Here is a 56,092-nt window from a genome sequence, read left to right as displayed (position 1 = left end):
GCGCGATCGCGTGGCCGGTGAGCTGCCCGCGCAGCACCGCGTCGGGCAGGTATTCGTTGAACGCAAGCCGGTTGGGCAGGCCGGTGAGCGTGTCGAGCCGGGCCAGCTCGATGAGCTTGTGCTCCACCACCTTCAGCGCGGTGATGTCCAGCGCCAGAGAGAAGATGCCGTGCGTCAGGCCGTCGCCGCGAATGTCGGGCACGTAGATGACCTGCGTGATGCGGTCGAAACCCGCGCGCTGCGTGCGCGACTCGAATTCCACCCGCTCGCCGGCCAGCGCCCGGGCAAGCATCGGCTGGCGCGACACATACACCTCGCGGCCGGCCACCTCCTGGATGTGGCGCCCCAGCACCTGGGCCGGATCGAGCCCGAGCCAGTCGCGGCTGGTGGCGTTGGCGAAGGTGATCTTCTCGTCGCGGTCGATGTAGGTGATCAGCGCCGGCATGTTGTCGGTGATGGCCCGCAGGCGCAGCTCACTCTCGGCCTGGCGCAGCTCGGCTTCCTTCAGCGCCGTGATGTTGAAGGACATCAGGTAGAAGCCGACGACCTCGCCGCGCAGGTTCTTGTCCGGGATCAGGTTGACCTGGAAATAGCCCTGCTTGCCATGCAGCGGCGCGCGAACCGGAAAGCGCACCTTCTTGCCCGAGAACATGACCGGGAGATAGGGCTTGAGCTGCGTGTACACCGTCCTGCCCAGCGCCGAACGCAAGGTCGTGCCCTGAAGTGGTGCGCCCTCGCCCAGGCCCGCCATCTGCCGTGCCCTGACGTTGGCGAACAGGCAGTTCTGCTGGCGGTCGAAGTACCCGACCAGCGCCGGGATGCTGTCCGTCACGTCGCGCAGGCGGGTTTCCTGCTCCTTCAGGGCGCGCCGGATGTTGACTTCCCCTGTGATGTCGAAAGTCATCGAGAACACGCCGCAGACCTTGCCTTCGGCGTCGAGGTCGGGGATGTAGTGAGCCTTGAAAGTGCGATCTCCGATGCCCAGCGCCGGATCGCCCGATTTCTCGAGGATCACCGTCTCACCGGCCAGCGCGCGCGTGAAATGCGGCTCCACCACGGCGAAGTCGGCCGGGCCGCGCACGTCGGGCATCAGGCGGCCCACCAGCGGCTCGTTGTTGTGCAGTGCCCGCACGTGGGCATTGACGAAGGTGTAGCGCAGCGAGGCGTCGACGTGCGACACCATCGCCGGGATGTTGTCGGCGATGGTGCGCACCTGCGCCTCGCTGTGCGCCAGGCTGAGTTCGATGGCGCGCCGCTGCGCCATCAGCTCGTCGAAGGTGCGGGCGAGGTCGCCGATCTCGTCGGGCGCGTAGCTGCGCCGCGCCGGTGCTTCGTCGGTCGCGCGTTCGCTGTCTTCCCGGGCGTCCTTGGTGAAGCGCATGTGCCGGTGCAGTTCGGCCAGCGGCTTGAGCTGGCGCCGCACCACGATCAACGCCAGCGCGCCCGCCGACAGCGCCAGCGCGAACGCGCCGAACCAGGCACCGCGCTCGATGGCGTCGACGGTCGCGAAGGCCTCCTTGCGCGGGTACATCGCCCCGACGATCCAGTTGGCGCTCTCCGCGCGGTCGAAGGCGTAGAGGGCTGGCACGCCGGCATCGTTGACGCCTTCGCTGGAGCCCTGGAAGCCGGCCAGCGCGCGAAGGATCTGGGGCGTGCCGCCGCCGTCCGCCTGGATCTGGTTGAGGATGCGCGAGGTGCGCGGATGGTCGACCACGATGCCATCCGTCGTGGTCACGAACAGGTATCCGGTCTTGCCCAGCTTGATGTCGGTCAGCGTGCCCAGGACGTTGCGGTCCTTCAGGTTGATGGCGCCGGAGATCACGAACCTCACCTGCCCCGCATGGTCGAGCACCGGTTCGGTGATGGCTACCTGCGCCAGCCCGTTGAGGCGGTTCTGGTAGGGCTCGGACACCAGGCCGGCCTTCGAAGCGATGGTCTGCTGGAAGTAGGCCCGGTCCCTGACGTTCACCTTGCCGATGGCCTGCGCGCCATTCAGGTTGGCCACGAGGTTGCCGTCCATGTCGAGGAAGGCGACGTTGTCGAAAGCCTGCCGCAGCGAGGCGTGCTTCTCCAGGAAGGCCTGCAGCGCCGCGTCGGCCTGGAAGTCCTGCGCTTTCACGCTGCCGCCGAAGGTCTGCAGCAGGATGCGGCGGCTGTCGAATTTCTGGTCGATCGCATCCGCGATGGCGCTCACCCGGGCCAGCTCCTCGGCCGCGATCGAGGCGCGCATGTTGCTCTTGACCAGGTGCAGGGCGAAGGTGGCGATTGCGAAGGTGGCCAGCAGCACCACGGCCGCGACGCCAAGGCTCAGGCGCGTGTGCAAGCCGAAGCGGTTTTTCGAGGAGCCTGTTTGAGTCATTGAGCTGGTTCGGACCGGTACGTTGCCGGCAGGACTGGAGTTTCCGGCCACAGTATCGACGCGTTCGGTGTGCCGCGGAAGATGTCGAAGGCCCTCCATTCTTGCCGTGAGGGGGTACGCGGCTGTACCCGGATCGGATTCAGCCCATCTGCATCAGCACGTCCCGTACCCGGTCCAGCGACGGATCGATGTCCGCCTCGTCGATGGCGCCGAAGCCCAGCATCAGGCCCGGGCGCGGCGGCGAGAAATGGAAGAACGGCGCCAGCGGGTACAGCCCCACGTCGACCCGCCGGGCCAGCGCGATGAGCTGGCCGATGTCGGTCTCGCGCCGGCACAGCGCCGCCATATGGATGCCGGCCGTCACCGGCAGCAGCTCGAACCAGGGCGACAGGTCGTCCGCGAAGCGCCGCGCGATGCGCTCCCGCCGCGCCGCGTAGGCCGCGTGGCAGCGGCGGATGTGCCTGTTGAGGTCGCCATCGGCGATGAACTTGGCCAGCGCCCATTGCGCCTGCGTCGAGGTGTGCCAGTCGCTCAGGTGCCTGGCCGTGCCCACCGCTTCCAGCACCGCCGGCGGCGCGACCAGGTAGCCCAGCCGCAGGTCGGGCGAGAGCGTCTTCGAGAAGGTGCCGACGAAGGCCACGCGGCCGTGCTCGTCCATGCTCTGCAGCGAATCGGCCGGACGGCCCTCATAGCGGAATTCGCTGTCGTAGTCGTCCTCGATCACGATGGCGCCGAGCTCGTCGGCACGCGCCAGCAGCGCCCTGCGGCGACGCTCGCTCATCGGCACGCCCAGCGGGAACTGGTGCGCGGGCGTCACGTAGATCAGCCGCGTGCCCTCGGGAATCCGCTCTACCACCAGCCCCTCGTGGTCGACCGGCACGCCCACCACCTTCGCACCCTGCGCGCCCAGCAGCAGCCGGGCCGGCGGATAGCCGGGCTCCTCCATCGCGACCGTGCTGCCGGGCTCCACCAGCACCCGCGCGATCAGGTCCAGCGCCTGCTGCGCGCCGTTGGTGACGAGGACGTCGGCCGCGCCGCAGCGCACGCCCCTGGAAAAGCTGGCATGCCGCGCGATGCCGTCGCGCAGTTCGTGCAGCCCCTCGGCATCGGCGTAGAGCCCGCGCGATCGCGTGCCCTGCCGCAGCGCGTACAGAACGCAGCGGCGCCAGTCGGCATGCGGGAAAAGATCGCGCGCCGGAGCGCCGCCGATGTATTCGTAGCGCGCGCTGCCCGCCGGCGCGGGATGCCGCAGCGGCGTGCTCATGCCGCGCCAGTGCTCGACCATCGCCGAGCCCGCGAGCGGCCGCGCCGCCACGGGCACCGGCTTGCGCGCCGCGCCCTCGGCCACGAAGGTGCCGCTGCCGACGCGCGCGGTGAGCAGCCGGTCGAATGTCAGGCGGGCATAGGCCTCCGACACCGTCTTGCGCGACAGGCCCAGGCGCTCGGCGAGAAGCCGCGAGGGCGGCAGCCTCTCGCCGGCGGCCAGCCGGCCGGTGCGGATCGCTTCCTTCAGCTGCCGGTAGAGCTGCCCGGTCAGGTCCTTGTCGCCTTCGATGACGACGTGCAATTCCATCGGATTGGTCTCCTGCGAATGCTCCGGATTGGCCGCCACCGGCGGCGCCCTCCGCTCCTAGCATCGAGTCAGGATTGAACCACTACCGAAGAAGGAACCCGACATGCAAACCCATCCAGAATCCCGCCTCGATTTCTACAAGGCCTCGCCCGAAGCGCTCAAGGCGCTGATCGCCTTCGAGGTGGCCATCGGCAAGCTCGGCCTGGAGCCGAAGCTGCTCGACCTGGTCAAGCTGCGCGCCTCGCAGATCAACGGCTGCGCCTACTGCATCGACCTGCACACGGCCGACCTGCGCAAGGCCGGCGAAACCGACCGCCGCCTGGCCACGGTGGGCGTCTGGCACGAAACGCCCTTCTTCACCGAACGCGAGCGTGCTGCCCTGGCGTGGACCGAAGCGGTGACGCAGGTGTCGCTCACGCACGCGCCCGACGAGGCCTACGAAGCGCTTGCGGCGCAGTTCAGCGAGGCCGAGCGGGTGAACCTGACGATGGCGATCAATGCGATCAACAGCTGGAACCGGCTGTCGATCGGGTTCCGCAAGCAGCTGTCGGCCTGAACATCCTAGGCTGCGGCCAACAGCACGGCGTCGTCGTCGGCGGAGACGACGCGTTCGCGGGGAGCGAGCAGCGCGTCGACGAGATCGTCCACCCGCTGCTCGGCACGCCGCAACGACTGCGCCAACTGCTCGCCGCCGAACTCGTCGGACTCCACCGCCGCCTCGAACACTTCGGTGATGCCGATGTAGCCGAGGGCCGAGCGCACGCTGCTCTCCGTGTGGTTGAGGTGCGCGATGCGCCCGCCCGCGTCGTAGCCGTGGTCGCCACGCGCGCCGAGCAGCACCACGCGCTTGTCCATCTCCGCCAGCATCGGCCAGTACGGCACCGCGCCGCGCGAGCGGTCGAAGCCGAAGGTGCGGCCCACGCGCACGATGTTGTCGATCCAGGCCTTGAACTGCGCGGGCACGCTGAAGTTGTACATCGGCAGGCCGACGACGATAAGGTCGGCCGCGACGAGCTGGTCGACCAGGCTGTCGCTTTCGGCGAGCGCCTCGGCCATCCATGGCTCGCGCGCTGCGGGCGGCGTGAAGGCCGCGTGAATCCAGCGTCCGTTGACGTGCGCGGGCGGCTGCTGGCCCACGTCGAGGTAGTCGATGCGGTCGTCGGGCCGCGCCTTCTGCCAGCGCTCGACGAAACGCGCGGAGAGGCGGCGCGTGTGCGAGCCATGGAGGTCGGTGTCGGAACGGCCCGGGCGGGCGCTGGCGTCGATATGGAGGATGTTCATGGTCATGGCTTTCATGGATGAATTGGTGTCTTTCATTCCGCGCTGACAGAATGCTGCGCAGGCCTTGAATCTATGGATTGAAGCCATTCATCACAAACGACGATTTCTCCTCTCATGAACGAGATTGGCTCATCTGTCAGGCCCTCGCGCCGGCTGCCTCCCCTGCTCTCGCTGCGCGCCTTCGAGGCGGCGGCCGCGCACCTGAGCTTCCAGCGCGCGGCGCTTGAACTCTCGGTCACGCCATCGGCCATCAGCCATCAGGTGCGCGGGCTCGAAGACACGCTGGGCCAGCCGCTGTTCCGACGGCTCACGCGGCAACTTGCGCTGACACCCGCGGGCCAGCGGCTGTTCGACGACCTGCGCATGGGCTTCGACCTGCTCGAGGCCGGCGTCGACAAGCTGCGCCGGCCTGCCGCGTCGCAGGCCGTGACCCTCTCCACCAACACCGCCTTCGCCGCGCGCTGGGTGCTGCCGCGCATGGATGCGTTCCGCAAGGCCAGCCCCGGCGTGGAGCTGCGGCTGCATGCGAGCGACACACTTGTCGACCTGGCGCGCGGCGATGCCGACATCGCCGTGCGCTCGGGCAGCGGCAACTGGCCCGGCCTGGTGTCGCGCGAGCTGATGCGCGAGCACTATGCGCCGCTGTGCAGCCCGATGCTGGACCTGAAGCGCGCGGAAGACCTGCCGAAGCACCGCCTGATCCACTGCGACTGGCAACCGCAAGCGCTCGCACCCGCCGTGTGGCCGCGCTGGTTCCGCGAGGCCGGCATCGCACCGCCGAGGGGCCGGGCGATGAAGACGTCGGGCCTGTCGTTCTCCGACGAGACCCACGCGATGCTGGCTGCGCTCGCAGGGCACGGCGTGGCGCTGCTGAGCCTCACGCTGTCGGCCGAAGAACTTCGCAGCGGCGCACTGGTGCAGCCTTTCGGGCCCGCGCTCGACACCGGCAGCTACTTCCTGGCCGTAGCGAACGGCAGGGAGAACGAGCCGGCGATCCGCGCGGTGTGGGAGTGGATCGCCTCGCAGGCTGAGCGGTAGCTGAAGGCCGGGCTTGCACGTTGTTGCAGTTCTCACGGAGACTCCTGCAACAACAAAGCGAGGAGCCCCCCAATGACGAGGTTTGTCCGCGCACCCGTTGCCATCGCAACGAGCGCCCTTCTTGTAATGGCTTTGACCTCATGTGGAGGCGGCGGCGGGGGAAGTGGAGGCGGAGGAATCGGCATAGGACTGGGCACCGGTGGCACAACCACACCGCCCACCACCACGACCCCGGAACTGCCGGCGCGCGAGGCCCTTATCGCCCGCGCGAGGAGCTACGAGCTCAACACGCCGTACGTGCCGCCGCCCGGAGACCCGCTGGAGCACCACACTTCCGGCTACGCCAAGGCGATGTGCTCCGCCGCGTTCATCACCGGCCTCGATCCCGACGTGGCGGCCGAGAGCGTCGGCTACTTCACGGGCCCCTACGACCAGCGCAAGAAGGTCGGCAAGCCGGTGGTGGACCGCGTCAAGAAGGAAGTCCGCATCGCCATTCCCAATGGCCCGACGCTGACGGCGCGCTACTACGGTTCGCAGGGCTGCATCACGCTGCCGCCCGGCAAGGACGATGTGTTCTTCACGCCGGTCACCGTCAAGAGCTCGCTTCCCGATCCCTCGACGCAGCAGTGGCCGATGGGCGACGTGACGCCATCCGGCTCCGCACCGGGCATCGACACGGCAAAGGTGGCCCAGGCGGTCGACGCCGCCTTCGAGCTGCCCGAGGCCTACACCGCGGGCTTCGTCGTCACGCACAAGGGTCGCATCGTCGGCGAGCGCTACATGAACGGCATCACGTCGAGCACGCCGCTCGAGTCGTGGTCGATGGGCAAGAGCGTGACTGCGACGATGCTTGGCGTGCTGATGAAACAGGGCGCGTACCGGCTCGACCAGCCGGCGCCCATTCCGGAGTGGCAGGGAGCGGACGACAAGCGCAAGGAAATCAAGATCCAGGACATCCTGCACATGTCGAGCGGGCTGCGCATCAAGGCACCGGACGACCCCGACTTCGACCCCAACGGCACCTACCCCGACCACGTCTACTTCTACACGGGCCGCATCAACATCTTCAACTATGCGGCCACGCGGCCGCAGCAATGGCCGCCCAACACCATCGGCCGCTATCGCAACACCGACCCGGTGCTGGCGAACTACCTGATCCGCCTGGCCGTCGAGAAGCGCGGCGAAGAGTACCTGTCGTTCCCGCAGAGAAACCTGTTCGACAAGATCGGCATCCGCACGATGACGCTGGAGACCGATCCGTACGGCAACTTCATGGGACAGGGCTACGACTTCATGTCGGCGCGCGACTGGGCACGCCTGGCCAACCTGTACCTGCAGGACGGGGTATGGAACGGCGAGCGCATCCTGCCCGAGGGGTACGTGAAGTTCGTGAGCACGCTCGCACCGGCCTGGGCGGCCGACAAGCGCCCGATCTACGGCGGCTTCTTCTGGCTCAACGGCTCGAGCGCATGGCCGGTGCCGACCTCGGCCTACTACATGCTGGGCGCGGGCGGACAGGTCGTTCTGATCGTTCCTTCGCACGACCTCGTGGTGGTGCGGCTGGGCTACGACAAGGGGGCAAACGCGTCGGTCACGAGCCTGCGCAAGGCGCTCACGCTGCTGATGCAGGCGGTGCCCAGCTCGTCCTGAGACCAGGAACGAAAAGGCCTCCCGAAGGAGGCCCTCAAAGGCCGCGCCTCACGCGAAGCGCGGCCTTTTCCTTGTCTTGCCTATTCGCCGCGCTTGCTCAGCAGGGTCGGCACGACATAGCCGTCGCGGTAGACGGCCTCGATGGTCCCCTCCACGCGGTCGCTGGCATGCGCGGTCACGAACTTCTGCTCCGTCACCCGGTAGACCACCATGGTGCTGGACGAATGCTTGCTGAGAGTGCGGGCCACGCCTGTGGCTTGTCTTAGGGTTGGATATGTTTCCACGGGGTTCCTCCTCGTCTGCTCGAGGCCTCAGATGCTAGCGCTTTGGTACTCAAATATTCTTCAGGGTATTTTCCAAGCGCCAACACTCACCATTCTCGTCAGGCCGGCTTTTTCAGGAATCGGATGATCCGGTCATTGACAAGCCCGGGCTGCGACATGGCGGCGATGTGGTCCGCGCCCGGCACGACGGCGCCTTCCAGACCGGGCATCCGGCGCTTCGCCCGCTCCAGCATCGCCTCAGGCTCGTAGAGTTTTTCCGCGTCGCCGATCAGCAACAGTGCCGGCGCCCGGATGGCGCGCAGTTCGCGGCCGCCGAATGCAGGGGCCCTGGTGATGGCGACCTTGGAGAACGAAATCATCGTCATGCCCATGAGCGTGGCCCATTTCAGGTCGGCGGGAGGCTTGAGCCCCATGTCGGCGAGGCTGCGCGTCTTCTTGCTGCGCACGAGGCGGCGCGCGAACTTGACTAGCGGCGCCTTGATTCGCGTGGCGTAGGTCAGCTTCCAGTATTGCGAAGCGAATGCGCCGACCGGGCTGATGAGCACCACGCGGTCGACCCGCTCGGGCATCAGCGACGCCTGGCTCAATGCAAGCATGGCTCCGAAGGAACAGCCGACGATCGAAGCGCGCCGCACGGCCAGGGCGTCGAGCACGTCGCCGAGCCACGGTGCATAGTCGCGCCGGTTGCGGATCGGATGCATCGCCCTGCTCTTGCCCGCCTGGCCGATCACGTCGATCGCGTAGGTCCTGAAATGCTGGCTCAGCGCTTCGACGTTCACGCGCCAGACGGTGGCGCTGGCCGCGAAGCTGCCCAGCAGCAAGAGCGGCGGCGCATCCGGCGGACCGCTGGCGATGAGGTGCGTCGGCCCGAGCCGCGTTTCCACGTCGATTTCCTCGAAGGGCACGGGCCAGTCCCGGACGACGGCGTCGTAGGCCGCGATGTATCGCACCCTCGCCTCTTCGCTCCTGAATTCGGGCAGTGCGGTCATGCGCCGGGGCCGGTATCGCCCGCGAGCTTGCTCATCTGCGGTTCGGAAAGCCTGTAGCTGAGCCTGTCGAGCACCCTCGCTGCACCCAGGCTCTCGTAGAAGGCAATGCCCCTGGCATTCGACGCCTTGACCGGCCAGTCGATGCGGTGACATCCGTGCTCCGTGGCGTGCCGGGCCACCCACGTCATGAGCGCACTGCCGGCGCCGATGCTTCTGTGCGAGGCCCGCATATACAGCTCCTTCAGCTGGCAGTGCTTGCGCTGCGCGGGAGCGAAGTCGACGAGCGAATACACCAGCGTGATGGCGGCCAGGCCGATGACGGTGCCGTCGTCATCCGAAGCCACGACCAGGCGGTGGGGCGAGCCTTCCGCGAGCAGGTTGTCGAGCAGATGTTCTTTCACGATCTCCCGGGACACGATGGCGCCGTCGTTGTAGAAGGCATGCAGCTCGCACAGCAGATCCATCAGCGACTCGTGCTGGGCTTCGGAGACAAGTTCAACGTGCATACGGTGGGTGTCCCTGGAGGCTCTCGGCCGAAGGCGGCGATGCTATCAAGACGGGCCGGGTGCGTGCGGTGCACTCACTACACTGCCATCCCGATGAGCCACGGCATCCTGATCTCCCACTTCGCTAGCGGCGACCTGCTCCGCAGCCGCAGCGTGAGCGACGTGGTGCTGACGGGCACGCTGGATGTGCCCGCGCCGCCGCAACGCCTGCTCTCGGACTGGGACAGGGAAATCTCCTCGCAGCTCATGCTGGAGGCGGGAGACGTCGAGCCGATGCCGCTGGCGCGGGCTCGCACGCGCTGGCCCGACTACAGGCGATGCGTGCAGGCCGTGTCCGACTGGACGGATGCGCTCGGCCTGCCCGGGGTGCTCGCCTCGAGCGACGTGGCGCTCATGGCCTGTCGCGGCGCGAAGTACCACTACGACGCAGCGCAGTACGGCGGCGCGGCCTTCTGCAATCTCTTCATGAGCGAGGACAAGGGGCTGGACCTGCACTTTCCCCATGCAGGCCTGCGGATTCCGCTCCAGCGGGGCACGGTCGTGATCTTCGACACCGGCCAGCCTCACGGCGTGATCCGGCGCGGCGGCACCGGCTTCGATGCGGCGGACTTCGCGGACGGCAAGGACTGCAGCCAGGTCTTCCTGACCTGGGAGCTTCCCATCGAGGATGCCCATGTGACGCGGGCCCTGCGGATCGACTTCGATGCAGCCCGGCCTTCATCGGCCCGGCCCGATGAAGAGCAGCTCATGCTGAACGGCTCGCGGGCCGTCGTGTGCCCGGAATCGGGCCGGTGGCTCGACGCGGACGACTGACCGCTTTCAGCGCCCCACCGAAGGGGAAGCAGCCGCCAGCGCCCTGAGGCATTCATGGACCGCCTGCAACGGCGTCTTTTCATGGCAGCGCGCCACCGCCTCGCGGGCGACTGCTTCGCTCAGGCGCCGCTCCTGCGCGGCCTCGACCTGCAGTTCGACGATCCACTTCATGAGCACGGCAAGCACGATCAGCAATCCGATCATGGCGGCGATCAGGGTCACGCGCCAGTTCTCGACACGGAGCAAAGGGGCAGCGGTCTTGCCGGCCACGGTTTCTTCCTGAACGGCCATCTAGCGCGGGAGGTCCGGAAAGACCCACATGCTCAGCCCGAGGAGCAGGCCGATCCCCAGGAAGACGATGGCCGCCGTCGTGAACATCGACGCAGCGACGATGTTCTGGACGAAGACAGCTACCAGCACGAAACCCACGGCTGCCACGATGCACAGCAATACCGGCAGCCAGGCCATGCAGGCTGACCTGCGCTGGAGCGCGGGAGGTTCGTCCGGGCTGCTTTCGCGCAGGAACGGGGTGCGCATGAATTGCCTCCTCTTCGCAAGATGTCGCGGGTCTGTGGGTAGCCGAGGAAGGCGGGAGGCTCTGAAACAGCGACGCAGGCTTGCGACACGAGGCTCCATGCTGTCTTGCACGGCCCGTTCGCAACCTTCCCTGACCTTCATCAACAAAAGTAGCGGGAGGTTATGAAAAACATTCGGCCGGGTTAAGGGATTACTGCGCGAACATCGCGCAAGAAAAGAGGGGCGCCGCAGAAAGCTCATGAACCTGCGCAATATTTGACAAGTGTCAACAATGCACCGGAGCGCGACTACGCCTTTCGTATTCCTGGCGCAGCGCGATCCGGCGCAACGGGCGAAGCGCTTCCCTGGCTCAACCGCAAAGGTCGAAGATCGCTTCCATGATCAGCTGATAGCCGCTCCAGAACAGCCAGTGATCGCCGCACTGGGTGAACGGCCCTGCCATCGCCGGGGCTGCCACGGCGAGCGACGACAGGATCGCGGTCACAACGCCCACCTTCACGACGGTTGCACGTTTCATGATTTCCCCCTTCATGGATGCTTTTGAACTCAGGACATTTCGCTCCTGCAATCCGGGATGGCAGATGCATCCCGGCCCGATGAGCTGCCCCCGCAACTCATTGCCCGCACTCTAGGAATGTGAGCCGGCAGGCACCAGTGCCGAAAGTCACTGCGCACGAGATCAGGCGTTCGCGCCCGGCGGCCGCAGCCCTCGCACCCATTCGAACACCGCCGCCACCGCCGGCTCCGAGCGCCGCGACTCAGGGCACACGAGATGGAACGGCAGCCCCGGCAACTCCGGACCGAAGGGCTGCACGAGATTGCCCGCGCGCAGTTCATCCGCGATCAGCGAAAGGCCCATCAGCGCGACACCTTGCCCCTGCAGCGCGGCCGACACCGTATGCGTCTCGTCCGAGAACACGGGCCCTGCCGACACGTCGAGACCGGGCACCTGCGCTTCCTGCTGCCACGCGGCCCACGTGCCCGGCTGGTTCCTGCTCCCGGGCACCGCGAAGTGCAGCAGCGTGTGCCGCGTCAGGTCGCTGCGGCGGCGCAGCTTGAGCGCGGGGCTGCAGGCCGGCGCGAAGACGTTGTCGAAGAGTTTCTCGGACACCATGCCCGGCCAATTCCCCTTGCCATAGCGGATCGCGATGTCGGCAGTGACACCGTCGAGCGCGACCGCATCGTGCGATGCATGAATGCGCAGGTCGAGCCTCGGATGCAGCGCACGCAAGGTGCTCACGCGCGGCAGCAGCCACCGCGCCGCGACCGCCGGCGTGGTCGACAGCGTGATGGCGACCCGCTCGGGCGGCGCACGCAGCCTGGCCACCGCATTCGCCATGGCATTGAACGACTCGCCCAGCACCGCCTGCAGTTCCCTGCCCTGCGGCGTGAGCACCAGTTGCCTCGGCTGGCGGATGAAGAGCGCCACGCCCAGCGACTCTTCGAGCTGGCGCACCTGGTGGCTGATGGCAGTGGGCGTGACCGAAAGCTCGTTGGCCGCGAGCTTGGCGCTGCAGTGGCGCGCGGCGGCCTCGAAGGCGCGCAGCGCCGCCAGCGGAGGGAGTTGTCGAAGGTTGGCCATGGATGAATTAATTTTTCAGATATGCAAAGAAATCGTCGTTTGTCGCGACGAATTCCTCTGAATAGAGTTGGAACCATGTCAGGCACACAGCTGAATTCTCTTCATCCAACCGTTCATGTCAAAGAGGACCGCACCATGACCACACTGCTCCACATCGACGCCAGCGCCCGCCCCGGTCGTTCGGGCACGCACGTTCACGGCTCGCATTCGCGCCGGCTGAGCCACCACTTCGTTTCGAGCTGGCGCGCGACGCGGCCCCAGGACGAAGTGATCTACCGCGACGTCGGCGCCACGCCACCGAGCAACGTCACCGGCGAATGGATCGCCTCGGGCTACACGCCCGCTGCCGAACGCGAGCCATGGATGCACGCGGTGCTCGCGGAAAGCGATGCGTTGATCGCCGAGATCCGCCGGGCCGACGTGCTGGTGATCGGTGTGCCGATGTACAACTTTGGAATGCCTGCGCCGCTGAAGTCATGGATCGACAACATCGTGCGCATCGGCTCGACCTTCAACTACGACCCGAGCCGCGAGAACCCCTACGTGCCGCTGCTGGCCGAGCGCAATCGCCGCACGGTGCTGCTGACTTCGTGCGGCAGCAGCGGCTACCGGCCCGGCGGATTCCAGGCGCACCTGGACCTGCTCACGCCCGGCATCGCTACTCCGCTCTCACTGCTGGGGCTCAATGAAGTGCACAGCGTGGCTATCGAGCACGCCGAGGACCACGGCGACCTGCTGGAACGCTCGATCGCCGACGCACTCGCCCGCGTCGAAGCGCTTGTGGCCGAGCTGCAGGCTGCGTGATCCGACGCGACCGGAATAGTCGCGTCATCACCACGACTTTTCAACAAGATGTTGCACGCGCTTGGCACGCGTGATCTGATCTTTCGCACGCGCCAGGGAGTTCCACAAGAAAAAGAAATGGAATGAAAGAGGGGTCGCGATGACACGACTTGAGCGCCAGGTGCGCATGCGCACGGCATTGGTTTTCGTCCTGGCAGCGGTGCTTGCGCCGGCCATCGCACCGACCACAGTCCACGCGGCGGACGGCACGATCCACTTCACCGGCGAGATCGTTGCCGCGCCCTACTCGATCAGCTCCCCGCAGTCATCGATGCCGGCCACGATGGCCACCCGCATCGGCAAAGCCGGCGCCACCACCAGCGATGTGATCTTCCAGCGCCAGTACATCGACCGGCCGAGCGCCAGCGTGCGTGTCGATGCGCTCGGAGGGCAGCCGCTGCAACTCGCCTTCATCGACGCGCAAGGCCGGCGGCACGCCTTCGATTCGAAAGACGCGCGAGCCGTCGGGCAGGACGGCGGCACGCTGTCGATCCGCCGGCAAGGCGGCACGACCGGTGACAGCGCGAGCCGCGTGACGGCCGCGCTGGTGACCGTCATCTACAACTGAAGAAGACCGGGAAGAACGACGCGCTCAGGCCGAGCGCAGTTGCTCGCGCAGCTTCTGGCCGATCTCGGGCCGCTCCAGGAAGGGGTCGGCCGGGTTCGTGATGGAGACGATGTTCTCCATGCGGCTGCGCACATTGCCCAGCGCCTTCGGATGGCTGAACACGTAGAACTGGTTGTCCGTGATGGCCTCGAACACCTTTGCCGCGACTTCGGCGGCCGTGATCTTGCCGCTGCTCACCGCCTTGTTGCTCATGGCCTGGCCGATGAGCTGGCTCTTGGTGAGTTCGCTTTCCTTCGGCGCATTCGGGCGGTTGCGCTCGCTGCTCGTGATGCCGGTGGGCACGAAATACGGGCACAGCAGGCTCGCGCCGATCTGGTCGGTGACGAGGTTCAGGTCCTGGTACATCGTCTCGGTCAGGCTCACGACGGCAGCCTTCGCGGCGTTGTAGATGCCCATGTTCGGCGGTGTGAGCAGCCCGGCCATGCTGGCGGTGTTGGTGATGTGGCCGCGATAGGCCGGATCCTTTGCGGCGGCCTCGAGCATCATCGGCGTGAACAGGCGCACGCCGTGGATCACGCCCCACAGGTCCACGCCCAGCACCCATTCCCAGTCGGCGACCGTGTTCTCCCACACCAGGCCGCCGGCGCCCACGCCCGCGTTGTTGAACACGAAGTGCGGCGCGCCGAAGCGTTCCTTCACGGCAGCGGCCAGCGCTTCCATCTGCGCCGCGTCCGACACGTCGACCTTGCGCGCCAGCACCTGCGCGCCGGCAGCTTCCATCTCGGCCTTGGCCTTGTCGAGCGCGTCCTGCTGCACGTCGACCAGCACGAGGTTCATGCCGCGGGCGGCGCCGATGCGCGCGCACTCCAGGCCGAAGCCCGAGCCTGCGCCGGTGAGAACGGCGGTCTTGCCCTTGAAGTCCTGAATCATTTGCCGGTGTCCTTCTGCTCTGTTGAATGTCTCTGGGGTTGGAGACGCTATTGAAATACGGAAAGCGCACCGGCGCAGTCACGAAGGTGCCCGTTTCGCCCTCCCGTCTCCGGCAGGTTTCAGGCCTCGGCTTTCTTCAGCACATACCCGATCCGCGGAAAGTGCACATGCACCGTCCCCGCGCGCTCGTGGCTGCGCTCCAGCGTGTAGTGCGTGCGCGTGGCCGCGATCAGCGTGCCGGGCGTCTCCTCGAGCCCGAAGCTCTCGGCGCGGATGGTCACAGCGCTGCCGAGGGGAATGCCGTGGTCGTCCTGGAAGGTGCTGTCGGTCAGCAGCGTGTGCGGCGTCGAGGCCTTGGCCACCGCGATTGCCTCTTCGCTCGTGAACTTTTCGGGAACGCCGTGGCCGATGGCGGCCATGCGGTCCAGCCAGTCGACCACGGCGGGCGTGAGGTCGAGGATGGTGCGGACCGACTCAATGCGCCGCGTGTACCAGAGCGGGTGATAGGCCGAGAAGTCCGCGATGCTGGGCACTTCGCCCAGCAGGAAGGGCTTCTCGTCGAGCATGTCCGACAGGCGGCGCAGGTACGACTTGTAGGCGCTGGTGGCGTCAGCCGGGCGCAGGCGGGTCATGTTGCCCGCGCTCATCCGGCCGCGGTCTTCGCCGAAGGCCTTGGCTGCTTCGGGCGGGGCCTTGGCGAACACCTCGGCCGCGCCCCTGGGCTGCAGGTTCCAGGCCATGGCGGCCCAGAACAGCGTGGTGTCGGCCCACTGCGCGAGGATGCGCGACATGCCTTTCTCGGGCTCCGGGTACAGCGTTGGCTCGGGCTGCAGGTGTTCGAGCACGTCGGCGATGAGCGCGCTGTCGCAGTAGATGTCGGCACCGATCTGCAGGAACGGCGTCTTGCGGTAGCCGCCCGTGAGCACCTCCACCTCGGGCTTCGGCATGATCGGCGGGATGAAGACCGACTTCCACGGCAGCTTCTTGGCGCCGAGGATCAGGCGCACCTTCTCCGAAAAGGGCGAGGTCAGGTAGTGATGGAGGATCAGGTCGGCCATGGTGTTTCCCGTGGGGTTGTCGTTGTGTTTCAGCGCGGCTGCGCGCGCTGGATGATGGAGTCGAAATCGGTGCCCGCGCCCAGCGTGCCGAAGGCGTTGCCCCAGTCGCCGCCCAGGCGCGAGGCGCAGAACGCACCGGCAACTGCAGGCGGCGCGGTCTGCACTAGCAGCGCTGCCTGCACGGCCAATGCAACATCCTGCGCGAGACGGCGGGCCTCGGCCTCGGATGCCATCGCCTCGATGCGTGCCGGCAATGCGTCGGCGAGCCGGTCGAGTGCGGCGTGCTGGCCGCGCGCGGGCGCCAGTTCCTTTTCGAGCGCGGCCACCGCATCGCCCTTGCGCAGGCCGCGCAGCAGGTCGAGCGCCATGATGTTGCCCGCGCCTTCCCAGATGGAGTTGAGCGGCATCTCGCGGTAGATGCGGGCCATGACGCCTTCGCCGCCCTCTTCCACATAGCCGTTGCCGCCAAGGCATTCCATGGCCTCCTGCGCGAAGGCGCTGCCGCGCTTGCAGATCCAGAACTTGGCGACCGGCGTGAGCAGCCGTGCCATCAGGCGCTCGTGCTCGTCGGCCTGGTGATCGAAGGCCCGTGCAAGGCGGATGGCGAGCGCGGTGGCAGCCTCGCTCTCGAGCGCGAGGTCGGCCAGCACGTTCTTCATCAGGGGCTGATCGATCAGCGGCTTGCCGAAGGCCATGCGCTGCGTGGCGTGGTTGAGCGCGATGGACAGCGACTGGCGCATGAGCCCACTCGTACCCAGCGCGCAGTCGAGCCGCGTCATCGTGCCCATCTCGAGGATCTGCGGAATGCCACGCCCCTCCTCGCCCACCAGCCACGCGGTTGCGCCGTGGAACTCGACCTCGGAGCTCGCATTGGCCTTGTTGCCCAGCTTGTCCTTCAGCCGCTGGATGCGGATGGCGTTGCGCGAGCCGTCGGGCAGCACGCGCGGCAGGAAGAAGCACGAGAGCCCGGCTGGCGCCTGCGCCAGCACCAGGAAGGCATCGCACATCGGCGCCGAGAAGAACCACTTGTGGCCGGTGATGGCATAGCGATCGCCCCAGGCATCGCTGCCGCCGTCGCGCACGGCCTGCGTGGTGTTGGCCCGCACGTCGGAGCCGCCCTGCTTCTCGGTCATGCCCATGCCCATGGTCACGCCGGGCTTGTCGCTGAACAGCTTCAGCGTCGGGTCGTACCAGAGGCTGCCGAGCTTCGGGCTCCAGTCGGCATGCACGGCCGCATTGCCGCGCAGCGCGGGCGTGACCGCATAGGTCATCGAGATGGGGCAAAGAATCGACGGCTCCAGCTCTGTGAAGAGCATGAAGCCCGCCGCGCGCAGCACATGCGGCGAGGCGGAGGTGCCGGTCCACGGCGTGCCGTGAAGTCCTGCGCCCACGGCGGCGGTCATCAGCGCGTGATAGCTCGGATGGAACTCCACCTCGTCGATGCGCCTGCCGAAGCGGTCGTGCGTATGCAGCTCGGGCGTGTGGATGTTGGCGAGCCGCGCATGCGCCTGCATGCCGGCCGAGCCGAGGGTGGCGCCCAGCTCGTGCAGCTGCGTGGTCTGCAGCGCGGGCGCGTTGAACTTCAGCGCATCGCGCAGGGGCCGGTTGGTGTCGAAGAGGTTGTAGTCCACCAGCGGCGTGGGCTGGTTGAAGACCTCGTGTGTCGTGTCCATGGCCGGCCTCCTTGCCGTGCGTTCAGCTCATCGGGGCATGCATCAGATGAGCTTGACGAGTTGCTTGCCGAAGTTGCGGCCCTTGAGCAGGCCCAGGAAGGCTTCCGGAGCCGACTCGATACCCTGCGCGATCGACTCGCGTGGCTTCAGCTTGCCCGTGCCCACCAGCGTACCCAGCTCGGTCAGCGCCTCGGGCCACACTTCCATGTGCTCGCTGACGATGAAGCCTTCGATCTTCATGCGGTTGATGAGGATCAGCGCCGGGTTCGCGAGCGGCAGCGGCTGGCCGTCGTAGCCCGCGATCATTCCGCACAGCGCCACGCGGGCGAAGGCGTTGGCGCGCAGCAGCACCGCATCGAAGATGTAGCCGCCGACGTTCTCGAAGTAGCCGTCGATGCCGTTCGGGCAGGCTTCCTTGAGCGCCGCGCTCATCGACTTGACGTCGGGGTGCTGGCGGTAGTCGATGCAGGCGTCGAAGCCCAGCTCGTCGGTCACGTACTTGCACTTGTCCGCGCCGCCCGCGATGCCGACCACGCGGCAACCGCGCGCCTTGGCCAGCGCGCCGAAGGCGCTGCCCACCGCGCCGCTGGCGGCGGTGATGACCATGGTTTCACCGGCCTTGGGCGCGATGATCTTCACGAGGCCGTACCAGGCCGTGACGCCCGGCATGCCGACCGCGCCCAGGTAGTGCGACAGCGGCACGTGCGTGGTGTCGACCTTCTTCAGCGCGCCGGGCTGCGAGGCATCGACCACGCTGTATTCCTGCCAGCCGCCGAAGCCGACCACCTTGTCGCCCACGGCGTACTTCGGGTGCTTGCTCTCGACCACTTCGCCGACCGTGCCGCCCTGCATGGTCTGGCCCAGCGGCTGGGGCTGCGCGTAGCTCTTGGAGTCGTTCATGCGCCCGCGCATGTACGGGTCCAGGCTCATGTAGTGGTGGCGCACGAGCACCTGGTTGTCCTTGAGCGCCGGGGTCTCGGCGGTCACGAGCTTGAAGTTGCCGGCCACGGCTTCGCCGTCTGGGCGGTTGTCGAGGTGGATCTGCTTGTTGATGGGCATGGAATTCTCCGGAAATGGGGTCAGTCGGTCGACGGCGGGCGCATCTCGTTGGCGCTGGCCGGGCCGGTAGGCAGCCGGCGCTTCACGTACTTGAAGGTTCCGGTGGCATGGGCGCACACGCGCTCCTGCTCATCGAAGATTCTGGCCTCGGTGAAAGCCAGCGTCGCCGTCCTGTGAATGAGCGTGCCGCGTGCATGCAGCGGGCCGACCGAGGGCTGCATGAAGCTGGTCTTCATCTCGATGGTGACCACGCCCATCTCGGGCGCGATGCTGCGCGCGGCCGCCGCCATGGTGATGTCGAGCAGCGTCATGCAGGCACCGCCGTGCGTCACGTCGAAGGTGTTCAGGTGCTCGGGCTTGGCGGTGTACTCGATTTCCGATTCGCCGCCCTCGAACTTCGTCAGCTCGAAGCCGAGATGGCGCGCGAACGGGATGCGGCTCGTGTACGAGCGGAAATTGATGTCGTCGGATTCAGGGGTTGTCATTTCGGTTCTTATGCTGCGCCGAGGACGACGCTCACGCCGCCATCGACCGCCATCCACTGGCCGGTGACGTGCTTGCCGGCATCGCTTGCGAACAGCAGCGTCAGGCCCTTCAGGTCTTCGTCGTCGCCGAGGCGGCCGAGCGGCGCCTGGGCGGCCATCTTCTCCTCGCCCAGCGACTTGATGAGGCCGGCGGCCATCTTCGTCATGAAGAAGCCCGGGCAGATCGCGTTCACGTTGATGTTGTACTTGCCCCATTCGGCGGCCAGCGTGCGGGTGAAGCCGATGACCGCGGTCTTGGAGGTGTTGTAGGCCAGGGTCTGCATCTCGGGCGGGTTGCCGTTCAGCCCGGCGATCGAGGCGATGTTGATGATGCGCCCCGACTTCTTCGGGATCATGTAGCCGTTGGCGATCTGCTGCGACAGGATGAAGTAGCCTCGCACGTTGAGATTCATCACCTTGTCCCAGGCCTCGACCGGGTGGCTCTCGGCCGGCGAACCCCAGCTGGCGCCCGCGTTGTTGACGAGGATGTCGACCGCGCCCATGCGCTGCAGCGTCTCGTCGGCCAGGCGGCGGGTGTCTTCTTCCTTCGCGCAGTCGGCGGCGATCCAGCGCGCGTCGATGCCCGCGGCCTGCAGCTCGGCGGCGGCCTGCTCCAGGTCGTCGGCCTTGCGCGAACTCAGCATGATCTTCGCGCCGGCCTCGCCCAGCGCATGAGCCATCTGCAGGCCCAGGCCGCGCGAGCCGCCGGTGATGAGAGCAGTCTTGCCTGTGAGGTCGAAGAGTTTCTGGACGGTGCGGGCGGTCATGGGTTGTCTCCGGGGTTCGGGTTGAATCAGATCGTGTAGTCCATGCACTGGCGGGCTTCACGCACGGCGCCGATGAATGGCTTCAGGGCCACGTGCTGCGGATGGTCTGCATAGGCCGCGAGCGCGGCGGCGTCGGTGAATTCCGAGTACAGGACCAGGTCGTAGGTGGCTTCGAGCCCGGGCTGGGCGATGGCCACCTCGAAGCGCAGGGTGCCGGGCGAGAGCTTCGCGCAGGCATCGAGCAGCGCCTTGGCCTTGAGCAGGTTGGTCGCCTTGTCGGCGCCCTCGGCGTGCTCCTTGAACTTCCACATCACGATGTGCTTGAGCATGGCGGGCCTCGTTACTTGCTTGCGGGGGTGTTCGACAGGCGCGAGCGCACGTAGATCAGCACGAAGCCGACCAGTGCCACGATGCCGCCGGGCACGGCGATGCTCCAGCCCAGCGCGGCGTCGGTACGGCCGGTGGCGATGCCCAGGATCACGACGAACAGGCCGCCGTAGATCAGGATCCAGATCCACTTCTCGAGGCGTGCGTGCGGCTTCGGTGGCTTGGCGGCGGGGGTGTTGCTGGGGGTGGTGTTCGGCGAATCGGTAGTGGCCATCAGAAGGCGTCCTCGGGCAAAGCTGTACAGGTCGGGTCGCGGGTTTCGACCACGTTGAGCCATGCGCCGATTTTCGGCAGCTCGTAGTGGAAGAAGTAGTCCGTGGCGCCGATCTTGCCAGCTGTTACCGCCCTCGCCTTTTCACCATCGCTCTGCAGGGCCCTTTGGGCTACGTCGAGCCAGATCCAGGCCAGCACCGTATGGCCGAAGGCCTGCATGTACGGCACCGCGTTGGCCAGCGCGTCAGCCGGGTCGCCGGTGGACCAGGCAGCCTCGGTGGCGCTGCCGATGCGCTGCAGCGCGGCGCCCAGCGCCTTGGCATGGGCCGCCAGCGCAGGCACCTTGGCCGCGCGGCCGATGGTGCCCGTCATTCGCTCGGCCAGCAGGTGCAGGCCGCGGCCCTTCTCCATCAGCACCTTGCGGCCCAGCAGGTCTGCCGCCTGGATGCCGTGGGTTCCCTCGTGGATCATGTTCAGGCGGTTGTCGCGCCAGTACTGCTCCACCGGAAAGTCGCGCGTGTAGCCATAGCCGCCGTGCACCTGGATGGCCAGCGAATTGGCCTCCAGGCACCACTCGCTGGGCCAGCTCTTGGCGATGGGCGTGAGTACTTCGAGCAGCAGGCGTGCGTCGTCGGCGGCCTGAGCGTCGCCGGTCTTCTGCTCGTCGACCAGCCGTGCGCAGTACAGCTCCAGCGCCAGCGCGCCCTCGCAGTACGCCTTCTGGGCCAGCAGCATGCGCCGCACGTCGGCGTGCTCGATGATGCGCACTTGCGGCGCGGCCGAGTCCTTGGCGACTGCCGTGCCAGCGGCTTCCGGCTTCTTCACCAGCCGGCCCTGCGGACGGCTCTTCGCGTATTCGAGCGAGGCGTGGTAGCCGGCCATGCCGAGCATGGTGGCAGCCGTGCCGACGCCGATGCGTGCCTCGTTCATCATGTGGAACATGCAGTGCAGGCCCTTGCCGGGCGCGCCGACCAGGTAGCCCACCGCGCCGGCCTTGCCGTCGACCGGGTACTTGCCCTCTCCGAAGTTCAACAGCGTGTTGGTGGTGCCGCGCCAGCCCAGCTTGTGGTTGAGGCCCGCGAGCGCCACGTCGTTGCGCTGGCCCGTGAGCTGGCCCTTGGTGTCGACCATGCGCTTGGGCACGATGAAGAGCGAAATGCCGCGCGTGCCGGGCACCAGCTTGCCGTTCTCGTCCGGGATCTTGGCGAGCACGATGTGCACGATGTTCTCGGTCAGCTCGTGGTCACCCGACGAGATCCACATCTTGTTGCCCGTGAGGCGGTAGCGCGGCCCCAGCGGGTCGTCTTGAAAGTCGGCGCCATCGGGCACTGCGCGCGTGGCCACGTCGCTCAGCGACGAGCCGGCCTGCGGCTCCGACAGGCACATGGTGCCGGCCCAGCGCCCCGAGAACTCGTTCTTGGCGAACACCTCTTTCTGCATCTCGGTGCCGTGCACCATCAGCAGGTTGGCGTTGCCGCTGGTGAGCATGTTCGAACCGATGCTCACCGAGGCCATCGCGAAGAAACTGTTGGCGGCGGCCGAGAGCGTGTACGGCAGCTGCATGCCTCCGATGTCGTAGTCCTGCGCCGCGCTCATCATTCCCGACTCGACGAAGGCCTTGTGCGCGTCGTGCGTGGCCTGCGGCAGGATGACCTTCTCGCCGTCGAAATGCGGCTCCTGTGTGTCGACCGTGCGGTTGAACGGCGCGTACTTCTCGCGCGCGATGCGCTCGCAGGTGTCGAGCACCGCGTCGAAGGTTTCGCGCGAATGGTCGGCAAAGCGTTCGCGCTGGTTGAGCGACTCGGCGTCGAGCCAGTCGTAGAGCAGGAAGTCGAGGGTGGAACGCAGGCTCATGGAAATGTCTCTTCTTGCTACTTTTTCGGGGGATCGGGCAGTCTGGCGATGGTGCCCTGCGCCAGCGCGCAAAGCTTCTCGGTGCCGTCGCTCACCACGAACACCTCGCAGGTGCAGACGGCCTGCGAGCTGCCACTGTGGGCCGTCCTGGCGCGTGCGACCAGCCGGTCGCCGAGTGCGGGCCGCACGTAGTTGATCTTGAATTCGGAGGTCACCACCGGCACGCGCAACGCGCTGCCACCGGCGAAGGTGAGCGCGTTGTCGGCCATGTAGCTCACGATGCCGCCATGGGCGAAGCCGTTCTGCTGCTTCAACTGCGCGGTGAGCGGCAGCTGAAGTTCTGCAAGACCGGGCGCCAGCGCGTGCAACTCCGCGCCGATCAGCGCACTGAACGGCTGCGATGCGAGCACGCGGCGCCCGTAGGCCAAAGCGGCTTCGGGCGAGACCTCCTGGTCATGGCCCAAGCCGGACATGATTACAAGACCTCGAACACGCCCGCGGCGCCCATGCCGCCGCCTATGCACATCGTGACCACGACCTTCTTGGCGCCGCGGCGCTTGCCTTCGATGAGCGCGTGGCCCGTGAGGCGCTGGCCGCTCACGCCGTAGGGGTGGCCCACCGCGATGGCGCCGCCGTTCACGTTCAGGCGGTCACCCGGGATGCCCAGCTTGTCGCGGCAGTAGATCACCTGCACGGCAAAGGCTTCGTTCAGCTCCCACAGGTCGATGTCGTTGACCGTCAGGCCCAGGCGCTTGAGCACCTTCGGAATGGCGAAGACGGGGCCGATGCCCATCTCGTCGGGCTCGCAGCCCGCCACGGCGAAACCGAGAAAACGGCCCAGGGGCTTCAGGCCCTTCTGCTCGGCGTACTTCTCGTCGACCACCACACAGGCGCCGCCGCCGTCGGAGAACTGGCTGGCATTGCCGGCCGAGATCACGCCGCCGGGGATGGCCGGGCGGATACCGCTGATGCCTTCCTTGGTGGTGCCGGGACGGATGCCTTCGTCGTTCTCGACGGTGACTTCCTTGGTGCGCAGGCCCATCACGGGGTCGGCCACGCCGGCCAGTACGGTGATGGGGGCGATCTCGGCCTTGAAGAGGCCGGCTTCCAGCGCGGCAGTGGCACGCTGCTGGCTTTGCGCGCCGTATTCGTCCATGGCGTCGCGGCCGATGTTGTAGCGCTTGGCGACCTGCTCGGCCGTCTGCAGCATGTTCCAGTAGATCTCGGGCTTGTGCTTCACGAGCCACGGGTCGGCCAGCATGTGCTTGTTGGCTTCGTTCTGCACGCACGAGATGCTCTCGACGCCGCCGGCCACGTACACCTCGCCCTCGCCCGCGATGATGCGCTGGGCGGCGGTGGCGATGGTCTGCAGGCCCGACGAGCAGAAGCGGTTGATGGTCATGCCCGAGGTCGTGATCGGCAGGCCGGCGCGCAGCGCGATCTGGCGCGCGATGTTCGAGCCGGTCGCACCTTCGGGCGTGGCGCAGCCCATGATGACGTCGTCGACCGATGCGGGGTCGATGCCGGCGCGCTGCACGGCGTGCTGAACGGCGTGGCCACCCAGCGTGGCGCCGTGCGTCATGTTGAAGGCACCCTTCCAGCTCTTCGCGAGCGGCGTGCGGGCAGTGGAAACGATGACGGCGCTGGTCATGGTGAGGTCCTTTGAAGCAGAGGGAAGGGAAAGAAGGTTGCGGTTGTCGTCATTGCGCCGGAGCAGCGTTGGTGTTGCTCAGGAGCTGGCGGTAGAAGCCGATCATCTCGCCGTAGTTCGAGATGGCCAGGCGTTCGTTGTTGCCGTGAAAGCGCGCCAGGTCCTCGCCCTTCACGCGGAACGGCGAGAAGCGGAAGACGGCGTCGCTCACGATGCTGAAGTGGCGCGAGTCGGTCGCGGCGGTCATGAGGCCGGGGGCCACCACCGCATCGGGGAAGCTCTGGCGCACGGCCTGCTGGATCGCGCGGTAGCCGGTGCTGTCGGTGGGCGACACGGGCGACGGCTCCGAATTGCCCGGATAGGCCTTGATCTTGATGTCGTCGTTGCCCAGCGCCTTGCGCAGGTGCGCCTCGGTGCTGGCGATGGTGTCGCCCGGCAGGATGCGGAAATTGACGGCCGCCTCGGCACGGCCGGGCAGCACGTTGTCCTTGTTGCCCGCGCGAATGATGGTCAGCGCCGTGGTGGTGCGCAGCATGGCGTTGCTGCTCGGGCTCTTCTCGAGCTGGCCGCGAACCAGCGGCTCGGTGAGCCACAGGTTCGAAAGCATCACGCGGTTGACGCCGCTCATCTCGGGCGCCAGTGCGCCGAACATCTGGCCCGCCACGCCCTGGATGCCGCCGGGCATCGGGCTGGCCTCGAGCCTTGCCAGCGCCGCGCTCATCATGCCAATGGCGCTGTGCTGCGGAGGCATCGACGAATGGCCGGGAGCGGTATCCAGCGACAGGAAGAAGGTGGCATAGCCCTTCTCCGCCAGCCCGATGAGAGCCGCCGGCTTGCTCAGGCCCGGAAGCACGCCGTCGAGCACCAGCAGGCCTTCGTCGAGCACCCAGTCGAGGCGCACGTTGCGCGACTTGAGCAGTTCCGCGATGGGCAGCGCACCACGCAGGCCGCTCACCTCTTCGTCGTCGCCCATCACGAGGTAGACGGTCTGCCTCGGCTTGAAGCCGGCGCCGATGAGCAGCTCGACGGCCTCCATCTGCGCGAACAGGTTGCTCTTGTTGTCGAGCGTGCCGCGACCCCAGATGAAGCCGTCCTTGATCTCGCCAGAGAAGGGATCGACCGACCAGGCCTTCTCGGTGCCCGGCGCGATGGGCACCATGTCCTGGTGCGCCATCAGCGCGACGGGCTTGGCCTGCGGGTCGGTGCCGGTCCAGGTGTAGAACAGCGCCTTGTTGCCCACCACTTCCTTCTTCAGGGTGGCGTGCACCTTCGGAAACTGCTGCTCCAGGAATGCATGCAGCTTGTCGAACTCGGCCGCGTTGGCGGCCGGATCGTCCAGGCCCGACACCGTGCGGAACGTGATCGCCGTGGAGAGCCGCTTGGCGGCTGCCTGCAGGTCGATGTCCAGCTTCGGCGCGGGCGCCACCGCCAACTGCTGCGACGGCGTGGTCCAGGTCTTGACCGCCACGGCGGCCACCAGCAGCACAATTGCCAGCAGCAGCCCGAGGAAGATGCGTTTCAACATTGGCGGTCTTGGCCCTGGTTCTGTCGTTGGTCTCAGCCGAAGGACTTGCCTTCTGCCACCAGCTTCTGGATCAGCGGCGCGGGCTGCCAGAACTCGGCGTCGTCGCGCGGGTTCTTCGCGAAACGCTTCATCGTCTCGGCCACGTTGTACAGGCCGACTTGCGATGCGTAATGCATCGGGCCGCCGCGATAGATCGGGAAGCCGTAGCCGGTGAGGTACACCATGTCGATGTCGCCCGACTTCGAGGCGATGCCGTCTTCAAGGATGTGCGCGCCTTCATTGACCAGCGCGTACACCAGGCGCTGAACGATTTCCTCGTCGGAAATCTTGCGCGGCGTGATGCCCAGTTCCTTGCGGTGGTCCTCGATCATCTTGTTGACGAGGTCCGACGGAATGGCGTCGCGCTTGCCGGCCTGGTAGTCGTACCACCCTGCCCCGGTCTTCTGGCCGAAGCGGCCCAGTTCGCAGAGCTTGTCGGCCGTGCGGCTGTACTTCATGTCGGCACGCTCGACGGCGCGGCGCTTGCGGATGGCCCAGCCGATGTCGTTGCCGGCCAGGTCGCCCATGCGGAACGGGCCCATGGCGAAGCCGAACTTCTCGATGGCCTTGTCGACCTGCTGTGGCGTCGCGCCTTCATCGAGAAGGAAGCCGGCCTGACGCGAGTACTGCTCGATCATGCGGTTGCCGATGAAGCCGTCGCACACGCCCGAGACCACTGCGGTCTTCTTGATCTTCTTGCCGATGGCCATGACCGTGGCGAGCACGTCCTTGCCGGTGGCCTTGCCGCGCACCACTTCCAGCAGCTTCATCACGTTGGCCGGGCTGAAGAAGTGCATGCCGACCACGTCCTGAGGACGGTCGGTGAACGAGGCAATCTTGTCGACGTCGAGCGTGGAGGTGTTCGAGGCCAGGATCGCGCCCTTCTTTGCGACGCGGTCGAGTTCCTTGAACACTTTTTCCTTCACGCCGATTTCCTCGAACACGGCCTCGATGATGAGGTCGGCGTCCTTCAGGTCGTCGTAGCTCAGCGTGGTGCTCAGCAGCGCCATGCGCTGCTCGTACTTGTCCTGCTTGAGCTTGCCCTTCTTGACCTGGGCTTCGTAGTTTTTCTTGATGGTGGCGACGCCGCGGTCCAGCGCCTCCTGCTTCATCTCGAGGATCTTGACGGGAATGCCCGCGTTCAGGAAGTTCATCGAGATGCCGCCGCCCATGGTGCCGGCGCCGATCACGCCGACCGACTTGATCTCGCGCTTGGGCGTGTCTTCCGGCACGTCGGGAATCTTGCTCGCGGCACGCTCGGCCATGAACAGGTGGCGCAGCGCCAGCGATTCGGGCGTGAACATCAGCGCGGTGAACAGGCGTCGTTCCTCGGCCATGCCTTCGTCGAACTTCAGCTTCGTCGCGGCCTGCACGGCGTCGATGCACTTCAGCGGCGCGGGGTAGTTCTTCGACATGCCGCCGACCATGTTCTTCGAGAACTGGAAGTAGGCGTCGCCCTGGGGATGCTTGCACGGCAGGTTGCGCACCAGCGGCAGGGCCTCGCCCGTCTTGCCGGCCACGCCCTTGGCGAATTCCACGGCTTCCTCGAACACCGACTCGGCCGATGCAGCCAGCTTGTCGAACAGCTTCTGGCCGGGCAGGCTCGCGAGCAGTTCGCTCTTCACGGGCTCGCCGCTGACGATCATGTTCAGGGCGGTCTCGACGCCGAGCACGCGCGGCAGGCGCTGCGTGCCGCCCGCGCCGGGCAGCAGGCCCAGCTTGACTTCGGGCAGCGCCACGCTGGTGCCGGGAGCGGCCACGCGGTAGTGGCAGCCCAGGGCCAGCTCGAGGCCGCCGCCCATGCACACCGAGTGGATGGCCGCGACGATGGGCTTCGGGGAGGCTTCGAGCGCGAGGATCACGCTCAGCAGGTTGGGCTCCTGCAGCGCCTTGGGCGTGCCGAACTCCTTGATGTCCGCGCCGCCCGAGAACGCCTTGCCGGCGCCGGTGATGACGATGGCCTTGACGGCGTCGTCGGCATTGGCCTTCGACAGGCCATCGGTGATGCCGATGCGCGTCGAGAAACCGAGACCGTTGACCGGAGGGTTGGTCATTGTGATCACGGCGATATCGCCGAGCACTTTGTATTCAGCCGTCATGCTGCGTTCCTTGGTGTGTGAAGAAAAAGAAGAAAAAGCACGAGTGTTCTTTTTCGGGGGATTCTAGGCGTTTCGCGAGGCCAAACAATGGCACGCAGTCGCTGTAGAGACAAGGCCCTCCCCGTGGAGGGCGGGGCTTTCAGGGAACACCGCGGAACCGGCTTTGCCGGGCCGCAGGTGTTGCCCCCTGCAAGGGGGAAGGCGTGCGCGACACGAAGTGCGCGAAGCCTGGGGGTTTGCCTAGACTTCCAACCACTCCTTGCGAGTGGTGGCGTCGGCCCTGAGGCTGTCCGGCGTGCCGTCGAACACGATGCTGCCATGGCCCATGACGAGCGCGCGATCCGAGATCTGCATCGCGATGGTGAGCTTCTGCTCGATCAGCAGCACCGAGATGCCCTTGTCCTTCAGCGTGCGAAGGTACTGCCCCACCAGCTCGACGATCTTGGGCGCGAGGCCCTCGGTGGGCTCGTCGATGATGATGAGGTCGGGGTCGCCCATCAGCGTGCGGCACAGCGTGAGCATCTGCTGCTCGCCGCCCGAGAGCACGCCGGCTTCGGTGTGCTGGCGCTCCTTCAGGCGCGGGAACATGCCGTACATGTCGTCGAAGGACCAGCGGCTGCCCTTGCCCGAGCCCTTCTGCCCCAGCAGCAGGTTCTGGTGCACCGTGAGCTTGGGGAAGATGTCGCGGTTCTCGGGCACATAGCCGATGCCGAAATGCGCGATCTCATAAGCCTTGCGGCGCAGGATGTCCTGCCCCTTCCAATGCAGGCCGCCTTCGGCATGCACCAGGCCCATGATGGCCTTGGCGGTGGTCGAGCGGCCCGAGCCGTTGCGGCCCAGCAGCGCGACGATCTCGCCCGGGTTCACGTCGAACGAAACGCCATGCAGCACATGGCTCTTGCCGTAGTAGGCGTGGATGTCTTTGAGCTTCAGCATTTCAGTGTCCCGCCCCTTGCGCATCGGCAACCGCCGAGCCGAGGTATGCCTCCTGCACCCGCGCATTGGCGCGAACGGCAGCCGGCGTGTCGAAGGCGATCACTTCGCCGTACACCACCACCGCGATCTTGTCGGCCAGCCCGAAGACCACGCCCATGTCGTGCTCCACCGTCAGCAGCGTCTTGCCGACGGTGACGTGCTTGATGAGCGCGATGAAGTGCGAGGTCTCGGTCTTGCTCATGCCCGCCGTGGGCTCGTCCAGCAGGATGACGCTGGCGCCGCCGGCGATGGTCACGCCGATCTCCAGCGCGCGCTGCTCCGCATAGGTGAGGTTCACCGCGTGCACGTCGCGCTTCTTCTCCAGGCCGATCTGGCGAATCAGCTCTTCGGTGCGCTCGTTGGCGTCGTCCAGGTTCGAGAGAAAGCGCAGGAAGGTGTACTTGTAGCCCAGGCTCCACAGCACGCCGCAGCGCAGGTTCTCGAAGACCGTGAGCTTCGGGAAGATGTTGGTGATCTGGAAGCTGCGCGACAGCCCCATGCGATTGATTTCGTACGGCTTCATGCCGTCGATGCGCTGGCCGTTGAGCAGCACCTCGCCGCTGCTGGGCGTGAGCCGCCCGCTGATCAGGTTGAACAGCGTGGACTTGCCCGCGCCGTTCGGCCCGATGATGGCGATGCGCTCGCCGGCCGTCACGGCCAGGTCGACGCCACGGATGATGTCCGTCTTGCCGAAGCTCTTGCGCAGGTTCCTGAGTTCGAGTGAATAGGTCATGCCGTCTCCCTGCGCTTGATCTCGGCTTCGATTTCTTCCTGGGCATGACCCCAGACCTTCGCGAAGCGGCGGCGCACCACCTCGAACACGCCCAGGCCCACGGCCAGCAGAGCCACAGCGACGATCCAGGCCGTAGCCGACGAGGTGTCGAGCTGCAGGCCGGCGAATGGCACCATCGGTCCGAGCGCCGCATTCAGCTGCATGTGATAGATCATCTCGACGATGGCCGCCGCGCCCGCAAGCATGATGGCCGAGCCGATGAACAGGCCCACGTACAGCAGGTAGAAGCGCTTGATCTTGCCGAACAGCGCCACGCGCACGTTCATCATGATCAGGCTGGCCACGCCGCCGGGCGCGAACATCACCATCAGCAGGAACACCAGGCCCACGTACAGCAGCCAGGCCTTGCTGAGCTCCGACAGCAGCACCAGCGCGAACACCAGCAGCGCCGCGCCGATGATCGGCCCGAAGAAGAAGGTCGCGCCGCCGAGGAAGGTGAACAGCAGGTAGCTGCCCGAGCGCAGCCCGTTGAGGCTGTCGGCCGCGTTCACGATCTCGAAGTTGATGGCCGCCAGCCCGCCGCCGATGCCCGCGAAGAAGCCCGCGATGATGAAGGCGTAGTAGCGCACGCGCTGCGTGTTGTAGCCGATGAACTCCACGCGCTCCGGGTTGTCGCGCACCGCGTTCAGCATGCGCCCGAGCGGCGTGCCGGTAAAGGCGAACATGAGCCCGGTGCAGATGAAGCAGTAGACCGCGATCAGGTAATACACCTGGTTCTGCGGGCCGAAGTTGAGCCCGAAGAACGAGGCGCCGTACACGCGGTTGGTGGTGATGCCGCCCTCGCCGCCGAAGAAGCTCGGGAACATCAGCGCCATCGCGGCCACGAGTTCGCCAAGGCCCAGCGTGATCATCGCGAAGGTGGTGCCCGATTTCTTGGTCGACACGTAGCCGAACACCACGGCGAAGAACATGCCACCGAGGCCGCCCACGAGCGGAATCAGCACCAGCGGGATCGGCAGCTTGCCGGCGGAGGCCAGATTCATCGCGTGGATCGCGATGAACGAGCCCAGGCCCACGTACACCGCGTGCCCGAAGCTGAGCATGCCGCCCTGCCCCAGCAGCATGTTGTAGCTCAGGCAGATGATGATCAGGTAGCCGATCTGCGACAGCATGGTCAGTGCCAGGCTGCTGGTGAAGATCATCGGCGCCACGATCAGCAGCAGCGCGAAGAAGGACCAGATCAGGATGCGGCCGATGTTCAGCGGCTTGAAGCGGTAGTACTGCGTCGGCGCCTTGCCGGCCGCGGCGTTCGGTGTGGTTGTGGTGGTTACGGTATTCATGGCGTCAGTCCTCCCGCGTTCCGAGAAGACCCTTGGGCCGGAAGATGAGAATCAGCACCAGGAACAGGTACGGAAGAATCGGAGCGACCTGCGAGATGGTCAGCTTGAGCAGCTCGTAGCCGAAGGTCTGATCGGTCACTGCCACGCCGAAGGCCTGCAAGCCAGTTGCCAGCGACTGGTCCATGGCCACGGCGAAGGTCTGCACCACGCCGATGATCAGAGAGGCCAGGAAGGCGCCCGCCAGCGAGCCCATACCGCCGACCACCACCACCACGAAGATGATGGAGCCGACCGAGGCTGCCATGGCCGGTTCGGTGACGTAGGTGTTGCCGCCGACCACGCCCGCGAGGCCGGCGAGCGCGGCACCGCCGCCGAACACCAGCATGAACACGCGCGGCACGTTGTGGCCCAGCGCCTCGACCATCTCGGGGTGCTTCAGTGCCGCCTGGATGACCAGGCCGATGCGAGTGCGCGTCAACAGCAGCCACACCGACACCAGCATCAGCACCGCCACCAGCATGATGAAGGAGCGCGACTTGGGGAACTGCGTGCCGTAGAGCGTGAAGAGCGGCCCCTGCAGTGCCGACGGAAGACCGTACGGCACCGTGGAACGGCCCCACACCAGTTGCACGACTTCGAGGATCAGGTACGAGAGACCGAAGGTCACCAGCAGCTCGGGCACGTGGCCGAACTTGTGGACGCGGCGCAGGCAGTAGCGCTCGAATGCGGCGCCCATTGCGAACACCAGCACTGGTGCGATGAAGAGCGCCGGCCAGAAGCCCACGACGCCCGACAGCGTGTAGGCGAAATAGGCGCCCAGCATGTAGAAGCTGGCGTGCGCGAAGTTGAGCACGCCCATCATGCTGAAGATCAGCGTGAGGCCAGAGCTCAGCATGAACAACAGCAAGCCGTAGCTCACGCCGTTGAGCAGCGAGATGACGAAGAATTCGACGTTCATCGGTCTTTCGTGTCAGGTGGAAAAGAAAAAGGCCCGAGTGTTGAAGTCGGGCCTCGACCTGTCAGGCAGCGGCGGCGATCAGGAGGCGCCGCCGGGCCGCTTCATCTGGCACGAGGTGGGCGTACTGGCCACGTAGGCGTCGTAGTACTTCACCGGAGCCAAGGTGTAGCCGGTGTTCTCCGGGCTGTACGGGTACTTGGCGCTGGCCTTCTCCCACTTGGCGATGTACAGGCCCTGCTGCGCCTGGTGGTCGGTCTTGCGCAGCTCGATGTCGCCGTTGAAGCTCTTGAACTTCATGCCTTCCATGGCGGCGGCCACCTTGACGGGGTCGGTCGACTTGGTCTTCACGAAGGCTTCGGTCAGCGCCTGGAACACCGTATAGACGTCGGTGGTGTAGAGGTCGTCGTTGAACTTCTTCTTGAACTCCTCGGCGTACTTCTGCATGTCGCCGCCCATGTTGTAGTGGGCATAGCCGACCTGGTACACCTTGCCGTCGGACGCCGCGCCCATGGCGGTCGGCGTGCCGGTGGTCACGGCGTAGTAGGTGTAGAACTTGACGTTCAGGCCCGAATCGTTGGCCGCCTTGATGAGCAGCGCGAGGTCGGAACCCCAGTTGCCGGTGATGACGGTGTCCGCACCCGAGGCCTTGATCTTGGCGACGTACGGCGCGAAGTCGCGCACCTGGGCCAGCGGATGCAGGTCGTCGCCGACGATCTGCACGTCGGGGCGCTTGGTCTTGAGGTTTTCCTTGGCGAACTTCGAGACCTGCTGGCCGTGCGCGTAGTTCTGGTTGAGCAGGTAGACCTTCTTGATCTCCGGCTGGTCCTTCATGTAGGTGGTCAACGCTTCCATCTTCATCGACGTGTCGGCGTCGAAGCGGTACTGCCAGTAGCTGCACTTGCTGTTGGTCAGGTCGGGGTCGACGGCCGCGTAGTTCAGGTACAGCGCTTCCTTGCCCGGATTGCGCGCGTTGTTCTTCTCGAGCGCATCGATGATGGCCAGCGCCGGGCCGGAACCGTTGCCCTGCACGATGTAGCGCGCGCCCTGGTCGAGGGCCGAGCGCAGTGCGCTGGTGGTCTCCTGCGGGCTGAGCTTGTTGTCGATGCCGATGATCTCGAACTTCACGCCTGCCGCATTCTTCTTGTTGAACTCTTCGGCAAAGAACTGGAAGGTCTTGAGCTGGTTCGTCCCGACCGCGGCCATGAGGCCCGACAGCGGGTCGAGCCATGCGATCTTGACGGTTTCACCCTTCTGGGCAAAGGCACCGGTGGCGGTTGCAGCGATGACGGCTGCTGCGGCGATTTTCAGAGCGAACTTCAATCTATATCTCCTGGTCAAACCGATTCAAAACGCCGCACGAGAGTACAAGCGTTTGCAGCCCCTCCCCTCAGGGAATGCCCGTAAGAGGGGGGCTGCAAAGGCCCGTTTCTATCGCGCATGCGACACCGCGTTTCTCCAATTTGCTACCCGCTGGTAGACAGCTGCTACCAATGGGTAGGAAACGCGTTCACAAAGACGCCTAGGGGCGCTTCATCTGGCACGACGTGGGCGTACTCGCCACGTACGATTCGAAGTACTTCACGGGAACGTTCGTGTAGCCGGTGTTCTCCGCGTCATACGGATACTTGGCGCTGGCCTTCTCCCACCTCGCGATGTAGAGGCCCTGCTGCAACTGGTGGTCGGACTTGCGCATCTCGACCTCGCCGTTGAAGCTCTTGATCTTCATGCCCTCCAGCGCCGCGGCCACCTTGACCGGATCGGTCGACTTGGTCTTGACGAAGGCGGCGTCGAGCAGCGCGAACGCGTGATAGATCGACGACTGCGTGAGGTCGTCGTTCATGCGCTTCTTGTAGCCGGCGAGCAGCTGCTGGATCTCGCCGCCCATGTTGTAGTGCGCGTAGGCGACGGTGTAGACCTTGCCGTCGGAGGTGGCGCCCATCGCCGTGGGCGTGCCCGCGCCGGGCGCGTAGTAGGTCAGGAACTTGACGTTCAGGCCCGAGTCGTTGGCCGCCTTGATGAGCAGCGACAGGTCGGAGCCCCAGTTGCCGGTGATGACGGTGTCCGCGCCGGAGGCCTTGATCTTGGCGATGTAGGGAGAGAAGTCGCGCACCTGCGCCAGCGGGTGCAGGTCGTCGCCCACGATCTGGATGTCGGGGCGCTTCACCTTCAGGTCTTCCTTGGCGAACTTCGACACCTGCACGCCGTGGGCGTAGTTCTGGCCCAGGATGTAGACCTTCTTGATGTCGGGCTGGTCCTTCATCCAGGTGGTGAGTGCCTCCATCTTCATGGAGGTGTCGGCGTCGAGCCGGAAGTGCCAGTAGCTGCACTTGCTGTTGGTCAGGTCGGGGTCGACGGCCGCGTAGTTCATGTACAGCAGCTCCTTGCCCGGATTGCGCGCGTTGTTCTTCTCGATGGCGTCGATGATCGCGAGCGCGGGGCCGGAACCGTTGCCCTGCATGATGTAGCGCGCGCCCTGGTCCTGCGCGGAACGCAGGGCCGCGGTGGTCTCCTGCGGGCTGAGCTTGTTGTCGAGCGCGATGATCTCGAACTTCACGCCCGACTGGTTCTTCTTGTTGAACTCTTCAGCAAGGAATTGCGTGGTCTTCAGCTGGTTGGTGCCAACCGCCGCCATCAGGCCCGACAGCGGGTCGAGCCATGCGATCTTGACGGTCTCGCCCTTTTGGGCGAATGCGGCGGCAGCGCCCACCAGCATTGCACAGGCAGCTACTGACTTGATAGCAAATTGCATGAAGAGTCTCCAGTGTGTAAGGCGGAATGCCAGCGTACAAGCGCCCTTTTTTTCGCCGCACAGGGATTGCCCGCAAGGAAGGCCGCCGAGGCGGCTTTCCTATCGCGTGCGCGACAGTGCGGGTGGGCTTTTGAATCGTCGTTTCAGAGTCCGGGCAGCTTGTAGTCCTTGAGCAGTTCGCGCAGCCTGGTCTTGAGGATCTTTCCGGTGGCGCCGATCGGGATCGCCTCGACGAACACCACGTCGTCCGGGATCTGCCACTTGGCGGTCTTGCCCTCGTAGAACTTCAGCAGCTCCTCGCGCGTGACCTCGGCGCCGGGCTTCTTCACGACCGCGATGATCGGCCGCTCGTCCCACTTCGGATGGAACACGCCGATGCACGCCGCCATGGCCACGGCCGGATGCGCGACGGCGATGTTCTCGATGTCGATGGAGCTGATCCACTCGCCGCCGGACTTGATCACGTCCTTGCTGCGGTCGGTGATCTGCAGGTAGCCCTCGGCGTCGATGGTGGCCACGTCGCCCGTGGGGAACCAGCCGCGGTTGCGCTCGTCGGGAATGAGCGGGTCGCCGCCCTCGCCCTTGAAGTACTCCTTGACGATCCACGGGCCCTTGACCAGCAGGTCGCCGTAGGCCTTGCCGTCCCAGGGCAGCTCCTTGCCGTCGCCGTCGACGATCTTCATGTCCACGCCGAAGATGGCGCGGCCCTGCTTCATGCGGATCTGCAGCTGCGCGTCGGGCGGCAGCGACAGGTGCTTGTTCTTGAGCGTGCACAGCGTGCCCAGCGGGCTCATCTCGGTCATGCCCCAGGCGTGCAGCACCTCGACGTTGTAGTTCTCCTGGAACGCGCGGATCATGGCCGGCGGGCAGGCCGAGCCGCCGATCACCGTGCGGTTGAGCTTGCTGAACTTCAGCCCGTTCGCCTGCATGTGGCCGAGCATCATCTGCCACACGGTCGGCACGCCGGCGGCGAAGGTCACGCCCTCGCCTTCGATCAGCTCGTACACCGACTTGCCGTCCAGCGCCGGGCCGGGGAACACGATCTTGCAGCCCACCAGAGCCGCCGAATACGGAATGCCCCACGCGTTGACGTGGAACATCGGCACCACCGGCAGCACCGAGTCGCGAGCCGACAGGCGCATCACGTCCGGCAAGGCCGCGGCGTACGCGTGCAGCAGCGTCGAGCGGTGGCTGTAGAGCGCGGCCTTCGGGTTGCCCGTGGTGCCGCTCGTGTAGCACATGCTCGAGGCGGAGTTCTCGTCGAAGCTGGGCCACTCGTACTCGGTGGACTGAGTGCCCATCCAGCTCTCGTAGCTCACGAGGTTGGGCACGCCGCTGTCGGCGGGCAGCTTGTCCGCATCACACAGCGCAATCCATTTCCGGATCGTGGGACAGCGTGCATGCACGGCCTGCACCAGCGGCAGGAACGTGAGGTCGAAGCACAGGATCTGGTCTTCGGCATGGTTGGCGATCCACGCGATCTGGTCGGGGTGCAGGCGCGGGTTGATGGTGTGCAGCACGCGGCCGCTGCCGCTCACGCCGTAGTACAGCTCCAGGTGCCGATAGCCGTTCCAGGCCAGGGTGGCGATGCGGTCGCTGAACAGCAGTTGCTCGCCGTCCAGCGCATTGGCCACCTGCTTGGCGCGCGATGCGATGTCGCTCCATGTGCAGCGGTGGATATCGCCTTCGACCCGGCGCGAGACGATCTCGCCTTCGCCGTTGTGGCGTTCGGCGAACTCGATCAGCGACGAGATCAGAAGCGGTTGGTCTTGCATCAAACCCAGCATCTACGGACTCCTATGTGAAATGACTTCTTGTCTAAAGCTAGCGGACAACGGATTCACGCAAGCTTCGGCCACTTCCACAATGACACAAACCCGCACTGCACGATTGAACGAAGCGGCTCAAGTGGGAGCCCTCGGACCGGTGCCCGCCGGCACCGTCACCACGTTGGTGCGGCACGGCTGGCGCAGCGTCTTGCCGCAGTCCGGCAGCGCGGCGGCATGCGGATACGGCACGTACCCCAGCACGATGCTCGACGCATTGGCGGCCTGATGCCACAGCGTGTTGGTCGAAGGCGTCTTGTCGTTGCCGAACAGCCAGAAGCCGGTCTGCGAGGGCGAGTCCACCGTCACGCGGATGCTGGAGCCGGCACGGAAGACATGGGCGAACTTCTGGATCTCGACGCGCACCAGGTTGGGCTGCCCCGGCAGCAGCGCCGATTCCTTCGGTTGCGTGAAGTCGCCGAAGGGACGCAGTTCGGTGGAGCGGCTGTCGTCGAGCGCGCGCCTGGAGGCGCGCAGCCATCCGCGCTGCACGAACATTTCCTTGCCGTCGGGCCGCACCTCGGACACGGTGACCTGCAGGTCGGTGTTGTCGGCGGTGGCGCTCAGGTACAGATCGGCCGAGCCTTCCCCGTAGAAGCTCAGGTCCTCGGGCAAGGCGGCGGTGGTGAAGGTGAGCTGGCCGTCCTTTTCCGCGTCGGCCACTGCCTGCCAGCCTTCGGCGGCCGGGTTGTTCACCACCGGGCTCTTCGCCGGATACCTGTAGTCGGACGAAGCGGCGCCGCTGTTCGGCTTCGCGTCGCCGAGCACGCCGCCCGGCTGCATCCACAGGCGCATCGGCTTGACCTTGACCGGCAGGCGGTCGAACTCGGCCACGGCCGTCTGCTTCAGCTTCGCGGCGCCGTTCACCGCTTTCTGGTCGGTCTGCTGCATCTCCTGCAGCAGGCGCACGTGCGGCTCCTTCTCGAAGCCGTTGTCCTCGCCCTTCACGAAATGGGCAAGAAAGCGCTTCAGCGTGCCGTCGATGTAGTCGGAGGTGACGTTGGTGTGGTGGTCGCCGTTGGAGCTGATGAGCCACATCTTCCCGGGTGCCATGGTGTCTTCGTAGTAGCCCGAGCGCGGGCCGATCTGCTCGTCCTGCCACGACTGGGTGCCCAGCGCGGGAATGTCGATCTTGCCGGTCTCGTAGAACGCGCTGCGCTTCACGTAGAGGCCGTCGGCATACGGGTTCTCGAGCCACTTGGTCAGGTCGAGATCGGGGCGCTTGATCTTCTCGATGTTGTCGGCCACGGTCTTCGCGCATTCCGTGTCGCCGTCGAGCTTGGCGGCGAGGGCCGCGGCGCGGTTCCAGGTGGCCGGGAAGCCACCCCACCACTGCGAGGGGAAACCGATGTTCTTGATGCCGCCCGGGTAGCCCACGTCGCGGTACGGGTCCGTCACGTTCTTGCTGGGCGTGATCGCCAGCAGGCCCTTGGGCCGGTGCGCCGCCACCCACAGCTGGTTGTAGCCCGAATACGAGTAGCCGACCATGCCGATCCTGCCGTTCGACCAGGGCTGCTTGCCGGCCCATTCGAGGGCGAAGGCGCCTGCCGCGCCGGTGGAGGCGTCGAAGACCTGGTCTTCGCCCGTCGAGCAGCCGGTGCCCGGCACGTTGAGGCCCATCACCGCGTAGCCCTCGGTCACCCAGAGCTGGCCGATGTTCGGGGCCGAACCCGAGCTGTAGCCGTCGTACTCGACCAGCAGCGGAAAGCTGCCCTTGCCTCCGTTGGGCAGCAGCAGCGAATAGCGCATCCTGTTGCCGTCCGGCAGCGTGATGTAGCCCCACTTGCGGACCACACCGGTCTCGGGCGTGGCCGGCGGTTGCGCCGGCGGTGTTTCGGCGGCGGGCGGGAAGAAGGCGAACCCACTGCCCGACGAACCGCTGCCGCCGCAGGCCGCAAGGGCCGCCACGGTGGCAAGCAGCGACGCGGCAAGGCGCCATCGGCGGGGGGTTGTGGAAATCCTCATGTTGTTGTCTCCGTTATCGTTCTGGTGGATGGCATGCGTTGCCCAGGCGCGTCTCGGGGCGGGACGGCGATCCCCTGTATCAGGGCGCCGCGGTGATCTTCGTGGCGGTGGGCGTGGCATCGAGCAACAGCCCCGAGGGCCATGGCGCCCAGGTCGCGCCGAGCTCGGGCGTGTTCGGATCGCCCTTGCGCATGAAGGCTCCCACGCTGGCCATGACGGCGTTCGACAGCGCCAGCCGCCCCTTCTCGTTGGCCTTGCCGCGAATGACGCTCGACACCACCGAGGGGCCGAAGTTGCCGAACACGAAAGGCAGGTCGAAGGCGTGCGCCGCGCCGTACACGTCGTTCCACGGTGAGGCCTCTTGCGCCCAGTCGAGGCGGTAGTGCCAGACGTTGGACTGGCGCGTCTTCAACGTGTTGAGCAGGTTGTCGCGGTTGGCCTCGAAGAGGCCCTTGGTGATGAGCGCGGTGGCCGCGTTGTAGCCGGTGCCGGGCGTGTCTACCGGAAGGTAGAACGGGTCGATGATGTCTTCCACCTTGAGCGTGGACGGCGCATCGGGGTCGAAGTTGAACATCATCGAGAAGCGCTGCGCATCGGTGACGATCCAGCCCGGCTTCGGGAAGCCGATGGTCCCCAGCAGCGACGCGAAGAGCTTGCCCTCGTCGCGCGTGTTGCCCGCGAGCATCGGCACCTTCACGTACTTGTCGGCCGCGATGGCGCCGATGGGGTCGGTCGGAATCACCGTGCCGTCGGGAATGGGCCCGACCGCGCCGAGACCGGCGGCAACCACCGTGGTCAGCATCTTCCCGCCGTCCTGCGCGCGCAGGTACTCGGCGATCTGCGCCGGCGTGCGGCCGGCGATGTAGGCCTGGGCCGCAGTCGCGTCGGCTGCGGTGCCGTCGGCGACGAGCAGCTTCGCGAGGATGGCCTGCCCCTGCGCAAGCGAGGCCGAGGCCGGCGACAGCGAAGGCAGCGTGCCCGGCGGCAGGTTGGTGGCGAGCGAGATGCCGCCGCTCATCTCGAAGGCCTTGTGGAACAGGCCCTTGGCCATCGGCGAGGTCATCACCGACAGCAGGTTGGTGGCACCGGCCGACTCGCCCGACAGCGTGACGTTGCCCGGGTCTCCGCCGAAGTTGGCCACGTTGTCGCGGATGAAGCGCAGCGCCGCCACGTTGTCGAGCAGCGCGAAGTTGCCCGAGTCGTCGCCCTCCGTGCCGCCCGGGCGCAACTGCGGCATGTTCAGGAAGCCCAGGATGCCCAGCCGGTAGCTGGCGGTGATGACCACCGCGTTGGCGGTCTTGGCCAGCGTGGCGCCGTCGTACAGCGGATCGGCCGTGTAGCCCGAGATGTTGCTGCCGCCATGGATGAAGAGCAGCACCGGCAGGTTCTTCTCCGTCGTGGCGGGGCGCCAGACGTTGACGAACAGGCAGTCCTCGCTGCCGCTCGGCTTGCCCAGCATGGTGCCGATGGTCTCGTCGTAGGTGTTGTTGGCGCCGGGGCTGAAGATGCGGCCGATCTGCAGGCAGGCGTTGCCGAATTTCGTGGCCTGGCGGATGCCGCTCCAGGGCTCGGGCGCCGCTGGCGCGCGCCAGCGCAATGCGCCGACCGGCGGTTTGGCGAACGGAATGCCTTTCCAGAACCAGGAGCCCGACCTGGCGCTGTCGTCCACGCCCTCGACCTTGCCGGCCGTGGTCTGGCGGACCATCGGACCGTCGGCTGGCGGCGCGGCTGGAGGGGCGGGAGCCGGTGGTGGCGCGCTCGGCAGGAAGCCGAAGCCGGGCGAACCGGAAGACCCGCCGCCGCAAGCCGATAAGGCCGCGAGGGCTGCCGTCGCGACCACGGTTGCAACGGCCTTCGCCATTGCCGTCCTTGCTGCCGCACCCTGGTCTTGTGCGGTTGTCTCTGTATTCATGTTTTGTCTCCACACCGGGTTAATCGGAATTCCTTGTCCGGTGCCCGCCACCCATACTTCGGGGCCGCCGGGCACGAAAAAAATTCTAGGAACCGGTGCCGTTTTCATCGCTATCGCAAGGAAGCCAATCGAATGACTTCAGGAGCCGCCATGCCGCTGCGCCAGCGCGGACCTCAGCGCCGCGCCATCGGCATGCACCAGCCCGAGTTGCGCACCAGCTCGGCCGCGTGGCTCGAAGGCGTGCTCTCGATGTTCGAGGCCGAGGGGCTGGACGTGCCTTCGCTGCTGCGCGACGCCGGCTTCGACCCCGATTCGCTGCACCGGCAGAACGCGCGCATCCCGGTCGACGAGATCACGGTGCTGTGGCAACTCGCGGTGGCCCGCGCCGGCAGGCCCACGCTGGGCCTGCATCGCGACCTGGCCGCCACGCACAGCAAGCTGGGCACCGTGGGCCATGCCATGTCGTGCAGCCCCAATCTAGAAGCGGCGCTCGAGCGCGTGGCGCGCTACATGGCCGTGATCTCGGACGCCACCGCCTTCTCGCTGCACCCCGAACGCCGCGGGTGCTGGATGGTCATGAAGCACACCGGCGGCAGCCTGCCGATTCCGCGCCAACGCGTCGAATACGCCCTGCTCACCGTGCTGATGCAATGCCGCTGGCTCGCGCGGCGCGAACTGCAACCGCTGGCCATGGAGTTCGTCTATCCCGCGCCTGCCGACGACCGGCCGCATCGCGAGGCCTTCGGCTGCGAGGTGCGCTTCAACGCGCCGGCCAACCGCCTGCTGCTCTCGGCCGCCGACATGGCCCTGCCGCTGCCCACCTTCCACGAGACGCTGGGCGAGATGCAGGAACACCTGCTCGACGATCAGCTGACCCGGCTGGGCCAGACCACCACCAGCAGCCTGGTGTGCGCCGAGATCGCGCGCAGGCTCCAGCATGGCGAGCCGCGCCGGCAGGACGTGGCCTCGGGCCTCGGGCTGGCCGAGCGCACGCTGCAGCGGCGGCTGCAGGAGGAGTCGGTGTCGTTCCAGTCGCTGCTCGACCGCACCCGCCGCGAGCTGGCGCAGGAGTACCTGGCCGAAGACCGCCACACGCTCGCCGACGTGGCCGACATGCTGGGCTTCGTGGACACGAGCAACTTCTTCCGCGCCTGCAAGCGCTGGTTCGGGGTGCCGCCGGCACAGTACCGGGCGCGCATCTGGGACGCCCCCGCGCCGCTGGCTGCCTGAGCCGTGCGGCCCGCGTGCAGCGGGCTCGATGGCCCGTCCGGCAAGGGGTTACGCGCGGTGCCGGACAATCCGGGCATGAGCTTGCTTGCTGAAGACACCGGGGTCGCGGACCTGGGGCTGCGCTGGAAACCCGGCTTCCATGCCCTGGGCCCGGCCTTTCTCACCGATTTGCGGCCGACGACGCTGCCCGATCCTTACTGGGTGGGCCGCAGCGAATCCGTCGCCCGCGACCTGGGCCTGCCGCCCGGCTGGGATTCGTCGCAGGCCACGCTGTCCGCCCTGACAGGCAGCCTGCCCATTGCCGGCACCAGCCCCTTCGCCACGGTCTACAGCGGCCACCAGTTCGGCGTGTGGGCCGGCCAGCTCGGCGACGGGCGCGCCATCATGCTCGGCGAGACGGAGAGCGGGTTCGAGGTGCAACTGAAGGGCGCGGGGCGCACGCCCTACTCGCGCGGCGGCGACGGCCGCGCGGTGTTGCGCTCCAGCATCCGCGAATTCCTTTGCAGCGAGGCCATGCATGGCCTGGGCATCCCGACCACCCGCGCGCTGTGCGTGACCGGCTCCGACGCCCATGTGTACCGCGAAGAGGTGGAAAGCGCGGCCGTCGTCACCCGCGTGGCGCCGAGCTTCGTGCGCTTCGGCCACTTCGAGCACTTCGCAGCCAACCAGCGCGAAGACGAGCTGCGCGCACTGGCCGACTACGTCATCGACCGCTATTACCCGGAGTGCCGCACTACCGACCGCTTCAACGGCAACGCCTACGCTGCCTTCCTTGAAGCCGTGAGCGAGCGCACCGCCGCCCTGCTCGCCCAATGGCAGGCCGTGGGTTTCTGCCACGGGGTGATGAACACCGACAACATGAGCATCCTCGGGCTCACCATCGACTACGGGCCCTTCCAGTTCCTCGACGGCTTCGATCCGCGCCACATCTGCAACCACAGCGACACCAACGGGCGCTACGCCTTCAACCAGCAGCCCAACGTCGCCTACTGGAACCTGTTCTGCCTGGCGCAGGCGCTGCTGCCGCTGATCGGCGACCAGGAGATCGCGGTGGCCGCGCTGGAGTCGTACAAGACGGTGTTCCCGAACGAGTTCGAAGGCCGCATGCGCGCCAAGCTGGGCCTGGCCGAAGCGGCCGAAGGCGATCGGCCACTGATCGAAGGCGCGCTCAAGCTGCTGGCCGCAGGCAAGGTCGACTACACGATCTTCTGGCGGCGGCTCTCGAACTACATGGCCGACGGCAATGTCGAGCCGGTGCGCGACCTGTTCCTCGACCGCGAGGGCTTCGATGCGTGGGCGCTATCTTTTTCGGAGCACCATGCGGCCGTCGACCGGGCCCGGGCCGCCAACCTGATGCACCGCTCCAACCCCAAATTCGTGCTGCGGAACCACCTCGGGCAGCAGGCCATCGAAGCAAGTCAGCAAAAGGACCACTCGGGTGTGGCAACCTTGCTTGCGCTGCTCCAAACCCCATTTGAAGAACACCCCGGTGCCGACGCATATGCCGGCTTCCCGCCCGACTGGGCTTCCACGATCGAAATCAGCTGCTCATCATGACCACTCCCGTACAGAAAACCGACGCCGAATGGAAAGCCCTGCTCGCTGAAAAAGGCGCCGAGCCCGCGGCCTTCGAGGTGACGCGCCACGCGGCCACCGAGCGCCCCTTCACCGGCAAGTACGAAGCGCACTGGGACGACGGCACGTATCACTGCGTATGCTGCGGCGCCAAGCTGTTCGAGTCGTCGACCAAGTTCGACGCCGGCTGCGGCTGGCCCAGCTTCTCGGAAGAAGCCGTGCCCGGCGCCATCCGAAACATCGTCGACCGTTCGCACGGCATGGTGCGCACCGAGAACGTGTGCGCCAATTGCGGCGCGCACCTGGGCCACGTGTTCCCCGACGGCCCCACCGAAACCGGCCTGCGCTACTGCATGAACTCGGCATCGCTCGACTTCCAGAAGAAATAAGCAAGCAAACAGACAGCTCAATGAAACTGCTCCTCGACTTCTTCCCGATCCTGCTTTTCTTCGTCGCCTACAAGATGGGCGACATCTACACCGCCACCGGCGTGCTGATGGCCGCCACCGTGGTGCAGATGGCCATCATCTATGCCATGGAACGCAAGCTGCAGGCGATGCAGAAGGCCACGCTGGTGCTGATCCTGCTGTTCGGCACGCTCACGCTGGCGCTGCACGACGACCGCTTCATCAAGTGGAAGCCGACGGTGCTGTACGGCGCGATGGCCGTCGCGCTGGCCGTGGCGCTCTGGGCGCTGAAGAAGAACTTCCTGAAGATGCTGCTGGGTTCGCAGCTCGAGCTGCCCGACCGCATCTGGGGCCGGCTCAACGTGGCGTGGATCGGCTATTGCCTGTTCATGGCCATCGTCAACGGCTACGTGGCGGCGTACTTCACGACCGAGGCCTGGGTCAACTTCAAGCTCTGGGGCTATGTGTTCCCCATCGTCTTCCTGGTGGCTCAGGGCCTGTACATCGCGCCGCACCTGAAGAACGAAGACAAGCCGACAGCATGAGCACGGACACCGCACAACTCCCCACCGTGGCCGGCCTCGAGGCCGCGCTGCGCGAGGCGCTTTCGCCGACCGCGCTCGAAGTGATCGACGAGAGCGCCGCCCACGCGGGCCATTCGGGAGCCAACGCGGAAGGCCGCGGCACCCATTTCCGCGTGCGCATCGCATCCCCTCTGTTCGACGGGAAGCCCCGCGTGGCGCGGCATCGGCTTGTGTATGATGCCCTCCACGTTTTCATCGCACAGGGTCTGCACGCCATCGCCATCGAGGTGCTCTGAGTCAGTCGTCCAACGGACCGAACGCCGCGTTTGCACCGGCCACTGCTCCCCTTCCCTCTCTTTTTTCCTCCCAATTCCTGCTTTCTTCCCCGCGCCTTTTCCTACACGCGCATTTCCTTCCCAGCTCGATATTCATTCCATGAAAAAACACATCATGCAGGCCGTCGCGGCCGCAGTGCTGCTCGGTGCCACGTCCATGTCGGCTCTGGCGCAGAACGCAGCCATCGTGAACGGCAAGCCGGTGCCCAAGGCCCGCATGGACGTCCTGGCCCAGCAACTGGCAGCCGCGGGCCGTCCGGTGACGCCTGAAATGCAAGGCCAGCTGCGCGAGGAAATCGTGGCTCGCGAAGTGTTCATGCAGGAAGCCCAGAAGCAGGGCCTGGACGCCAGCGAGGACTACAAGAACCAGCTCGAACTTGCCCGCCAGGCCATCCTGATCCGCGCGCTGTTCGAGAACTACCGCAAGACCAATCCGGTCTCGGACGCCGACGTGAAGGCCGAGTACGACAAGTTCGTCGCTGCCAACGGCGGCAAGGAATACAAGGCCCGCCACATCCTGGTCGAGACCGAGGACCAGGCCAAGAAGATCATGGCCGACCTGAAGAAGGGCGCCAAGTTCGAAGACATCGCCAAGAAGCAGAGCAAGGACCCGGGTTCGGGCGCCAACGGCGGCGACCTCGACTGGGCCAATCCCGCGAGCTTCGTGCCCGAGTTCTCGGAAGCGATGATCAAGCTCAAGAAGGGCGAGACCACCCCCGCCCCGATCAAGACCCAGTTCGGCTGGCACATCATCCGCGTCGACGACATCCGCCAGGCTCAACTGCCGAAGCTGGAAGAAGTGAAGCCGCAGATCACGCAGCAACTGCAGCAGCAGCGCCTGCAGAAGTACCAGGAAGACCTGCGCGCGAAGGCGAAGGTCGAGTAATCGATCCGAGCAAAAGAAAAGCGGCCCTCGAGGCCGCTTTTTTTATTGCTGTCCGTTCGCGTTCGCCAAGCGTTGCCGGCTTCGCGAACGATCGGGGCCGGGCGTCAGCCCACCCAGTGGCGCGCGTTGCGCCAGATCTGCATCCAGGGGCTCAGCTCGCTCCTGTCGCCGCTGGTCCAGCTCATCTGGATGTTGCGGAACACGCGCTCCGGGTGCGGCATCACCGCCGTGAAGCGGCCGTCCGGCGTGGTGACCGAGGTCAGGCCGCCCGCGCTGCCGTTCGGGTTGAACGGGTACTGCTCGGTGGGCTTGCCGTGGTTGTCCACGAAGCGCATCGCGCCGATGGCCTTGGTCGCGTCGCCGCGGTGCTTGAAGTTGGCGTAGCCCTCGCCGTGCGCCACCGCGATCGGCAATCGGCTGCCAGCCATGCCGGCGAAGAAGATGCTGGGCGATTCGAGCACTTCGACCATCGACAGGCGCGCCTCGAAGCGCTCGCTCTGGTTGGTGGTGAAGCGCGGCCAGGCTTCGGCGCCCGGAATGATGTCGGCCAGCTCGGCGAACATCTGGCAGCCGTTGCATACGCCCAGGCCGAAGGTGTCGGCGCGGCCGAAGAAGGTCTTGAATTGCTCGGACAGCTTCGGGTTGAAGGTGATGCTGCGCGCCCAGCCGATGCCGGCGCCCAGCGTGTCGCCGTAGCTGAAGCCGCCGCAGGCGACCACGCCCTTGAAGTTGGCGAGGTCCGCCCTGCCCGTCTGCAGGTCGGTCATGTGCACGTCGAAGGCCTCGAAGCCGGCTTCGGTGAAGGCGTACGCCATCTCGACGTGCGAGTTCACGCCTTGCTCTCGCAGGATCGCGACCTTGGGACGCGACTGCAGGGTGGACGGAGCGGCGGGCTGTGCGTTCGGCAGGAACACGTGCATGCCCGGATCGGCCGGATCGCCGGCAGCGGCGTGCTCGGCATCGGCGCAGGCCGGGTTGTCACGCTCGCGGGCGATCTTCCAGCTGACCGAGTCCCACACCTGCTGCAGGTCGTGCAGGCTGGCGCTGAACACGGCCTTGGCGTCGCGCCAGACTTCGATCTTGCCCTTGCCCGCATCCATCGGCGAGCTGGCGGGACGCGTCTTGCCGACGAAGTGGCTGTGCGTGCTGAGGCCATGGGCGCGCAGCACCTGCATGACGTCGTTGCGCTCGGCGGTGCGCACCTGCAGCACCATGCCCAGCTCTTCGTTGAACAGGGCCTTGAGCGTGAGCTCCTCGCGCCGCGCGCTGACCTGCTGCGCCCAGTTCTTGGCGTCGCCGGTCTCCATGCGGCTGTCGGAAATGCCGTCGCCTTCGGTGACGAGCATGTCGACGTTCAGCGCCACGCCAACGTGCCCGGCGAAGGCCATTTCGCAGGCGGTTGCGAACAGGCCGCCGTCGCTGCGGTCATGCATCGCGAGGATCTTGCCGTCGGCGCGCAGTGCGTTCACGGCACTGACCAGCGCGACGAGTTGCGCCGGGTCGTCGAGGTCGGGCACGGTGTCGCCGCTCTGGTTGAGCGTCTGCGCCAGGATGCTGCCGGCCATGCGGTGCTTGCCCTGGCCCAGGTCGATCAGCACCAGCGTGGTGTCGGGCTCTTCGGCGTCGAGCTGCGGCGTGAGCGTGCCGCGCACGTCGGCCAGCGTGGCGAAGGCGCTGACGATCAGGCTCACGGGTGAGGTGACCTTCTTTGCTTCGGTGCCGTCCTTCCATTGCGTGCGCATCGACAAGGAATCCTTGCCGACCGGAATCGACACGCCCAGCGCCGGGCAAAGCTCCAGGCCCACGGCCTTGACGGTTTCGTACAGCGCGGCGTCTTCGCCGGGCTCGCCGCAGGCGGCCATCCAGTTGGCCGACAGCTTGACGCGCGAGAGTTCGATGGGCGCCGCCAGCAGGTTGGTGATGGCCTCGGCCACCGCCATGCGACCCGAAGCCGGCGCATCGAGTGCGGCCAGCGGCGTGCGCTCGCCCATGCTCATGGCCTCGCCGGCGAAGCCCTTGTAGTCGGCCAGCGTCACTGCGCAGTCGGCCACCGGCACTTGCCACGGGCCGACCATCTGGTCGCGGTGGCTCAGGCCGCCCACGGTGCGGTCGCCGATGGTGATGAGGAAACGCTTCGAGGCCACGGTCGGATTGGCGAGCACATCGATGGCGGCCTTCTGCAGGTCGACACCGGTCAGGTCGAGCGGCTTGAACATGCGGGCCACGGTCTTCACATCGCGGTGCATCTTCGGCGGCTTGCCGAGCAGCACGTCCATCGGCATGTCGACGGGCTGCACTTCGGCGCCCTCGTCGGCCACCAGCAGCTGACGCTCCTCGGTGGCAACGCCGACCACCGAGAACGGGCAGCGCTCGCGCTCGCAGAAGGCCTTGAACTGCTCCAGCGATTCGGGCGCGATGGCCAGCACGTAGCGCTCCTGGCTTTCGTTGCACCAGATTTCCTTCGGCGCCATGCCCGACTCCTCGAGCGGCACGGCGCGCAGGTCGAAGCGCGCGCCGCGGCCGGCGTCGTTGGTCAGTTCGGGGAAGGCATTGCTCAGGCCGCCCGCGCCCACGTCGTGGATCGCGAGAATCGGGTTGGCCGCGCCCTGCTGCCAGCAATGGTTGATGACCTCCTGCGCGCGGCGCTCGATTTCGGGGTTGCCGCGCTGCACCGAGTCGAAGTCGAGTTCGGCCGCGTTGGCGCCGGTGGCCATCGAGCTGGCGGCGCTGCCGCCCATGCCGATGCGCATGCCGGGGCCGCCGAGCTGGATCAGCAGCGAGCCCGCCGGAAAGCGGATCTTCTTGGTCTGCGTGGCGTCGATGCTGCCGAGGCCGCCGGCGATCATGATGGGCTTGTGGTAGCCGCGCTGGACGGTGTCGAGGTCGCTCGCCACCGTCTGCTCGTATTCGCGGAAGTAGCCCAGCAGGTTGGGACGGCCGAATTCGTTGTTGAACGCGGCGCCGCCCAGCGGACCCTCGGTCATGATCTGCAACGGGCTGGCAATGTGCTCGGGCTTGCCGTAGTTGCCCTCTTCGGGCCACAGCTTCGACACGGTGAAGCCGGTCAGACCCGCCTTGGGCTTGGAACCACGGCCGGTGGCGCCTTCGTCGCGGATCTCGCCGCCCGCGCCGGTGGAAGCGCCCGGAAACGGCGAAATGGCGGTCGGATGGTTGTGCGTCTCGACCTTCATCAGCACGTGGCTCAGGGCGCTATCTTTTTGATAGCCCTGCGAGCCGCTGGCGGGAACGAAGCGCTCGATGGTCGTGCCTTCCATCACCGAGGCGTTGTCGGCATAGGCAATGACCGTGTGCTGCGGGTTCTGCTTCTCGGTGTGGCGGATCATCGAGAACAGGCTCTGCGGCTGGGCCTTGCCGTCGATGGTGAAGTCGGCGTTGAAGATCTTGTGGCGGCAGTGCTCGCTGTTGGCCTGCGCGAACATCATGAGCTCGACGTCGCTGGGGTTGCGGCCCAGGCGGGTGAAGGCATCCACGAGATAGTCGATCTCGTCCTCGGCCAGCGCCAGGCCGAAGCCGGTGTTGGCTGCTACCAGGGCCGCGCGGCCGCCGGCCTGCACGTCGACCTGCGCCATCGGCTGAGCCGGCAGTTCGCTGAACAGGCTGGCCGCCTGCTCGACGGTGGCCAGCACCGATTCGGTCATGCGGTCGTGCAACGGGCCCGCAACGGCGGCGAGTGCGTCGCCTTCCAGCACAGGAGCCTTGCCGATCAGGGGGGCCTTGAGCTTCAGGTGGTACTGGGTGACGCGCTCGACCCGGCGCAGGGCCAGGCCGCAGTTGTGGGCAATGTCGGTGGCCTTGGAGGCCCAGGGCGACACGGTACCAAGGCGCGGGGTGACCACCACCGAGGTGCCCGCCTTGGCCAGCGCCTCGAAGGGCTCGCCGTAGGTCAGCAGTGCGGCGAAGCGCTCGCGGCCTGCGGCATCCAGCGCCGCATCGGTCACCACGAGGTGCACGAAACGGGCCGAAATGCCCTCGATGCGCGGCTCGATGGCCTGCAGCTTCGGCAGCAGCTGCCTTGCGCGGAAGTCGCTGAGCGCGCTGCCGCCCTCGAACATGGTTACGACAGGAAGGGCTTGAGGTGCGGGCTGCGTCACGGTCGATGGGGCCTCGGGGGCCGCGTTGGGAATCAAGGAATCGAGGCGGATGACCGCTGACTGGGGTCATCCGCGTTAACCCGGAATTTTAGCTTGCCGAATGGGATAATTCGGGGCATGAGCATTAACTACAAAGACGCTGCAGGCATCGAGGCCATGCGGGTCGCCTGCCGACTGGCCTCCGAGGTGCTGGACTACCTCACGCCCCTCATCAAGCCCGGCATCACGACCAACGATGTCGACCGGCTCGCCGCCGAGTACATGGTCAAGCAGGGCACCACCTCGGCCACGGTGGGCTACATGGGCGCAAGCAGCGTCCCCTTCCCGAAGTCGCTCTGCACCTCGGTGAACCACGTGGTGTGCCACGGCATTCCCAATGACAAGCCCCTGAAGAAGGGAGACATCATGAACGTCGACGTGACCGTCATCAAGGACGGCTGGTTCGGCGACAACAGCCGCATGTACGTGATCGGCGACGCCTCCATCGCGGCCAAGCGCCTGTGCAGCATCACCTTCGAGGCCATGTGGCACGGCATCCTGCAGGTGCGCCCCGGCGCTCACCTGGGCGACGTGGGCCACGCGATCCAGAAGTTCGCCGAGGGCCAGGGCTTCTCGGTGGTGCGCGAGTTCTGCGGCCACGGTGTCGGCCAGCGCTTCCATGAAGAACCCCAGGTGCTGCACTATGGCCGCCCGGGCACCATGGAAGAACTCAAGCCCGGCATGATCTTCACCATCGAGCCGATGATCAACGCCGGCAAGCGCGACGTGAAGGAAGACTTCAAGGGCGGCCAGTACGACGGCTGGACCATCGTCACGCGCGACCACTCCCTGTCGGCCCAGTGGGAGCACACGGTGCTCGTCACCGAGACCGGCTACGAGGTGCTGACGCTGTCCGAAGGCAGCCCGCCGCTGCCCTCCTTCGTCACCGCCACCAAGACCTGACGCGGCAACGCGCCCCTCTTGCCGTGATCGAAGCTGCCAACATCGACGTGGCGACGCTGCGCGAAGCCTATCGCGCGAAGAAGCTCGCGCTGTTCGACACCCTGCGCTTCGCGCGCGCTCCCACGCGCAGCGTGCACTCGGTGCTGCGCCAGCTCTCGGCGCTGGCCGACGAGACGCTGTGCACCCTGTGGCGCGAAGCCGGCTTCGGTGATTCGCTCACGCTGGCGGCCGTGGGGGGCTTCGGGCGCGGCGAGCTGTTCCCGTATTCCGACGTCGACGTGCTGCTGCTGCTTCCGCCCGAGGGCGAAGCCGGCGGCGTCGAGCCGGCCCGCATCGAGGCCTTCATCGGCCATTGCTGGGACGCGGGCCTCGAGATCGGCTCCAGCGTGCGCACGGTCGAAGAATGCCTGGCCGAGGCCGAGAAGGACGTCACCGTCCAGACCTCGCTGCTCGAGGCGCGCCTGATCGCCGGCGACAAGAAGCTCTTCACCGCCTTCCGCCGCCGCTTCACCCGCGCCATCGATCCGCAGGCCTTCTTCGTGGCCAAGTCGCAGGAGATGCGGCACCGCCACCAGAAGTTCGACAACACGCCCTACGCGCTGGAGCCCAACTGCAAGGAATCGCCGGGCGGCCTGCGCGACCTGCAGACCATCCTCTGGATGACCAAGGCCGCCGGCTACGGCAGCCGCTGGGACGATCTGGCCAAGAACGGCCTGGCGACCTCCTTCGAGGCGCAGCAGATCAAGCGCAACGAGGCTCTGCTCTCGCTCATCCGAGCGCGGCTGCACGTGATTGCAAACCGGCGCGAAGACCGCCTGGTGTTCGACCTGCAGACCGCCGTGGCGGCCAGCTTCGGCTACGAGAGCGAGTCCCAGCGCAAGTCGAGCGAGGCGCTGATGCGCCGCTACTACTGGGCCGCCAAGGCGGTGTCGCAGCTCAACCAGATCCTGCTGCTGAACATTTCCGAGCGCCTGCAGCCCAGCGACGAGCAGCACACGCCCATCAACGAGCGCTTCTTCGAGCGCGCCGGCCTGATCGAGATCGCCAGCGACGACCTCTACGAGCACGAGCCGCACGCGGTGCTCGAGACCTTTCTTCTCTACCAGAAGACCATCGGCGTGAAGGGCCTGTCGGCGCGCACGCTGCGCGCGCTGTACAACGCTCGCCACGTGATGGACAGCAAGTTCCGCAACGACCCGGTCAACCACGAGACCTTCATGCGGATCCTGCTGCAGCCCTACGGCATCACGCATGCCTTCAGGCTGATGAACCAGACCTCCGTGCTGGGGCGCTACCTGCGGGTGTTCCGCAGCATCGTGGGGCAGATGCAGCACGACCTGTTCCACGTCTACACGGTCGACCAGCACATCCTGATGGTGCTGCGCAACGTGCGGCGCTTTTTCATTGCCGAGCATGCGCACGAATACCCGTTCTGCTCGCAGCTCGCGGCCGGCTGGGACAAGCCCTGGATCCTGTACGTGGCGGCGCTCTTCCACGACATCGCCAAGGGCCGCGGCGGCGACCATTCCACGCTGGGCGCGCGCGACGTGCAGCGCTTCTGCAAGCAGCATGGCGTCGCCCGCGAAGACGCCAAGCTCATCGAATTCCTCGTGGCCGAGCACCTGGTGATGAGCCAGGTGGCCCAGAAGCAGGACCTGAGCGACCCCGAGGTGATCGGCGCCTTCGCCAAGCGCGTGGGCAACGAGCGCTACCTGACCGCGCTCTACCTGCTGACCGTGGCCGACATCCGCGGCACCTCGCCGCGCGTGTGGAATGCCTGGAAGGGCAAGCTGCTCGAGGACCTGTACCGCTTCACCCTGCGCGCGCTGGGCGGCCGCATGCCCGACCCGGACGCCGAGGTCGAGTCGCGCAAGCGCGAGGCGCTGGTGCAGCTCGCCCTGCACGCCCAGCGCTTCGAGGCGCACAAGGCCCTGTGGGACACGCTCGACGTGGGCTACTTCATGCGCCACGACGCCACCGAGATCGCCTGGCACGCCAAGCAGCTCTCGCGCTTCGTGCCGCCCAAGAACGTGCCGGTCGACCCGAAGGCGCAGCCCATCGTGCGCGCGCACCTGTCGCCAGTGGGCGAAGGCCTGCAGGTGGTGGTCTACACGCCCGACCAGCCCGACCTGTTCGCACGCATCTGCGGCTATTTCGACCAGGCGTCGTTCAGCATCCTGGACGCCAAGGTGCACACCACGAGCAATGGCTACGCGCTCGACACCTTCCAGGTCGTCACTACCTTCCTGCCGGACCACTACCGCGACCTGATCAGCATGGTCGAGTCGGGCCTGGCGCATACGCTCACCGAGGCCGGCGCCCTGCCCCCGCCCAGCATGGGCCGGGTGTCGCGCCGGGTGCGCAGCTTCCCGATCAAGCCGCGCATCAGCCTGCTGCCGGACGACAAGGCGCAGCGCTGGCTGCTCAGCATCTCGGCCAGCGACCGGGCCGGCCTGCTGTATTCGGTGGCCCGGGTGCTGGCGCGCCATCACCTGAACCTGCAGCTCGCCAAGGTCACGACGCTGGGCGAGCGGGTGGAAGACACCTTCCTCATCAGCGGCCCCGAGCTCCAGGGACAGAAGACGCAACTGGCCATCGAGACCGAATTGATGGAAGCACTGGCCTCCTGAACCCTCCGGAGCCCTCAGAATGTCGGCCATGGAATTCCTGATCGAACAGCTATCCGACTCGGTCTCCTCGGCCAAGACGCTGGAAGACCTTGCACGCCCGATGCTCGAAATGCTCGAGGCGGCAACCGGCCTCGAATCGGCCTACCTCGCGGTCGTCGAGCCGGACAAGGGGCGCCAGCACATCCTCTTCGCGCACAACGCCGGTGACGGGCTGGCCATTCCCGAGGGGGCCTACGTGCCCTGGACCGACACGCTGTGCCGTCACGCCCTCGAGGAAGACCGCATCTACACCGACGATGCCGGCGGCTGCTGGGGCGACGCCCAGGCCGCCCATCAGCTGGGCATCCAGACCTGCGCGAGCGCGCCGGTGAAGACCGACGACGGCGAGATCTACGGCGCCCTGTGCGCCGCCAGCGCGCGGCAGACGCCGCTGCCGCCCATCGCGGAGCCGGTGCTGCGCCTGTTCGCGCGGCTGATCGGCCAGCAGGTGGAGCGCGAGCTGACCGCCGCGAAGCTCCGGAAAGCCAGCGCCGATCTCGCCACGAATGCCGCGACCGACGCCCTCACCGGCCTGCCCAACCGCCGCGCACTCGTCGACGCGCTGCAGCGCATGCTGGCGCAGGGTGCGCGCAGCGGCCAGAGCGTGCTGGTCGGTTTCGTCGACATGGACGACTTCAAGAAGATCAACGACGCGCACGGCCACGAGGTCGGCGACGAATTCCTCTCGGCCATGGCGAAGCAGCTTGCGAACTCGGTGCGCGCGAGCGACATGCTGGCGCGCTTCGGTTCCGACGAGTTCGTGGTGATCGGCCTCGGGCCCGCGCTGGGCGAATCTCCGCGCACCGGGGCCCGGGCGCTGGCGGATCGCCTGGCGGAAAACACCATCGGTGAACTGCAGCTCAAGCACATGACGATCGACTACACCGGCGCCAGCGTCGGGGTGGTGGCCGTCGATCCGCGCACCACTTCCGCCGAGGAAGCCTTGCGGCAGGCAGATGTCGCCATGTACGCCGTCAAGCACAGCCGCCGCAACATGATTCACGACGCCGGGGCGACCCTGTCGGACTGAACCTGGCTGGCACGCGAGATCGAGCGGAAACGGCCGTGCGGTCGGCCTGCCCGCACCTCGCCATCCGCGTCGTTATGCCATAGCCCCCGGCCGGCTGCCGACGCCGCCCGGCCCTGCGGACAACCAGATCGCCGATCTGGTTCGGCGAGTTGAATCCAATCGTCTTTTCGCACCGTACACGGCTGCGGAAACGACGCGCTTTCGCCAGCAAGGCACGGACGCTCCGCAACACCTCGTCCCCTGATTCATACAGTTCGCGACCCACCGCGCGCTAATTAGTTCACATTTGTTGTCAATAGTTAATCAATCCCAGAAAATGCTTTGGCATGAACACGGACCCGACGTATTTCGAGAGGAAATCATGCAGTTCGCAGTGGCTGGAATTCAATCGCGGCATGGCCGCCGAATTGAGCGCCGGGTTACCCCCTGAAGACCTGCGGCAGCTCTTCAGCCGCGTCGGCCGTCATTTCGCGCAAGCCCTGCCCATCCCGCCTTGCCGCACGCTCGGGGAACTGCAAGACCGGTTCAACGAGCGCTGGGACCGTATCGACTGGGGCTTCACCGTCCTGAACGAGCAGTCTGACGGCGTCGCCATCACCCACGCCTGCAGCCCGATCGCCATGGCTTTCGGCCCCGAGGCCACCGGCTGGAGCGTGGGCTTCTTCGAAGGCGTGTACCAGGCATGGTTCGATTCGCAGCAAATGCCTGCGTCGTTGCGCGTGCAGGCGCTGAAGGTCGATGCCGTACAGGGCGAGCCCCGCGTCGACCTGCGGTTGTCGAGGGTGGCCGCATGAGCGCGGAAGACAGCGCGCCCGAAGACATCGCCGGCCTCTTCCAGAAGTTCGGCGGCAATTCGCTCGGCTACAAGGAATTCGCGCCGCCCGGGGGCGAGACCGAAACGCCTCGCGTGTGGCCGTTGTTGTCGGGCCAGCGGATCGCGCATCCGCCGGCCGCCGCAACGCCTTCTCCCTCTCCCGCGCCGGTTCCGCCGTCCGTGCACGCGCAGCCCCGCCCCGCGCCGGCCGTGCCCTTCGCGATGCCTGCCGCCGCGCCGCAGGCGCGCGTCGAGCCCGTGCTGCGCCCCCCTTCTCCATCGGTGGCCGCCGCAACGCCGGCCGCCGACCTCCCGCCCACGCCGCTCGAGCAACTGTTCGAGCGGCTCGCCGGCCCGCAGCCGTCGTCCGCAGCGCCGGGGCCCTTGTCACGCTGGCGAAGGCCGACGTGACGATGGTTGTCATCCCGGTCATTTCCTCCAAGGGTGGCGTAGGCAAGACCACGATTGCCGCCAACCTCTGCACCGCTCTCGCGCAGCGCGGCCGGCAGGTGCTGGCCATCGACCTCGATCCGCAGAACGCCCTGCGCTTCCACATCGCCGACGAACCGCAGGCCTGCGACAGCGGCCTGGTCGAGGCCGCCACCGGGCTGATCCCGTGGGCCCACACGATCCGCCAGGCCAGCGCCGGCGTGATGCTGCTGCCCTTCGGCGACGTCGATGACGAACGCCAGATCGCTTTCGAGCAGCAACTGGCCCGAAACCCCGGCTGGCTGGCCGAGACGCTGAAGCGCTTCGGGCTGCCCGAAGGCACGCTGGTGCTGCTCGACACCCCGCCCGGCGCCTCGGTCTACCTGCAGCAGGCGCTGCGCGCAGCCCACTTCGGCATCGTCACCGTGCTGGCGGACGCCGGCTCGTTCGCCACCTTGCCGCTCGTCGAACGCATGATCGACAAGTACGCCCGCCCGCGTGCCGACTACCTCGGCACCGGATACGTGGTGAACCAGGTCGACCCCGGCAAGCGGCTCAACAACGACGTCTTCGAGATGCTGCGCCAGCGGCTGCGGCCCGAGCTGCTGGGCATGCTCCACCTGGACCAGGCGGTTCCCGAGGCGCTGGCCTCGGCCTCCCCCGTGCACCGCTACGCGCCGATGAGCCAGGCCGCCGAGGACCTCGCCTCCTGCGCCGAGCACGTGCTCGAACGCTTCGAAACCGCCCGGCAGGCCGCCGCCTTTCCCTCCCTGCGGACCATGGAACCGAACCGATGAAAAGCGCCCCGTCCGCCCCCTTGCAGCAACCCGCGCCGCGGCCCGCCCCGGCCATCCTGCGCCTGCTGCCGGTGCGCATCCT

At 66.7% G+C, this 56,092-nt stretch carries 51 protein-coding genes (1 of these 51 cut by a window edge); 18 read left to right on the top strand and 33 right to left on the bottom strand.

The features are described 5' to 3' along the window. Together EJO71_RS31375 and EJO71_RS31370 are read right to left on the bottom strand one after the other, a co-directional pair. Positions 1-2,359 carry the 5' portion of a diguanylate cyclase gene (locus EJO71_RS31375; protein WP_125952543.1) on the bottom strand. It extends 446 nt beyond the left edge of the window, so 2,359 of the gene's 2,805 nt are visible here — the first part of the coding sequence; its start codon is at positions 2,357-2,359; the stop codon falls past the left edge of the window. Positions 2,360-2,498: 139 nt separating this feature from the next. Beyond that, a complete protein-coding gene (locus tag EJO71_RS31370; RefSeq protein WP_125952544.1) occupies positions 2,499-3,932 on the bottom strand; it encodes a PLP-dependent aminotransferase family protein in 1,434 nt (477 codons plus the stop codon). A gap of 103 nt (positions 3,933-4,035) precedes the next feature. Here EJO71_RS31370 and EJO71_RS31365 point away from each other — a divergent pair, with 103 nt between their 5' ends. Then, positions 4,036-4,488 (top strand): carboxymuconolactone decarboxylase family protein, encoded by a 453-nt coding sequence (locus EJO71_RS31365; protein WP_125952545.1) that lies wholly within the window; start codon positions 4,036-4,038, stop codon positions 4,486-4,488. A 5-nt stretch (positions 4,489-4,493) separates the two neighbouring features. On the opposite strand, the gene EJO71_RS31360 is transcribed toward EJO71_RS31365, so the two are convergent. After that, positions 4,494-5,219: an NAD(P)H-dependent oxidoreductase gene (locus EJO71_RS31360; protein ID WP_125952588.1), complete on the bottom strand. Its 726-nt coding sequence runs from the start codon at positions 5,217-5,219 to the stop codon at positions 4,494-4,496. A gap of 108 nt (positions 5,220-5,327) precedes the next feature. Here EJO71_RS31360 and EJO71_RS31355 point away from each other — a divergent pair, with 108 nt between their 5' ends. Then, the gene (locus tag EJO71_RS31355) at positions 5,328-6,251 is read left to right on the top strand and encodes a LysR substrate-binding domain-containing protein (protein ID WP_125952546.1); all 924 of its coding nucleotides are present in this window, start codon (positions 5,328-5,330) and stop codon (positions 6,249-6,251) included. A gap of 126 nt (positions 6,252-6,377) precedes the next feature. Continuing rightward, positions 6,378-7,901, top strand: a complete 1,524-nt coding sequence (locus EJO71_RS31350) for a serine hydrolase (RefSeq protein ID WP_240651577.1) — start codon at positions 6,378-6,380, stop codon at positions 7,899-7,901. Positions 7,902-7,981: 80 nt separating this feature from the next. Here EJO71_RS31350 and EJO71_RS34515 read toward each other — a convergent pair whose 3' ends face one another. The 3 genes from EJO71_RS34515 to EJO71_RS31340 form a co-directional block, all read right to left on the bottom strand. Next, the gene (locus tag EJO71_RS34515) at positions 7,982-8,149 is read right to left on the bottom strand and encodes a hypothetical protein (RefSeq protein WP_164546950.1); all 168 of its coding nucleotides are present in this window, start codon (positions 8,147-8,149) and stop codon (positions 7,982-7,984) included. 134 nt (positions 8,150-8,283) lie between these two features. Beyond that, positions 8,284-9,174 carry an alpha/beta hydrolase gene (locus EJO71_RS31345; RefSeq protein WP_125952548.1) on the bottom strand — a complete coding sequence of 297 codons (891 nt, stop codon included), beginning with the start codon at positions 9,172-9,174 and terminating at the stop codon, positions 8,284-8,286. Further along, positions 9,171-9,680, bottom strand: a complete 510-nt coding sequence (locus EJO71_RS31340) for a GNAT family N-acetyltransferase (RefSeq protein ID WP_125952549.1) — start codon at positions 9,678-9,680, stop codon at positions 9,171-9,173. The genes EJO71_RS31345 and EJO71_RS31340 overlap by 4 nt, the downstream gene beginning before the upstream one ends. A gap of 93 nt (positions 9,681-9,773) precedes the next feature. Between EJO71_RS31340 and EJO71_RS31335 the strand changes: the two genes are divergently transcribed. Further along, positions 9,774-10,493 carry a hypothetical protein gene (locus tag EJO71_RS31335; protein ID WP_125952550.1) on the top strand — a complete coding sequence of 240 codons (720 nt, stop codon included), beginning with the start codon at positions 9,774-9,776 and terminating at the stop codon, positions 10,491-10,493. 6 nt (positions 10,494-10,499) lie between these two features. Here EJO71_RS31335 and EJO71_RS31330 read toward each other — a convergent pair whose 3' ends face one another. The 4 genes from EJO71_RS31330 to EJO71_RS31320 form a co-directional block, all read right to left on the bottom strand. Next, a complete protein-coding gene (locus EJO71_RS31330; RefSeq protein WP_125952551.1) occupies positions 10,500-10,784 on the bottom strand; it encodes a general secretion pathway protein GspL in 285 nt (94 codons plus the stop codon). Next, on the bottom strand, positions 10,785-11,030 hold the full coding sequence (locus EJO71_RS31325) for a hypothetical protein (RefSeq protein WP_125952552.1): 246 nt from the start codon (positions 11,028-11,030) through the stop codon (positions 10,785-10,787). A 349-nt stretch (positions 11,031-11,379) separates the two neighbouring features. After that, the gene (locus EJO71_RS34510) at positions 11,380-11,547 is read right to left on the bottom strand and encodes a hypothetical protein (protein WP_164546951.1); all 168 of its coding nucleotides are present in this window, start codon (positions 11,545-11,547) and stop codon (positions 11,380-11,382) included. A 162-nt stretch (positions 11,548-11,709) separates the two neighbouring features. Further along, positions 11,710-12,612, bottom strand: coding sequence for a LysR substrate-binding domain-containing protein (locus EJO71_RS31320; RefSeq protein ID WP_125952553.1), 903 nt, complete (start codon positions 12,610-12,612; stop codon positions 11,710-11,712). Positions 12,613-12,747: 135 nt separating this feature from the next. Here EJO71_RS31320 and EJO71_RS31315 point away from each other — a divergent pair, with 135 nt between their 5' ends. Continuing rightward, positions 12,748-13,416: an NAD(P)H-dependent oxidoreductase gene (locus EJO71_RS31315; protein WP_125952554.1), complete on the top strand. Its 669-nt coding sequence runs from the start codon at positions 12,748-12,750 to the stop codon at positions 13,414-13,416. Between the two features lie 139 nt (positions 13,417-13,555). Further along, entirely contained in the window at positions 13,556-14,023 is a 468-nt protein-coding gene (locus tag EJO71_RS31310) for a type 1 fimbrial protein (RefSeq protein ID WP_125952555.1), read from the top strand. Positions 14,024-14,047: 24 nt separating this feature from the next. Here EJO71_RS31310 and EJO71_RS31305 read toward each other — a convergent pair whose 3' ends face one another. From EJO71_RS31305 to EJO71_RS31200, 22 genes are all read right to left on the bottom strand, one after another. Continuing rightward, on the bottom strand, positions 14,048-14,953 hold the full coding sequence (locus EJO71_RS31305; protein ID WP_125952556.1) for an SDR family oxidoreductase: 906 nt from the start codon (positions 14,951-14,953) through the stop codon (positions 14,048-14,050). 119 nt (positions 14,954-15,072) lie between these two features. Then, entirely contained in the window at positions 15,073-16,011 is a 939-nt protein-coding gene (locus tag EJO71_RS31300) for a glutathione S-transferase family protein (protein WP_125952557.1), read from the bottom strand. A 29-nt stretch (positions 16,012-16,040) separates the two neighbouring features. After that, positions 16,041-17,684, bottom strand: a complete 1,644-nt coding sequence (locus tag EJO71_RS31295) for an isovaleryl-CoA dehydrogenase (protein WP_125952558.1) — start codon at positions 17,682-17,684, stop codon at positions 16,041-16,043. Positions 17,685-17,726: 42 nt separating this feature from the next. Continuing rightward, entirely contained in the window at positions 17,727-18,743 is a 1,017-nt protein-coding gene (locus tag EJO71_RS31290; RefSeq protein WP_125952559.1) for an NADP-dependent oxidoreductase, read from the bottom strand. 20 nt (positions 18,744-18,763) lie between these two features. Beyond that, the gene (locus EJO71_RS31285) at positions 18,764-19,228 is read right to left on the bottom strand and encodes a PaaI family thioesterase (RefSeq protein ID WP_125952560.1); all 465 of its coding nucleotides are present in this window, start codon (positions 19,226-19,228) and stop codon (positions 18,764-18,766) included. A gap of 8 nt (positions 19,229-19,236) precedes the next feature. Then, positions 19,237-20,034: an SDR family oxidoreductase gene (locus EJO71_RS31280; protein WP_125952561.1), complete on the bottom strand. Its 798-nt coding sequence runs from the start codon at positions 20,032-20,034 to the stop codon at positions 19,237-19,239. A gap of 26 nt (positions 20,035-20,060) precedes the next feature. Continuing rightward, positions 20,061-20,363 carry a Dabb family protein gene (locus EJO71_RS31275; protein WP_019652558.1) on the bottom strand — a complete coding sequence of 101 codons (303 nt, stop codon included), beginning with the start codon at positions 20,361-20,363 and terminating at the stop codon, positions 20,061-20,063. An 11-nt stretch (positions 20,364-20,374) separates the two neighbouring features. Continuing rightward, positions 20,375-20,635, bottom strand: coding sequence for a hypothetical protein (locus tag EJO71_RS31270; RefSeq protein ID WP_125952562.1), 261 nt, complete (start codon positions 20,633-20,635; stop codon positions 20,375-20,377). After that, positions 20,635-22,488, bottom strand: coding sequence for an acyl-CoA dehydrogenase (locus EJO71_RS31265; RefSeq protein WP_125952563.1), 1,854 nt, complete (start codon positions 22,486-22,488; stop codon positions 20,635-20,637). The genes EJO71_RS31270 and EJO71_RS31265 overlap by 1 nt, the downstream gene beginning before the upstream one ends. Before the next feature lie 17 nt (positions 22,489-22,505). Further along, entirely contained in the window at positions 22,506-22,961 is a 456-nt protein-coding gene (locus tag EJO71_RS31260) for a PaaI family thioesterase (RefSeq protein ID WP_125952564.1), read from the bottom strand. A 2-nt stretch (positions 22,962-22,963) separates the two neighbouring features. After that, complete coding sequence (locus EJO71_RS31255) at positions 22,964-24,139, bottom strand: acetyl-CoA C-acyltransferase (protein WP_093195026.1); 1,176 nt, start codon at positions 24,137-24,139, stop codon at positions 22,964-22,966. A 49-nt stretch (positions 24,140-24,188) separates the two neighbouring features. Further along, positions 24,189-25,664 carry a M20 family peptidase gene (locus EJO71_RS31250; protein ID WP_125952565.1) on the bottom strand — a complete coding sequence of 492 codons (1,476 nt, stop codon included), beginning with the start codon at positions 25,662-25,664 and terminating at the stop codon, positions 24,189-24,191. 32 nt (positions 25,665-25,696) lie between these two features. After that, complete coding sequence (locus tag EJO71_RS31245; protein WP_125952566.1) at positions 25,697-27,802, bottom strand: 3-hydroxyacyl-CoA dehydrogenase NAD-binding domain-containing protein; 2,106 nt, start codon at positions 27,800-27,802, stop codon at positions 25,697-25,699. Positions 27,803-28,042: 240 nt separating this feature from the next. Then, positions 28,043-28,738, bottom strand: coding sequence for an ABC transporter ATP-binding protein (locus EJO71_RS31240; RefSeq protein WP_093056893.1), 696 nt, complete (start codon positions 28,736-28,738; stop codon positions 28,043-28,045). A gap of 1 nt (position 28,739) precedes the next feature. Continuing rightward, positions 28,740-29,510, bottom strand: coding sequence for an ABC transporter ATP-binding protein (locus tag EJO71_RS31235; RefSeq protein WP_125952567.1), 771 nt, complete (start codon positions 29,508-29,510; stop codon positions 28,740-28,742). Further along, positions 29,507-30,850, bottom strand: a complete 1,344-nt coding sequence (locus tag EJO71_RS31230; RefSeq protein ID WP_125952568.1) for a branched-chain amino acid ABC transporter permease — start codon at positions 30,848-30,850, stop codon at positions 29,507-29,509. The genes EJO71_RS31235 and EJO71_RS31230 overlap by 4 nt, the downstream gene beginning before the upstream one ends. Positions 30,851-30,854: 4 nt before the next feature. Further along, a complete protein-coding gene (locus tag EJO71_RS31225; RefSeq protein WP_125952569.1) occupies positions 30,855-31,808 on the bottom strand; it encodes a branched-chain amino acid ABC transporter permease in 954 nt (317 codons plus the stop codon). A gap of 78 nt (positions 31,809-31,886) precedes the next feature. After that, positions 31,887-33,128, bottom strand: a complete 1,242-nt coding sequence (locus EJO71_RS31220; RefSeq protein ID WP_125952570.1) for a branched-chain amino acid ABC transporter substrate-binding protein — start codon at positions 33,126-33,128, stop codon at positions 31,887-31,889. Positions 33,129-33,327: 199 nt separating this feature from the next. After that, positions 33,328-34,557 (bottom strand): branched-chain amino acid ABC transporter substrate-binding protein, encoded by a 1,230-nt coding sequence (locus EJO71_RS31215; protein WP_125952571.1) that lies wholly within the window; start codon positions 34,555-34,557, stop codon positions 33,328-33,330. Between the two features lie 143 nt (positions 34,558-34,700). Beyond that, positions 34,701-36,344, bottom strand: a complete 1,644-nt coding sequence (locus tag EJO71_RS31210; RefSeq protein ID WP_125952572.1) for a 3-(methylthio)propionyl-CoA ligase — start codon at positions 36,342-36,344, stop codon at positions 34,701-34,703. 117 nt (positions 36,345-36,461) lie between these two features. Beyond that, positions 36,462-38,348 carry a CocE/NonD family hydrolase gene (locus EJO71_RS31205; protein WP_125952573.1) on the bottom strand — a complete coding sequence of 629 codons (1,887 nt, stop codon included), beginning with the start codon at positions 38,346-38,348 and terminating at the stop codon, positions 36,462-36,464. 79 nt (positions 38,349-38,427) lie between these two features. Then, a complete protein-coding gene (locus EJO71_RS31200) occupies positions 38,428-40,260 on the bottom strand; it encodes a carboxylesterase family protein (RefSeq protein WP_240651578.1) in 1,833 nt (610 codons plus the stop codon). Between the two features lie 192 nt (positions 40,261-40,452). Here EJO71_RS31200 and EJO71_RS31195 point away from each other — a divergent pair, with 192 nt between their 5' ends. The 6 genes from EJO71_RS31195 to EJO71_RS31170 all read left to right on the top strand — a co-directional run bounded on the left by EJO71_RS31195 (position 40,453) and on the right by EJO71_RS31170 (position 45,217). Beyond that, positions 40,453-41,490 carry an AraC family transcriptional regulator gene (locus EJO71_RS31195; RefSeq protein WP_171022480.1) on the top strand — a complete coding sequence of 346 codons (1,038 nt, stop codon included), beginning with the start codon at positions 40,453-40,455 and terminating at the stop codon, positions 41,488-41,490. 75 nt (positions 41,491-41,565) lie between these two features. Further along, entirely contained in the window at positions 41,566-43,047 is a 1,482-nt protein-coding gene (locus tag EJO71_RS31190) for a protein adenylyltransferase SelO (RefSeq protein ID WP_125952574.1), read from the top strand. Then, positions 43,044-43,454 carry a peptide-methionine (R)-S-oxide reductase MsrB gene (gene msrB / locus EJO71_RS31185; RefSeq protein WP_116268709.1) on the top strand — a complete coding sequence of 137 codons (411 nt, stop codon included), beginning with the start codon at positions 43,044-43,046 and terminating at the stop codon, positions 43,452-43,454. Before EJO71_RS31190 ends, msrB begins: the two co-directional genes overlap by 4 nt. A 20-nt stretch (positions 43,455-43,474) precedes the next feature. Then, the gene (locus EJO71_RS31180; RefSeq protein ID WP_125952575.1) at positions 43,475-44,017 is read left to right on the top strand and encodes a septation protein A; all 543 of its coding nucleotides are present in this window, start codon (positions 43,475-43,477) and stop codon (positions 44,015-44,017) included. Beyond that, positions 44,014-44,292, top strand: coding sequence for a BolA family protein (locus EJO71_RS31175; RefSeq protein ID WP_125952576.1), 279 nt, complete (start codon positions 44,014-44,016; stop codon positions 44,290-44,292). Before EJO71_RS31180 ends, EJO71_RS31175 begins: the two co-directional genes overlap by 4 nt. A gap of 139 nt (positions 44,293-44,431) precedes the next feature. Continuing rightward, on the top strand, positions 44,432-45,217 hold the full coding sequence (locus EJO71_RS31170; RefSeq protein WP_125952577.1) for a peptidylprolyl isomerase: 786 nt from the start codon (positions 44,432-44,434) through the stop codon (positions 45,215-45,217). 104 nt (positions 45,218-45,321) lie between these two features. Here EJO71_RS31170 and purL read toward each other — a convergent pair whose 3' ends face one another. After that, a complete protein-coding gene (gene purL / locus EJO71_RS31165; protein WP_125952591.1) occupies positions 45,322-49,290 on the bottom strand; it encodes a phosphoribosylformylglycinamidine synthase in 3,969 nt (1,322 codons plus the stop codon). Positions 49,291-49,446: 156 nt separating this feature from the next. Between purL and map the strand changes: the two genes are divergently transcribed. The 6 genes from map (at position 49,447) to bcsQ (ending at position 56,010) form a co-directional block, all read left to right on the top strand. Next, positions 49,447-50,271 carry a type I methionyl aminopeptidase gene (gene map, locus EJO71_RS31160; RefSeq protein ID WP_125952578.1) on the top strand — a complete coding sequence of 275 codons (825 nt, stop codon included), beginning with the start codon at positions 49,447-49,449 and terminating at the stop codon, positions 50,269-50,271. Positions 50,272-50,294: 23 nt separating this feature from the next. Continuing rightward, entirely contained in the window at positions 50,295-52,901 is a 2,607-nt protein-coding gene (locus EJO71_RS31155; RefSeq protein WP_125952579.1) for a [protein-PII] uridylyltransferase, read from the top strand. Between the two features lie 28 nt (positions 52,902-52,929). After that, on the top strand, positions 52,930-53,970 hold the full coding sequence (locus EJO71_RS31150) for a sensor domain-containing diguanylate cyclase (protein ID WP_125952580.1): 1,041 nt from the start codon (positions 52,930-52,932) through the stop codon (positions 53,968-53,970). Between the two features lie 326 nt (positions 53,971-54,296). Further along, entirely contained in the window at positions 54,297-54,764 is a 468-nt protein-coding gene (bcsD, locus tag EJO71_RS31145) for a cellulose biosynthesis protein BcsD (RefSeq protein ID WP_125952581.1), read from the top strand. Beyond that, entirely contained in the window at positions 54,761-55,195 is a 435-nt protein-coding gene (locus EJO71_RS31140) for a hypothetical protein (RefSeq protein WP_125952582.1), read from the top strand. The genes bcsD and EJO71_RS31140 overlap by 4 nt, the downstream gene beginning before the upstream one ends. Before the next feature lie 2 nt (positions 55,196-55,197). Continuing rightward, positions 55,198-56,010, top strand: coding sequence for a cellulose biosynthesis protein BcsQ (bcsQ, locus tag EJO71_RS31135; RefSeq protein WP_164546952.1), 813 nt, complete (start codon positions 55,198-55,200; stop codon positions 56,008-56,010). The last annotated feature ends 82 nt before the right edge of the window (positions 56,011-56,092 follow it).

The organism is Variovorax sp. 679 (assembly GCF_003952185.1).
Lineage (GTDB): Bacteria > Pseudomonadota > Gammaproteobacteria > Burkholderiales > Burkholderiaceae_C > Variovorax.
Note: the sequence above shows the minus strand (reverse complement) of the source record. Positions and strands in the feature narration are given on the sequence as shown.

Bases quoted from the DNA above. Each gene is read 5' to 3' on its own strand.
- EJO71_RS31370 (WP_125952544.1), bottom strand. From the start codon at position 3,932: ATGGAATTGCACGTCGTCATCGAAGGCGACAAGGACCTGACCGGGCAG.
- EJO71_RS31365 (WP_125952545.1), top strand. From the start codon at position 4,036: ATGCAAACCCATCCAGAATCCCGCCTCGATTTCTACAAGGCCTCGCCC.
- EJO71_RS31360 (WP_125952588.1), bottom strand. From the start codon at position 5,219: ATGACCATGAACATCCTCCATATCGACGCCAGCGCCCGCCCGGGCCGT.
- EJO71_RS31355 (WP_125952546.1), top strand. From the start codon at position 5,328: ATGAACGAGATTGGCTCATCTGTCAGGCCCTCGCGCCGGCTGCCTCCC.
- EJO71_RS31350 (WP_240651577.1), top strand. From the start codon at position 6,378: ATGGCTTTGACCTCATGTGGAGGCGGCGGCGGGGGAAGTGGAGGCGGA.
- EJO71_RS31345 (WP_125952548.1), bottom strand. From the start codon at position 9,174: ATGACCGCACTGCCCGAATTCAGGAGCGAAGAGGCGAGGGTGCGATAC.
- EJO71_RS31340 (WP_125952549.1), bottom strand. From the start codon at position 9,680: ATGCACGTTGAACTTGTCTCCGAAGCCCAGCACGAGTCGCTGATGGAT.
- EJO71_RS31335 (WP_125952550.1), top strand. From the start codon at position 9,774: ATGAGCCACGGCATCCTGATCTCCCACTTCGCTAGCGGCGACCTGCTC.
- EJO71_RS31330 (WP_125952551.1), bottom strand. From the start codon at position 10,784: ATGGCCGTTCAGGAAGAAACCGTGGCCGGCAAGACCGCTGCCCCTTTG.
- EJO71_RS31325 (WP_125952552.1), bottom strand. From the start codon at position 11,030: ATGCGCACCCCGTTCCTGCGCGAAAGCAGCCCGGACGAACCTCCCGCG.
- EJO71_RS34510 (WP_164546951.1), bottom strand. From the start codon at position 11,547: ATGAAACGTGCAACCGTCGTGAAGGTGGGCGTTGTGACCGCGATCCTG.
- EJO71_RS31320 (WP_125952553.1), bottom strand. From the start codon at position 12,612: ATGGCCAACCTTCGACAACTCCCTCCGCTGGCGGCGCTGCGCGCCTTC.
- EJO71_RS31315 (WP_125952554.1), top strand. From the start codon at position 12,748: ATGACCACACTGCTCCACATCGACGCCAGCGCCCGCCCCGGTCGTTCG.
- EJO71_RS31310 (WP_125952555.1), top strand. From the start codon at position 13,556: ATGACACGACTTGAGCGCCAGGTGCGCATGCGCACGGCATTGGTTTTC.
- EJO71_RS31305 (WP_125952556.1), bottom strand. From the start codon at position 14,953: ATGATTCAGGACTTCAAGGGCAAGACCGCCGTTCTCACCGGCGCAGGC.
- EJO71_RS31300 (WP_125952557.1), bottom strand. From the start codon at position 16,011: ATGGCCGACCTGATCCTCCATCACTACCTGACCTCGCCCTTTTCGGAG.
- EJO71_RS31295 (WP_125952558.1), bottom strand. From the start codon at position 17,684: ATGGACACGACACACGAGGTCTTCAACCAGCCCACGCCGCTGGTGGAC.
- EJO71_RS31290 (WP_125952559.1), bottom strand. From the start codon at position 18,743: ATGCCCATCAACAAGCAGATCCACCTCGACAACCGCCCAGACGGCGAA.
- EJO71_RS31285 (WP_125952560.1), bottom strand. From the start codon at position 19,228: ATGACAACCCCTGAATCCGACGACATCAATTTCCGCTCGTACACGAGC.
- EJO71_RS31280 (WP_125952561.1), bottom strand. From the start codon at position 20,034: ATGACCGCCCGCACCGTCCAGAAACTCTTCGACCTCACAGGCAAGACT.
- EJO71_RS31275 (WP_019652558.1), bottom strand. From the start codon at position 20,363: ATGCTCAAGCACATCGTGATGTGGAAGTTCAAGGAGCACGCCGAGGGC.
- EJO71_RS31270 (WP_125952562.1), bottom strand. From the start codon at position 20,635: ATGGCCACTACCGATTCGCCGAACACCACCCCCAGCAACACCCCCGCC.
- EJO71_RS31265 (WP_125952563.1), bottom strand. From the start codon at position 22,488: ATGAGCCTGCGTTCCACCCTCGACTTCCTGCTCTACGACTGGCTCGAC.
- EJO71_RS31260 (WP_125952564.1), bottom strand. From the start codon at position 22,961: ATGTCCGGCTTGGGCCATGACCAGGAGGTCTCGCCCGAAGCCGCTTTG.
- EJO71_RS31255 (WP_093195026.1), bottom strand. From the start codon at position 24,139: ATGACCAGCGCCGTCATCGTTTCCACTGCCCGCACGCCGCTCGCGAAG.
- EJO71_RS31250 (WP_125952565.1), bottom strand. From the start codon at position 25,664: ATGTTGAAACGCATCTTCCTCGGGCTGCTGCTGGCAATTGTGCTGCTG.
- EJO71_RS31245 (WP_125952566.1), bottom strand. From the start codon at position 27,802: ATGACGGCTGAATACAAAGTGCTCGGCGATATCGCCGTGATCACAATG.
- EJO71_RS31240 (WP_093056893.1), bottom strand. From the start codon at position 28,738: ATGCTGAAGCTCAAAGACATCCACGCCTACTACGGCAAGAGCCATGTG.
- EJO71_RS31235 (WP_125952567.1), bottom strand. From the start codon at position 29,510: ATGACCTATTCACTCGAACTCAGGAACCTGCGCAAGAGCTTCGGCAAG.
- EJO71_RS31230 (WP_125952568.1), bottom strand. From the start codon at position 30,850: ATGAATACCGTAACCACCACAACCACACCGAACGCCGCGGCCGGCAAG.
- EJO71_RS31225 (WP_125952569.1), bottom strand. From the start codon at position 31,808: ATGAACGTCGAATTCTTCGTCATCTCGCTGCTCAACGGCGTGAGCTAC.
- EJO71_RS31215 (WP_125952571.1), bottom strand. From the start codon at position 34,557: ATGCAATTTGCTATCAAGTCAGTAGCTGCCTGTGCAATGCTGGTGGGC.
- EJO71_RS31210 (WP_125952572.1), bottom strand. From the start codon at position 36,344: ATGCTGGGTTTGATGCAAGACCAACCGCTTCTGATCTCGTCGCTGATC.
- EJO71_RS31205 (WP_125952573.1), bottom strand. From the start codon at position 38,348: ATGAGGATTTCCACAACCCCCCGCCGATGGCGCCTTGCCGCGTCGCTG.
- EJO71_RS31200 (WP_240651578.1), bottom strand. From the start codon at position 40,260: ATGAATACAGAGACAACCGCACAAGACCAGGGTGCGGCAGCAAGGACG.
- EJO71_RS31195 (WP_171022480.1), top strand. From the start codon at position 40,453: ATGCACCAGCCCGAGTTGCGCACCAGCTCGGCCGCGTGGCTCGAAGGC.
- EJO71_RS31190 (WP_125952574.1), top strand. From the start codon at position 41,566: ATGAGCTTGCTTGCTGAAGACACCGGGGTCGCGGACCTGGGGCTGCGC.
- msrB (WP_116268709.1), top strand. From the start codon at position 43,044: ATGACCACTCCCGTACAGAAAACCGACGCCGAATGGAAAGCCCTGCTC.
- EJO71_RS31180 (WP_125952575.1), top strand. From the start codon at position 43,475: ATGAAACTGCTCCTCGACTTCTTCCCGATCCTGCTTTTCTTCGTCGCC.
- EJO71_RS31175 (WP_125952576.1), top strand. From the start codon at position 44,014: ATGAGCACGGACACCGCACAACTCCCCACCGTGGCCGGCCTCGAGGCC.
- EJO71_RS31170 (WP_125952577.1), top strand. From the start codon at position 44,432: ATGAAAAAACACATCATGCAGGCCGTCGCGGCCGCAGTGCTGCTCGGT.
- purL (WP_125952591.1), bottom strand. From the start codon at position 49,290: ATGTTCGAGGGCGGCAGCGCGCTCAGCGACTTCCGCGCAAGGCAGCTG.
- map (WP_125952578.1), top strand. From the start codon at position 49,447: ATGAGCATTAACTACAAAGACGCTGCAGGCATCGAGGCCATGCGGGTC.
- EJO71_RS31150 (WP_125952580.1), top strand. From the start codon at position 52,930: ATGGAATTCCTGATCGAACAGCTATCCGACTCGGTCTCCTCGGCCAAG.
- bcsD (WP_125952581.1), top strand. From the start codon at position 54,297: ATGAACACGGACCCGACGTATTTCGAGAGGAAATCATGCAGTTCGCAG.
- EJO71_RS31140 (WP_125952582.1), top strand. From the start codon at position 54,761: ATGAGCGCGGAAGACAGCGCGCCCGAAGACATCGCCGGCCTCTTCCAG.
- bcsQ (WP_164546952.1), top strand. From the start codon at position 55,198: ATGGTTGTCATCCCGGTCATTTCCTCCAAGGGTGGCGTAGGCAAGACC.